The 56,699-nt window shown below is 69.9% G+C and carries 46 protein-coding genes (2 of these 46 cut by a window edge); 13 read left to right on the forward strand and 33 right to left on the reverse strand.

Annotated elements, in window-relative coordinates; translation table 11 throughout:
• Positions 1-739, reverse strand: the 5' portion of a protein-coding gene (locus DDF62_RS06235) for an NAD-dependent epimerase/dehydratase family protein (RefSeq protein WP_116488327.1). The gene continues 122 nt to the left of window position 1, outside the view; the window shows 739 of its 861 coding nt (coding positions 1-739); the start codon lies at positions 737-739; its stop codon lies off the left edge, out of view.
• A 35-nt stretch (positions 740-774) separates the two neighbouring features.
• Between DDF62_RS06235 and DDF62_RS06240 the strand changes: the two genes are divergently transcribed.
• Entirely contained in the window at positions 775-1,122 is a 348-nt protein-coding gene (locus tag DDF62_RS06240) for an MmcQ/YjbR family DNA-binding protein (protein ID WP_116488328.1), read from the forward strand.
• A 41-nt stretch (positions 1,123-1,163) separates the two neighbouring features.
• Positions 1,164-2,003, forward strand: coding sequence for an aldo/keto reductase (locus DDF62_RS06245; RefSeq protein WP_116488329.1), 840 nt, complete (start codon positions 1,164-1,166; stop codon positions 2,001-2,003).
• 176 nt (positions 2,004-2,179) lie between these two features.
• On the opposite strand, the gene odhB is transcribed toward DDF62_RS06245, so the two are convergent.
• From odhB to sucC, 4 genes are all read right to left on the reverse strand, one after another.
• A complete protein-coding gene (gene odhB, locus DDF62_RS06250; RefSeq protein ID WP_116488330.1) occupies positions 2,180-3,397 on the reverse strand; it encodes a 2-oxoglutarate dehydrogenase complex dihydrolipoyllysine-residue succinyltransferase in 1,218 nt (405 codons plus the stop codon).
• A 108-nt stretch (positions 3,398-3,505) separates the two neighbouring features.
• On the reverse strand, positions 3,506-6,469 hold the full coding sequence (locus tag DDF62_RS06255) for a 2-oxoglutarate dehydrogenase E1 component (protein ID WP_116488331.1): 2,964 nt from the start codon (positions 6,467-6,469) through the stop codon (positions 3,506-3,508).
• 275 nt (positions 6,470-6,744) lie between these two features.
• Positions 6,745-7,629, reverse strand: coding sequence for a succinate--CoA ligase subunit alpha (gene sucD, locus DDF62_RS06260; RefSeq protein ID WP_058348626.1), 885 nt, complete (start codon positions 7,627-7,629; stop codon positions 6,745-6,747).
• Between the two features lie 2 nt (positions 7,630-7,631).
• On the reverse strand, positions 7,632-8,831 hold the full coding sequence (sucC, locus tag DDF62_RS06265) for an ADP-forming succinate--CoA ligase subunit beta (protein ID WP_101716975.1): 1,200 nt from the start codon (positions 8,829-8,831) through the stop codon (positions 7,632-7,634).
• Positions 8,832-9,376: 545 nt separating this feature from the next.
• Here sucC and DDF62_RS06270 point away from each other — a divergent pair.
• A complete protein-coding gene (locus DDF62_RS06270; RefSeq protein WP_116488332.1) occupies positions 9,377-11,056 on the forward strand; it encodes a methyl-accepting chemotaxis protein in 1,680 nt (559 codons plus the stop codon).
• A 143-nt stretch (positions 11,057-11,199) separates the two neighbouring features.
• On the opposite strand, the gene DDF62_RS06275 is transcribed toward DDF62_RS06270, so the two are convergent.
• From DDF62_RS06275 to DDF62_RS06300, 6 genes are all read right to left on the reverse strand, one after another.
• Complete coding sequence (locus DDF62_RS06275; RefSeq protein WP_116488333.1) at positions 11,200-14,556, reverse strand: glycosyltransferase; 3,357 nt, start codon at positions 14,554-14,556, stop codon at positions 11,200-11,202.
• 294 nt (positions 14,557-14,850) lie between these two features.
• Positions 14,851-16,176 (reverse strand): spinster family MFS transporter, encoded by a 1,326-nt coding sequence (locus DDF62_RS06280; RefSeq protein WP_116488334.1) that lies wholly within the window; start codon positions 16,174-16,176, stop codon positions 14,851-14,853.
• Positions 16,177-16,258: 82 nt separating this feature from the next.
• Positions 16,259-18,493 carry a TonB-dependent receptor gene (locus DDF62_RS06285; protein ID WP_116488335.1) on the reverse strand — a complete coding sequence of 745 codons (2,235 nt, stop codon included), beginning with the start codon at positions 18,491-18,493 and terminating at the stop codon, positions 16,259-16,261.
• A 198-nt stretch (positions 18,494-18,691) separates the two neighbouring features.
• The gene (locus DDF62_RS06290) at positions 18,692-19,390 is read right to left on the reverse strand and encodes a TetR/AcrR family transcriptional regulator (RefSeq protein ID WP_165832187.1); all 699 of its coding nucleotides are present in this window, start codon (positions 19,388-19,390) and stop codon (positions 18,692-18,694) included.
• An 88-nt stretch (positions 19,391-19,478) separates the two neighbouring features.
• Complete coding sequence (locus DDF62_RS06295) at positions 19,479-19,946, reverse strand: DUF2141 domain-containing protein (protein ID WP_116488337.1); 468 nt, start codon at positions 19,944-19,946, stop codon at positions 19,479-19,481.
• A 53-nt stretch (positions 19,947-19,999) separates the two neighbouring features.
• On the reverse strand, positions 20,000-20,524 hold the full coding sequence (locus tag DDF62_RS06300; protein WP_116488338.1) for a DUF2306 domain-containing protein: 525 nt from the start codon (positions 20,522-20,524) through the stop codon (positions 20,000-20,002).
• Between the two features lie 138 nt (positions 20,525-20,662).
• Here DDF62_RS06300 and DDF62_RS06305 point away from each other — a divergent pair, with 138 nt between their 5' ends.
• On the forward strand, positions 20,663-21,403 hold the full coding sequence (locus DDF62_RS06305; protein ID WP_116488339.1) for a LytTR family DNA-binding domain-containing protein: 741 nt from the start codon (positions 20,663-20,665) through the stop codon (positions 21,401-21,403).
• Here DDF62_RS06305 and DDF62_RS06310 read toward each other — a convergent pair.
• From DDF62_RS06310 to polA, 3 genes are all read right to left on the reverse strand, one after another.
• Positions 21,400-22,788, reverse strand: a complete 1,389-nt coding sequence (locus DDF62_RS06310; RefSeq protein ID WP_116488340.1) for an ankyrin repeat domain-containing protein — start codon at positions 22,786-22,788, stop codon at positions 21,400-21,402. The two genes, DDF62_RS06305 and DDF62_RS06310, sit on opposite strands and share 4 nt — an antisense overlap.
• Before the next feature lie 75 nt (positions 22,789-22,863).
• On the reverse strand, positions 22,864-24,813 hold the full coding sequence (locus DDF62_RS06315) for a methyl-accepting chemotaxis protein (protein ID WP_116488341.1): 1,950 nt from the start codon (positions 24,811-24,813) through the stop codon (positions 22,864-22,866).
• Positions 24,814-25,096: 283 nt separating this feature from the next.
• Positions 25,097-28,003 carry a DNA polymerase I gene (gene polA / locus DDF62_RS06320; protein ID WP_208866837.1) on the reverse strand — a complete coding sequence of 969 codons (2,907 nt, stop codon included), beginning with the start codon at positions 28,001-28,003 and terminating at the stop codon, positions 25,097-25,099.
• Positions 28,004-28,144: 141 nt separating this feature from the next.
• On the opposite strand from polA, the gene DDF62_RS06325 reads away from it, so the two are divergent.
• Positions 28,145-29,476 (forward strand): TonB family protein, encoded by a 1,332-nt coding sequence (locus tag DDF62_RS06325; protein ID WP_116488343.1) that lies wholly within the window; start codon positions 28,145-28,147, stop codon positions 29,474-29,476.
• Between the two features lie 226 nt (positions 29,477-29,702).
• Positions 29,703-29,897 (forward strand): hypothetical protein, encoded by a 195-nt coding sequence (locus tag DDF62_RS06330; protein WP_116488344.1) that lies wholly within the window; start codon positions 29,703-29,705, stop codon positions 29,895-29,897.
• Positions 29,898-30,099: 202 nt separating this feature from the next.
• Here the strand turns inward: DDF62_RS06330 and DDF62_RS06335 are convergent, their stop codons facing one another.
• Genes DDF62_RS06335 through DDF62_RS06355 form a run of 5 tightly spaced genes read right to left on the reverse strand, consistent with a single transcriptional unit; the run spans position 30,100 to position 34,254 of the window.
• Positions 30,100-31,599 carry a sensor histidine kinase gene (locus DDF62_RS06335; protein WP_116488345.1) on the reverse strand — a complete coding sequence of 500 codons (1,500 nt, stop codon included), beginning with the start codon at positions 31,597-31,599 and terminating at the stop codon, positions 30,100-30,102.
• A 9-nt stretch (positions 31,600-31,608) separates the two neighbouring features.
• Complete coding sequence (locus DDF62_RS06340) at positions 31,609-32,343, reverse strand: TVP38/TMEM64 family protein (protein WP_116488346.1); 735 nt, start codon at positions 32,341-32,343, stop codon at positions 31,609-31,611.
• Positions 32,340-33,407 carry a quinone-dependent dihydroorotate dehydrogenase gene (locus DDF62_RS06345; RefSeq protein WP_116488347.1) on the reverse strand — a complete coding sequence of 356 codons (1,068 nt, stop codon included), beginning with the start codon at positions 33,405-33,407 and terminating at the stop codon, positions 32,340-32,342. The genes DDF62_RS06340 and DDF62_RS06345 overlap by 4 nt, the downstream gene beginning before the upstream one ends.
• Positions 33,407-33,745 (reverse strand): DUF952 domain-containing protein, encoded by a 339-nt coding sequence (locus tag DDF62_RS06350; RefSeq protein ID WP_116488348.1) that lies wholly within the window; start codon positions 33,743-33,745, stop codon positions 33,407-33,409. The genes DDF62_RS06345 and DDF62_RS06350 overlap by 1 nt, the downstream gene beginning before the upstream one ends.
• Positions 33,742-34,254 (reverse strand): SixA phosphatase family protein, encoded by a 513-nt coding sequence (locus tag DDF62_RS06355; RefSeq protein ID WP_116488470.1) that lies wholly within the window; start codon positions 34,252-34,254, stop codon positions 33,742-33,744. The genes DDF62_RS06350 and DDF62_RS06355 overlap by 4 nt, the downstream gene beginning before the upstream one ends.
• 135 nt (positions 34,255-34,389) lie before the next feature.
• Here DDF62_RS06355 and metX point away from each other — a divergent pair, with 135 nt between their 5' ends.
• The 3 genes from metX (at position 34,390) to DDF62_RS06370 (ending at position 37,101) form a co-directional block, all read left to right on the forward strand.
• Complete coding sequence (gene metX / locus DDF62_RS06360; protein ID WP_116488349.1) at positions 34,390-35,547, forward strand: homoserine O-acetyltransferase MetX; 1,158 nt, start codon at positions 34,390-34,392, stop codon at positions 35,545-35,547.
• A gap of 151 nt (positions 35,548-35,698) precedes the next feature.
• Positions 35,699-36,361 (forward strand): methionine biosynthesis protein MetW, encoded by a 663-nt coding sequence (metW, locus tag DDF62_RS06365; RefSeq protein WP_116488350.1) that lies wholly within the window; start codon positions 35,699-35,701, stop codon positions 36,359-36,361.
• Positions 36,358-37,101, forward strand: a complete 744-nt coding sequence (locus DDF62_RS06370) for an endonuclease/exonuclease/phosphatase family protein (protein WP_116488351.1) — start codon at positions 36,358-36,360, stop codon at positions 37,099-37,101. Before metW ends, DDF62_RS06370 begins: the two co-directional genes overlap by 4 nt.
• Positions 37,102-37,301: 200 nt before the next feature.
• Here the strand turns inward: DDF62_RS06370 and DDF62_RS06375 are convergent, their stop codons facing one another.
• The 3 genes from DDF62_RS06375 to DDF62_RS06385 form a co-directional block, all read right to left on the reverse strand.
• Complete coding sequence (locus tag DDF62_RS06375; RefSeq protein ID WP_116488352.1) at positions 37,302-38,810, reverse strand: phospholipase D-like domain-containing protein; 1,509 nt, start codon at positions 38,808-38,810, stop codon at positions 37,302-37,304.
• A gap of 245 nt (positions 38,811-39,055) precedes the next feature.
• On the reverse strand, positions 39,056-39,400 hold the full coding sequence (locus DDF62_RS06380) for a P-II family nitrogen regulator (protein WP_058348648.1): 345 nt from the start codon (positions 39,398-39,400) through the stop codon (positions 39,056-39,058).
• A gap of 27 nt (positions 39,401-39,427) precedes the next feature.
• A complete protein-coding gene (locus DDF62_RS06385) occupies positions 39,428-40,243 on the reverse strand; it encodes a class I SAM-dependent methyltransferase (RefSeq protein ID WP_101716996.1) in 816 nt (271 codons plus the stop codon).
• 91 nt (positions 40,244-40,334) lie between these two features.
• Between DDF62_RS06385 and gloB the strand changes: the two genes are divergently transcribed.
• Both gloB and DDF62_RS06395 read left to right on the forward strand, forming a co-directional pair.
• Positions 40,335-41,081, forward strand: coding sequence for a hydroxyacylglutathione hydrolase (gloB, locus tag DDF62_RS06390; protein WP_116488471.1), 747 nt, complete (start codon positions 40,335-40,337; stop codon positions 41,079-41,081).
• Positions 41,078-41,539, forward strand: coding sequence for a cupin domain-containing protein (locus DDF62_RS06395; RefSeq protein WP_116488353.1), 462 nt, complete (start codon positions 41,078-41,080; stop codon positions 41,537-41,539). Before gloB ends, DDF62_RS06395 begins: the two co-directional genes overlap by 4 nt.
• A 155-nt stretch (positions 41,540-41,694) precedes the next feature.
• Here the strand turns inward: DDF62_RS06395 and DDF62_RS06400 are convergent, their stop codons facing one another.
• Positions 41,695-42,234, reverse strand: coding sequence for a GNAT family N-acetyltransferase (locus DDF62_RS06400; RefSeq protein ID WP_116488354.1), 540 nt, complete (start codon positions 42,232-42,234; stop codon positions 41,695-41,697).
• Between the two features lie 115 nt (positions 42,235-42,349).
• Complete coding sequence (gene mtgA / locus DDF62_RS06405) at positions 42,350-43,027, reverse strand: monofunctional biosynthetic peptidoglycan transglycosylase (RefSeq protein WP_116488355.1); 678 nt, start codon at positions 43,025-43,027, stop codon at positions 42,350-42,352.
• Between the two features lie 107 nt (positions 43,028-43,134).
• On the opposite strand from mtgA, the gene DDF62_RS06410 reads away from it, so the two are divergent.
• The gene (locus tag DDF62_RS06410) at positions 43,135-43,797 is read left to right on the forward strand and encodes a nitroreductase (RefSeq protein WP_116488356.1); all 663 of its coding nucleotides are present in this window, start codon (positions 43,135-43,137) and stop codon (positions 43,795-43,797) included.
• 184 nt (positions 43,798-43,981) lie between these two features.
• Here the strand turns inward: DDF62_RS06410 and trxA are convergent, their stop codons facing one another.
• The 6 genes from trxA to tsaE form a co-directional block, all read right to left on the reverse strand.
• Positions 43,982-44,317, reverse strand: a complete 336-nt coding sequence (gene trxA, locus DDF62_RS06415) for a thioredoxin (RefSeq protein WP_101717002.1) — start codon at positions 44,315-44,317, stop codon at positions 43,982-43,984.
• A 121-nt stretch (positions 44,318-44,438) separates the two neighbouring features.
• Positions 44,439-47,903 (reverse strand): double-strand break repair helicase AddA, encoded by a 3,465-nt coding sequence (gene addA, locus DDF62_RS06420; RefSeq protein WP_116488357.1) that lies wholly within the window; start codon positions 47,901-47,903, stop codon positions 44,439-44,441.
• A gap of 157 nt (positions 47,904-48,060) precedes the next feature.
• Complete coding sequence (addB, locus tag DDF62_RS06425) at positions 48,061-51,015, reverse strand: double-strand break repair protein AddB (protein ID WP_116488358.1); 2,955 nt, start codon at positions 51,013-51,015, stop codon at positions 48,061-48,063.
• The gene (gene murU, locus DDF62_RS06430) at positions 51,012-51,737 is read right to left on the reverse strand and encodes an N-acetylmuramate alpha-1-phosphate uridylyltransferase MurU (protein ID WP_116488359.1); all 726 of its coding nucleotides are present in this window, start codon (positions 51,735-51,737) and stop codon (positions 51,012-51,014) included. The genes addB and murU overlap by 4 nt, the downstream gene beginning before the upstream one ends.
• Positions 51,734-52,819 carry an N-acetylmuramate/N-acetylglucosamine kinase AmgK gene (gene amgK / locus DDF62_RS06435; RefSeq protein ID WP_116488360.1) on the reverse strand — a complete coding sequence of 362 codons (1,086 nt, stop codon included), beginning with the start codon at positions 52,817-52,819 and terminating at the stop codon, positions 51,734-51,736. Before amgK ends, murU begins: the two co-directional genes overlap by 4 nt.
• Positions 52,809-53,303, reverse strand: a complete 495-nt coding sequence (gene tsaE / locus DDF62_RS06440; RefSeq protein WP_116488361.1) for a tRNA (adenosine(37)-N6)-threonylcarbamoyltransferase complex ATPase subunit type 1 TsaE — start codon at positions 53,301-53,303, stop codon at positions 52,809-52,811. The genes amgK and tsaE overlap by 11 nt, the downstream gene beginning before the upstream one ends.
• Positions 53,304-53,419: 116 nt before the next feature.
• On the opposite strand from tsaE, the gene DDF62_RS06445 reads away from it, so the two are divergent.
• The gene (locus DDF62_RS06445) at positions 53,420-54,055 is read left to right on the forward strand and encodes a hypothetical protein (protein WP_116488362.1); all 636 of its coding nucleotides are present in this window, start codon (positions 53,420-53,422) and stop codon (positions 54,053-54,055) included.
• A 66-nt stretch (positions 54,056-54,121) separates the two neighbouring features.
• Here DDF62_RS06445 and DDF62_RS06450 read toward each other — a convergent pair whose 3' ends face one another.
• The 3 genes from DDF62_RS06450 to DDF62_RS06460 all read right to left on the reverse strand — a co-directional run.
• Positions 54,122-55,309: an acetyl-CoA C-acyltransferase gene (locus DDF62_RS06450; protein WP_116488363.1), complete on the reverse strand. Its 1,188-nt coding sequence runs from the start codon at positions 55,307-55,309 to the stop codon at positions 54,122-54,124.
• A gap of 96 nt (positions 55,310-55,405) precedes the next feature.
• Positions 55,406-56,107 (reverse strand): TPM domain-containing protein, encoded by a 702-nt coding sequence (locus DDF62_RS06455; protein WP_116488364.1) that lies wholly within the window; start codon positions 56,105-56,107, stop codon positions 55,406-55,408.
• Positions 56,107-56,699 carry the 3' portion of a TPM domain-containing protein gene (locus DDF62_RS06460; RefSeq protein ID WP_244286741.1) on the reverse strand. Its footprint extends 196 nt past the window's final position, so 593 of the gene's 789 nt are visible here — the last part of the coding sequence; its start codon lies beyond the right edge, outside the window; it ends in the stop codon at positions 56,107-56,109. Before DDF62_RS06460 ends, DDF62_RS06455 begins: the two co-directional genes overlap by 1 nt.

Consider the following 56,699-nt stretch of genomic DNA (forward strand, 5'->3'; position numbering starts at 1 on the left):
GGCGGGCCAGGGTCAGCAGCAGGGAAAACAGCCAGGGCGGCAAAACCAGGATCGCCGGCCGTCGACCCAGGCCCTCGAACACCCGGCCGGCCATCTGGCGATAGGGCAGGGTCTCGCCGCCGACCAGGGCGTAGGCGCGGTCGAAGGCGGCCGGGGCCGTGGCGGCGGCGATGGCGCCGGCGGCCAGGTCGTCGGCATGGACCGGCTGGCGCAGGCCTTCGCCGGCCCCCGACAGCGGCAGCACCTTGAAGCGGCGGATCAGCCCGGCCAGCCGGCTGACATTGCCGTCGCGGCCCTCGGCGTAGATCAGGGTGGGCCGCAGGATGGTCCAGGCCACGCCATGCTCCGCGCAGAAGGCCTCGACGGCGGCTTCGGCGTCGGCCAGCGCCTTGGCCACGGCGCGCTCGGAGGGCTCGGGCGAGTCCTGCTTGGTGAAGCGACTGGTCGAGGAGAAGGCCACCAGGCGCTTCATGCCCCGCGCCTTGAGCAGCGGCAGCACGGCCGGCAACAGCCAGATCGGCGACAGCGAGAACACCGTGGCCGCGCCGGGCAGCTGTTCGGCCAGGTCGTCGCCCTTCAGGTCGGCGTCGATCCAGCAGGCGTCGCCACCCGGAGGTCTGCGCGACAGGCCCATGGGCTCGTGGCCGGCCGCTTGCAGCCGCTCCATCAGGAAGGTCCCGATTAGGCTGGTGGCCCCCAGCACGAGGATCGGCGTCTTCAGGGTGTTTTCCGCGCTCATGGTCCCTCTATAGTCGCGCCAGGGGAGCTTCGCCCATGCCGATCACCTATGACGAGGTCCGCGCCTTCGCCCTGGCCCTGCCGCTGGTCGCGGACGGGACGTCCTATGGCTATCCCTGCCTCAAGGCGAACGGCAAGTTCCTGACGCGGCTGAAGGAGGACGGCGACAGCCTGGTGCTGCCCGGCGTGCCGTTCGACGAGCGCGAGATGCTGATCGAGGCGGCGCCCGAGGTGTTCTATTTCACCGACCACTACCGCAACTATCCGATGGTGCTAGCGCGGCTGTCGGCGGTGGAGGCGGGAACGGTCAAGCGCCCGATCGAGCGCCACTGGCGGGCCTGCGTGCCGAAGAAGGTCGCCAGGGCCCATGACGAAGGCCCGTGAGGGCGCCTATATCCGGCTGACCAGATTTTGCGGAGCTTTCCATGTCGAACCCCACCCCCGGCGTCCGTTCGGGCGATGTCGAGATCCCCGCCATCGGCCTGGGCACCTACCAGCTGGAGAACGGCCTCGCCCAGACCATGACCGAGAAGGCGCTGGAGCTCGGCTATCGGCATGTGGACACCGCCCAGATCTACGGCAACGAGCAGGATGTCGGCGCGGCGCTGGCGGCGACCGGCGTGGCCCGCGGCGAGATCTTCGTGACCACCAAGGTGTGGATCGACAAGTTCGCGGAAGGCGACCTGCAGCGCTCGGTCGACGAGAGCCTGAAGAAGCTGCGGGTCGATCAGGTCGACCTGCTGCTGCTGCATTGGCCCAAGCCCAAGCCGGCCCTGGCCGAGACCATCGCCGCCCTCAACGCCGTGAAAGTCGACGGTCGCGCGCGGGCCATCGGCCTTTCGAACTTCCCCTCGGCGCTGATGGAGGAGGCCGCCGGCCTTTCCGAAGCGCCGCTGGCCACCAATCAGGTCGAGTACCACCCCTATCTGTCGCAGAAGACCCTGCGGGCCACGGCCGACAAGCTGGGCGCCTCGATCACCGCCTGGTCGCCCCTGGCCCAGGGCAAGGTCGCGGACGATCCGGTGCTGAAGGCGATCGGCGACAAGTACGGCAAGACGCCTGGTCAGGTCACCCTGCGCTGGCAGGTGCAGCAGGGCGTGATCACCATCCCCCGCACCAAGAACCCGGCCCGCCTGGCCGAGAACTTCGCGATCTTCGACTTCGCCCTGACGGATGAAGAGATGGCGGCGGTGTACGGCCTGGCCCGTCCGGACGGCCGCATCGGCGACTGGATCGACGCGGCGTTCAGGTGGGATGTCGAGTAACAGATGCTCCCCCTGAAGGGGGAGCTGTCGCGGAGCGACTGAGGGGGAAGTGATCGCGGCGCGTCAGCAACTGCTTCCCCCTCCGGCCCTCCGGGCCACCTCCCCCTTCAGGGGGAGGATCAAAGAAAAAGGGGCCGCTTTCGCGGCCCCTTCGTCGTTCTGGGATGACCTGAACCTTACAGGTCCAGCAGCAGGCGCTGCGGGTCTTCCAGGGCTTCCTTGACCTTCACGAGGAAGGTCACGGCGCCGGCGCCGTCGACGACGCGGTGGTCGTACGACAGGGCCAAGTACATCATCGGACGGATCTCGATCTTGCCGTTGATGACCATGGCGCGTTCCTTGATCGCGTGCATGCCCAGGATGCCCGACTGCGGCGCGTTCAGGATCGGGGTCGACATCAGCGAACCGTAGATGCCGCCGTTGGTGATCGTGAAGGTGCCGCCCTGCATGTCCTCGATGGCCAGGCCGCCGGTGCGGGCCTTCTTGCCGAGGTCGCCGATGGTCTTTTCGATCTCGGCCAGGTTCAGCGCGTCGGCGTCACGGACGACCGGAACCACCAGGCCCTTGTCGGTGCCGACGGCGACGCCGATGTCGTAGTGGTTCTTGTAGATGACGTCCTGGCCGTCGATCTCGGCGTTGACGTCCGGGATCGCCTTCAGCGCGGCCACGACGGCCTTGGTGAAGAACGACATGAAGCCCAGCTTCACGCCGTGACGCTTTTCGAACACGTCCTTGTACTGGGCGCGCAGGGCCATGACCGCGCTCATGTCGACCTCGTTGAAGGTCGTCAGCATGGCGGCCGTGTTCTGGGCTTCCTTCAGGCGACGGGCGATCGTCTGACGCAGGCGCGTCATCTTCACGCGCTCTTCGCGTTCGTGCAGGGCGCGCGGCGCGGCCGGAGCGGCGGCCGGAGCCGGAGCGCTGGCGCGGGCTTCCAGGGCGGCGAGAGCGTCGCCCTTGGTCACGCGGCCGTCCTTGCCGGTGCCGACGACCTTCGACAGGTCGAGGTTGTTCTCGGCGGCGACGCGGGCCGGGGCCGGGCTGACCGGAGCGGCGGCCGGGGCGGCAGGGGCCGCGGCGGCGGGAGCCGGAGCCGGGGCGGGAGCCGGAGCAGCGGCCGGAGCCGGAGCGGCGGCGGCCGGAGCGGCCGAGGCGGTCGCGCCTTCGGTCACCACGCCCAGGACAGTGCCCGGAACCACGGTGGCGCCTTCCTCGGCGCTGATCGCGGCCAGGACGCCGTCGGCCGGCGAGACGACTTCGAGGCTGACCTTGTCGGTTTCCAGCTCGACGAGCAGCTCGTCCTTCTTCACGGCCTCCCCGGCCTTCTTGGTCCAGCGGGCGACCGTCGCTTCGGTGACGGATTCGCCCAGGGCGGGGGTCATGATGTCGGCCATGTCAGGTTCCGATGTCTCTTTGATCTGGCGGTCGGGGGTCTAAACGAACTTAGGCCGCCGCGCCTATCGAACAAGTCCGAGGGCGCGGCGGCTTGAAGGTTGGTGCTCTTAGGCGAAGGCTTCGGTGAGGAAGGCTTCGAGCTCCTTGAGGTGGCGGCTCATCAGGCCGGCGGCGGTCGAGGCGCTCGCCGGGCGGCCCACATAGCGGGCGCGCTTGGCCTTGATGTCCATCTTGTCGAGGGTCAGCTCGATCCACGGATCGACGAAGGTCCAGCCGCCCATGTTCTTCGGCTCTTCCTGGACCCACAGCAGCTCGGCGTTCTTGAAGCGGTTCAGGACGCCCATGACCGACTTCATCGGCCACGGATAGAACTGCTCCAGGCGCAGGATGTAGACGTCGTCGCGGCCGGTCTTGGCGCGCTGGTCGATCAGGTCGAAGTAGACCTTGCCCGAGCACATGATGACGCGCTTGATCTGATCGTCGCTCTTCAGCGTGATCCCGCCGACGTCGCAGCCGGCTTCGGCGCCGTCCACCATCACGCGGTGGAAGGCGGTGCCTTCGGCCAGGTCCGACAAGTTCGAGACGGCGCGCTTGTGGCGCAGCAGGCTCTTGGGCGACATCACGATCAGCGGCTTGCGGTACTCACGGTGCATCTGGCGACGCAGGGCGTGGAAGTAGTTGGCCGGCGTGGTGCAGTTGACGACCTGCATGTTGTCTTCCGCGCACGACTGCAGGAAGCGCTCGAGGCGGGCCGAGCTGTGCTCGGGGCCCTGGCCTTCGTAGCCGTGCGGCAGCAGCATCACCAGACCGCTCATGCGCAGCCACTTGCGCTCGCCCGAGCTGATGAACTGGTCGATCACCACCTGGGCGCCGTTCACGAAGTCGCCGAACTGGCCTTCCCACAGGGTCAGGGTGTTCGGGTCGGCCAGCGAGAAGCCGTACTCGAAGCCCAGCACCGCCTCTTCCGACAGGGCCGAGTCGATGACTTCGTAGTTGGCCTGGCCGGGGCGGATGTTGTTCAGCGGCGTGTAGTGCTCTTCGGTCTTCTGGTCGATGACGTCGGAGTGGCGCTGGGTGAAGGTGCCGCGGACCGAGTCCTGGCCCGACAGGCGGACCGGGAAGCCTTCGTCGAGCAGGGTGGCGAAGGCCATGTGCTCGGCGGCGCCCCAGTCGAGGCCTTCGCCCTTGGTGAAGGCGTCACGACGGTTCTCGATGGCGCGGCGCACGGTCTTGTGGGCGTCGATGCGCTCGGGGATGGCCGTGATCTTGGCGGCCAGTTCCTGCAGCTTGGCGAGCGGAACGTCGGTCTTGCCGCGGCGCTCTTCGTCGCCCGGCTGGGCCAGGCCCTTCCACTTGCCGTCGAGCCAGTCGGCCTTGTTGGCCTTGTAGCTCTTGCCGGACTCGAATTCCTTGTCGAGGAAGGTCTCGAACTCGCCGACCCAGCCGTCGGACTCGGCCTGGGTGACCAGGCCTTCGGCGATCAGGCGGTTGGCGTACAGTTCGCGCGTCGAGGGGTGGCCCTTGATCTTCGCGTACATCAGCGGCGACGTCATGGTCGGATCGTCGCCTTCGTTGTGGCCGAAGCGACGGTAGCAGACCATGTCGATGACCACGTCCTTGCCGAACATCTGGCGATATTCGGTGGCGATCTTGGCCGCGAACACCACGGCTTCGGGATCGTCGCCGTTCACGTGGAAGATCGGGGCCTCGACCATCAGCGCCATGTCGCTCGGATACGGCGAGCTGCGCGAGTAGCGCGGGCTGGTGGTGAAGCCGATCTGGTTGTTGACGATGAAGTGGATGGTGCCGCCCGTGCGGTAGCCCTTCAGGCCCGACAGGGTGAAGCACTCGGCCACGACGCCCTGGCCGGCGAAGGCCGCGTCGCCGTGCAGCAGCAGCGGCAGCACGTGGCCGCGGCCGGCGTCCGGGGTCTCGCGCAGCAGGAAGGCCTGCTTGGCGCGGGCCTTGCCGATGACGACCGGGTTGACGATTTCCAGGTGCGACGGGTTGGCGGTGAGCGACAGGTGGACCTTGTTGTCGTCGAACTCACGGTCCGACGAGGCGCCCATGTGATACTTCACGTCGCCCGAACCCTCGACGTCCGAGGGGACCGACGAGCCGCCTTGGAACTCGTGGAAGATCACGTGGTAGGGCTTGCCCATCACGGCGGCCAGCACGTTCAGGCGGCCGCGGTGCGGCATGCCCAGGACGATGTCCTTCACGCCCAGCGAACCGCCGCGCTTGATGATCTGTTCCATGGCCGGGACCATGGCTTCGCCGCCGTCGAGGCCGAAGCGCTTGGTGCCGGGGAAACGCTTGTGCAGGAAGCGTTCGAAGCCTTCGGCCTCGACCAGCTTCTTCAGGATGGCGACCTTGCCTTCCTTGGTGAAGGTGATTTCCTTGTCGCGGCCCTCGATGCGCTCCTGCAGCCAGGCCTTCTCGGCCGGATCGGAGATGTGCATGTATTGGACGCCGACGTTGCCGCAGTAGGTGCGGCGCAGGATCGACAGGATCTCGCGGATCGTGGCGGTCTCCAGACCCAGCACGAAGTCGAGGAAGATCGGACGGTCGTAGTCGGCCTCGGCGAAGCCGTAGGTCGCCGGATCCAGTTCGCTGGCGTCCTTGGCGGGGTCCAGGCCCAGGGGGTCGAGGTTGGCGGCGAGGTGGCCGCGCATCCGGTAGGCCCGGATCATCATGATGGCGCGCAGGCTGTCCAGCGTGGCGGCGCGGACGGCTTCGGCGGAGGCGCCGGGGGCCTTGCCCTCGACCGCCTTGGCGATCTTGGCTTCGACGGCGGGGGCGACGCTGGCCCACTGGCCGTCAAGCGCGGAGAGCCAGTCGGGGCGGGCGGCGGGAACGCTCTTGGGCGTCCAGGCCGGGTCCTTGGCGGCGCGCTTGACCTGATCGGCCTGCTCGGCCAGCGAGGAGAAGAAGGCGTTCCAAGAGGGCTCGACCGACCCGGGGTTCTCCGCCCACTGGGCGTAGAGGTCCTCAACGAATGCGGCGTTCGCGCCGTAGAGGAAGGAGGTCTCGGTCAAGACCTGATTGATGATGCCTGCGTCGTCCGCCATCGTCTTCGCCTCGATGCTCGCCCGCCGAGGCCATCCGGCGGGATCACGAGCTCGTTTCAAACATGAAGCGCGACGACCGGTTGGCCGCTATCCATTTTCGGCCGCTGCGCTTCGGATCCGTTTACGGGACCGGTTTAGACACCGGTCCCGTAAATATAGTCTCTCAATCACCCGTCGCCCGCGCCGTGCGGCGGGGCCCAGGTGATTTTTTCGGATCGTCGACTGGCGGTCGCAAAAAACCTGGGCCCCGCGCAGGGCGGGGTTTCGGTAGTCTTTTAGCCCTTGAGGACTTCGAGCAGGGTCTCGCCCAGCTTCGCCGGCGACGGCGAGACGCGGATGCCCGCTTCTTCCATCGCAGCGATCTTGTCCTCGGCGCCGCCCTTGCCGCCCGAGATGATGGCGCCGGCGTGACCCATGTGACGGCCCGGAGGGGCCGTGCGACCGGCGATGAAGCCGACCATGGGCTTCTTGCGGCCGCGCTTGGCTTCGTCCTTCAGGAACTGGGCCGCTTCTTCTTCGGCCGAGCCGCCGATCTCACCGATCATGACGATCGACTTGGTGGCTTCGTCGGCCAGGAACAGTTCCAGCACGTCGATGAACTCGGTGCCCTTGACCGGGTCGCCGCCGATGCCGACGGCCGTGGTCTGGCCCAGGCCCGCGTTGGTGGTCTGGAACACGGCTTCGTAGGTCAGGGTGCCCGAACGCGACACGACGCCGACCGAGCCTTCCGAGAAGATCGAACCCGGCATGATGCCGATCTTGCACTGGTTCGGGGTCAGGACGCCCGGGCAGTTCGGGCCGATCAGGCGCGACTTGGAGCCTTGCAGGGCCTTCTTCACGCGCACCATGTCCAGCACCGGGATGCCTTCGGTGATGCAGACGATCAGCGGGATTTCCGCGTCGATGGCTTCCAGGATCGAGTCGGCCGCAAAGGGCGGCGGAACGTAGATCACCGAGGCGTCGGCGCCGGTAGCTTCCTTGGCTTCGCCGACGGTGTCGAACACCGGCAGGCCGATGTGCGTCTGGCCGCCCTTACCCGGGGTGACGCCGCCGACCATCTTGGTGCCGTAGGCGATGGCCTGTTCCGAGTGGAACGTGCCCTGGGCGCCGGTGAAGCCCTGGGTGATGACCTTGGTTTCAGAACCGATGAGGATCGACATGATTAGCGAGCACCCTTCACGGCCGCGACGATCTTCTCGGCGCCGTCAGACAGATCGTTGGCGGCGATGACGTTCAGGCCGCTTTCCGAGATGATTTTCTTACCCAGTTCGACGTTGGTGCCTTCCAGGCGAACGACGAGCGGAACCGTCAGGCCGACTTCCTTCACGGCGGCGATGACGCCTTCCGCGATGATGTCGCAGCGCATGATGCCGCCGAAGATGTTGACCAGGATGCCCTTCACGGCCGGATCGGCGGTGATGATCTTGAAGGCCGCGGTGACCTTCTCCTTCGAAGCGCCGCCGCCGACATCGAGGAAGTTGGCCGGCTCGGCGCCGTACAGCTTGATGATGTCCATGGTGGCCATGGCCAGGCCGGCGCCGTTGACCATGCAGCCGATTTCGCCATCGAGGGCGATGTAGGCCAGGTCGTACTTCGAGGCTTCGATTTCCTTGGGGTCTTCTTCGCTCTCGTCGCGCAGGGCGCGGATGTCCGGGTGGCGGAACAGCGAGTTGCCGTCGAACGACAGCTTGGCGTCCAGGACGCGCAGGTGGTCGTCGGCGGTGACGATCAGCGGGTTGATCTCCAGCATCGCCATGTCCTTGGCCAGGAACGCCGTGTAGAGCTGCGTCAGCAGCACGGCGGCTTCCTTGGCCAGGCCGCCGGTCAGGCCGAGAGCCTTGGCCAGCGCGCGCTGGTGGGTCGGCCACACGCCGGTGGCGGGGTCGATCGAGAACGAGTGGATCTTCTCCGGCGTGGCGTGGGCCACGTCTTCGATGTCCATGCCGCCTTCGGTCGAGGCGACCACCGAAACCATCGAGGTTTCACGGTCGACCAGCAGCGACAGGTAGAATTCCTTGGCGATCGCCGCGCCTTCTTCGATGTAGAGGCGGTTGACCTGCTTGCCCTTGGGGCCGGTCTGGTGCGTCACCAGCACGCGGCCGAGCATTTCGGCGGCGTTGGTCTTGACGTCTTCGACCGACTTGACGACGCGGACGCCGCCCTTGGCGTCGGGGCCGAGGCCCTCGAACTTGCCCTTGCCGCGGCCGCCGGCGTGGATCTGGCTCTTCACGACGAAGACCGGACCGCCCAGCTTCTCGGCGGCGGCGACGGCTTCATCGACGGTGAACGCCGCGAAGCCACGCGGGACGGGGGCGCCGAACTCCGCGAGGACGGCTTTGGCTTGATGCTCGTGAATGTTCATGAGGGGACCGGTCTTCCGCGACGGTTCTTGAATGTGGCGGCGTTATAGGAGCGTGATTTCGCAGGCGCAACCGCACTTGGACGATAAGGCGCCCCCATATTTTCGATCCGTTGTCCGAACGGACAACGGCGCCGCCTTCCTGGGCCGAACGATCGAAAAGCCTGATCTTTTGGCAAATCGTCCACAGCCCCTGGCTGGCAAGGCGTTGAGGACCGGAGGAAGGGCGAAATAACGATGTTACCGCTCACTTCAATCGCGAAATGAGGCGACTTGTGCGCTGCGATTGTGCAGTGCTCGCCGTGGGAGCGCATTTGCCGCACTTCGTGACGAAGTATTGCTGCGGTCGTCGACCGCCGTGCGGCGAGCGCCGGAAAAACAACGACTTAGATACGATACATTTTGTGCAAAATCGGAAAACCGGGGCAGGATATACTCGGCGCGACCTTCCGTCTTGAAAGTATCAATCATTTATTGACCGTCCCGAAGCTTCTCCTTGCTGGACACTTTCTGGGTAAAACCCCCGGATCGGCATTGGAAGGGCTTCCATGTTCAACCGCTCGCAAGTTCAGGCCGTCGAGACCCTCTCGGCCCTCGACCGGTCGCTGGCGACCATCGAGTTCGATCCGAAGGGCCGGATCCTGACCGCGAACGCGAACTTCTGCTCGGCCATGGGCTACGACCTGGCCGAGATCGTCGGCCAGCACCACAGCCTGTTCGTCGAGCCCGACTATGCCGCCAGCAGCGACTACGCGGCCTTCTGGGCCAAGCTCGGCCGGGGCGAGTTCGACGCCCGCGAGTACCTGCGGGTGGGCAAGGGCGGCCGCGAGGTGTGGATCCAGGCCTCGTACAATCCGATCCGCAACGCGCGCGGCGCGGTGACCCGGATCGTCAAGATCGCCACCGACATCACCGAGCAGAAGCGCCGCGCCGCCGAGCAGCACGGCAAGATGGAGGCCATCGGCCGGGCCCAGGCGGTGATCGAGTTCACCCCGGCCGGCGAGATCCTGACCGCCAACCAGAACTTCCTCGACGCCCTGGGCTATTCGCTGGGCGAGATCCAGGGCCGTCATCACCGGATGTTCGTCGAGCCGGCCGAGGCTGATGCGCCCGGCTACGCCGCCTTCTGGGCCAGGCTGAACGCCGGCGAGTTCGTCGCCGCCGAGTTCAAGCGCCTGGGCAAGGGCGGGCGCGCGGTGTGGATCCAGGCCTCGTACAACCCGATCTTCGACCACCGGCGCCGCATCGCCAAGGTCGTGAAGTTCGCCACCGTGGTCACCGGCCGGGTCGAGGCCGTCAACGCCATCGCCACGGGGCTGGACCAGCTGGCCCGCAACAACCTGACCTACCGCATCGAACGGCCGGTCGACCCGCAGTTCGCCAAGGTGCGCGAGGACTTCAACAGCGCCATGTCGTCGCTGGACGGCGCCATGGGCGTGGTGGCCTCGGCCACCCAGAGCGTCGGGGCCGGGGCGCAGGAGATCTCGATCGCCGCCGACGACCTGTCGCGCCGCACCGAGATCCAGGCCTCGAACCTGGAGGAGGCGGCCGCCGCCCTCGACCAGATCACGGCCACCGTCAACCGCAGCGCCGAGGGCGCGCGCGAGGTCTCGCAGGTGGCCTCGGCCGCCCGCATCGACGCCACCCGCTCGGGCGAGATCGTCGGCGAGGCCGTCGCGGCCATGGGCGAGATCGAGGAAAGCTCGGGCAAGATCACCAGCATCATCGGCGTGATCGACGAGATCGCCTTCCAGACCAATCTGCTGGCCCTGAACGCGGGCGTGGAAGCGGCCCGGGCCGGCGACGCCGGCAAGGGCTTCGCGGTCGTGGCGTCGGAAGTGCGAGCCCTGGCCCAGCGCTCGGCCGAAGCCGCCAAGGAGATCAAGGCCCTGATCGCCAGGAGCACCTCGCAGGTCGGCCGCGGCGTGCGGCTGGTCGGCGAGACCGGCGAGGCCCTGGCCACCATCGTCGACAAGGTCGGCAAGATCGACGGCCTGATCCTGGAGATCGCCCAGTCCTCGCGCGAGCAGGCCACGGGCCTGTCGGAGGTCAACACCGCCGTCAACCGCATGGACGAGGTCACCCAGCGCAACTCGGCCATGGTCGAGGAAGCCACCGTCGCCTCGGCCAGCCTGAAGCTGGAAGCCGGCGAACTGGCGCAGATGGTGTCGAGGTTCGAGGTCAGCGCCGGCAGGACGGGGACGCAAGCTGTGAGGCGGCGGGCTTAGTCATAAGGAACCTCCCCCTGTGGGGGAGGCGATCGCGTAGCGATCGGAGGGGGGAGTAGTTGCTGCCCTTCCGGCGCCGCAGAAGCTGAAAACGTCCCCCCACCGGCCTTCGGCCGCCTCCCCCACAGGGGGAGGTTCTTTCTCTACTTCACCGCCACGGTCGCGCGGCGCTCCAGCTTGCCCCAGCCGACGCGGCCGCCGCGCACGGCGGTCAGCACTGATTTCACCACCACGTAGTACATCAGCTGGCGGTAGCCGAAGCGCTGCACCGGCAGGTAGGGCAGGTCGGCCCAGGGCGCGCGCTTCTCCAGGGCCATGCCCAGGGCGCCGGCCGACAGGTCCACCAGAATGAACACCGCCCAGTAGAGCAGGCCGCGCACCATGTCGTCGGGCCGCCACTCCAGCGGATGGGCGAGCGCGGCGTAAAGGCCCGAGACCAGGCTCCAGATCACGGCCAGGTCGACCAGCGGCGCGGCCACGGCCAGCAGGATCTGGAACAGCCAGATCTGGGGCAGGGCCACGAAGCCCAGCACCGGGGTCTTCGGATTGAACAGCGCCGCGCGGTGCTTCCACACGCATTGCAGGGTGCCGAACGACCAGCGGAAGCGCTGCTTGAGCAGCCCCGACACCGTGTCGGGGGCCTCGGTATAGGCGCGGGCGGCCGGGTCGAAGGCCACCTTCCAGCCGGCGCGCTGGCAGGCGATGGTCAGGTCCTGGTCCTCGGCCAGGGTGTCTGAGGGATAGCCGCCCAGGGCGTCGAGCACGCTCTTGCGCCATGCCCCGACGGCGCCGGGCACCACGGTCACCGCGCCCAGGGCCGCCAGCGCCCGCCGCTCCAGGTTCTGGGCGGTGACGTATTCCAGCGCCTGCCAGCGGGTGACGATGTTGAGGCGGTTGCCGACGATGGCGTTGCCGGCCACCGCGCCGATCTTGGGATCTGCGAACCAGCGCACCAGCCGGCCGATGGTCGAGGTGGGGAACTGGGTGTCGGCGTCCAGGGCCACGACATATTCGCCCCTGGCCACGGCCAGGCCGCGGTTGACGGCCCGCGCCTTGCCGCCGTTCTCGAACGACAGCAGGGTCACGCGCGGATCGCCCGCGAAGTGGTCGCGCACCTCCTGGGCCGTGCGGTCCTTGGAGCCGTCGTCGAGGACCAGCACTTCGATGTTCGTCCAGTCGCTTTCCAGGATCCGCGCCACCGAGGCGGCGATGACCTTCTCCTCGTTGAAGCAGGGGATCAGCACGCTGACCAGCGGACCGGTGGCGGGGTCGAGGTCGTCGGGCGTGCGCTCGGTCGCCTTGTGGACGAGGGCCAGGCAGGCCAGGAAGACGAGGCGCGCCACGCCCAGGGCGATGGCGGTGATGAAGAGCCCGACCAGCAGGGCGTTCAGCCCCCGGAAGAAGCCGAAACCCAGGCGGTCCAGCGCCAGGCCCACCGGGTCGCGTTCGCTCTTGGGCATCACCTGCTCGGGGGTCATGCCGGCCAGTTCGCCGACCGTGACGAGGCGATAGCCGCGGGCGCGGATGCCGTCGATCAGGCCGGGCAGGGCCTTGATGGTGTTCTCGCGATTGCCGCCGGCGTCGTGCAGCAGCACCACCTGGCCGGGATTGGCGCCCGGATGGTCGAGCCGGTCGAGCGCGCGGTCGATGATCACCTGCGGCGGCGGCTTCTGCCAGTCGTCGGTGTCGATCCGCAGGCCGACGATCAGGTAGCCGAGCGTCTGGGCGATGACCAGCGGGTCCACCTCGCGCGGGGTCGAGGGCTCGGCGTCGCCGAAGAACGGCGGGCGGAACAGGCGCATCGAGCGGCCGGTGACCACCTCGAACAGGCGCTGGGTGGCGTTCAGCTCGACCTGGGTCTGGGGCAGCGGCGTCTCGCCGATATTGGGGTGGGTCCAGGTGTGGCCGCCCACATCGTGGCCCTCGCGGATCTCGCGCGCCACCAGGCCCGGATGCTTCTGCATGTTCTGGCCGATGACGAAGAAGGTCGCCGGGGCGTTCTTGGCCTTGAGGATGTCGAGGATCTTCGGCGTCCAGCGCGGGTCGGGACCGTCGTCGAAGGTCAGGGCCACCAGGCCCGGCTTCTGGCCGTAACGCTCGATGACATAGGAGCTGGGCAGCACGTCGTAGGTCTCGCCCGAGATCAGGCCGGTGTCGGGGTCGAACTCCAGGGAGCGCTTGCCGGGCGTGGGCAGGGACGAGACGCGCAGCACCTCGCCGCCGCCGTCGAAGTCGACGCTCTGGCCGGCCGGGATGCGGGTGAGGCCCGAAGCCGCGCCCTTGCCGTAGGGCTGGCCCAGCACGCTCCACACGCCCGGATCCTCGCCGCCCATGCGCCACAGGCCATAGCCGCGCGGCCGGAACGGGTCGGTGGCCTTGATCTGGTTGAACAGGGTGGCCGCGTCGAGGAACCACACGACGTGCTTGTCGCCGTTGTCGGCGGCGTAGGCGTAGGTGGGGTTGAGGGCGTCGTCGTCCATGCGGATGGCCGCACCGGCGTCCTGGGCGTTGCGGATCGCCTCGTGGAAGGTGGCCGCGTCGCCGCTGGCCGCCGTCCCGTCGGCCTTCAGCGTCCAGTCGTAGCCGTAGGCGCCCAGCGCCATCACGGTGCGGGCCGGATCGAGGGTGGCGAAGCGCTTGTCGAGTTCGCTCTCGTACCAGTCCTGGCCGGCGTTGGGGCCGGGATCGCCGCCGCCGTAGTGCTGGTCGTAGGCCATCAGCACGATGGTGTCGGCCGACTGCTGCAGGCGTTTCAGCGGCCAGCCCTGCTCGTCGAAGGGCGCGGTGACCCAGACCTCGCGGCCCGAGGCCCTGAAGGCCGCGCGGGCCTCGTCCAGCAGCAGCGGATAGTTGGCCAGGCCCTTGGGCGACAGGGCCTCCAGGTCGAAGATGTAGCCGCCGAAGCCGCGCCGCTGGGCCAGGGCGACCAGGTTGTCGATCAGCGCCTTGCGGGCGGCCGGGTCGGCCAGCAGGGCGTCGGCCATCGGACCGTTGAAGCTGGCGTTAGCCGAGTTGTGGACCAGCGGCAGCACGGTCGGGTGGTTGGGCGCGGCGGCGATGCGGGCCGTGCCGACCGGGTCGTCGTCGACCGAGATCTGGCCCTTGGGGCCGTTCAGCGCCACCCACTGCGGCGAGACGACGTCGAGGCCGGCGATGTGCCGGCGCAGGGACTCGCGGCTGTCCTCGTCCCAGGGCACGTAGAAGCCGACGCTGAGCGGCTTGGCCGCGCCGATGGCGGCCGGCGTCTTGGGGGCGGGCAGGGCGCGCCAGGCCGGCGGCTTGGCGGGCTTGAGGCGATGGACCGTCTCCTCGTGCAGCGCCGACAGCACGTGGGGGTCCTTCAGCGTCACCGCCGGCAGGCGCGGGGCGAAGGCCAGGGTGGCCAGGAAGCCGGCGACGATCGCCGCCACCAGCGACAGGGCTATGCCCGCCGCGAGGGTGAACCTGCGCCGCCGCTTGCCGGTGGGATCATGGAAGATGTGCCGATCGTCGCCGCTCATCGCGCCGTGCCCCGTTCATACCGCTGATAACACGGTTTCGGCGGCGCAATGATCCTCGATCATGTCCGAACGGTGGCGCTTGAACGGCCTTGAAGCGACTGCGACTTTTTGGCGGGGGATCGCCTTCTGCCCCTCGCTCCCGTCATTCCCGCCCTTGTGGCGGGAAACCCTGGTTCCGCTTCCACAAGAGGCGCAAGCGGACTGCTCAGCAGTCCGCCCCTCTCACCCTTGCAGCTGACAGAGGGGTTCCCGCCACAAGGGCGGGAATGACGGGAGGAATGGAGAGGCGGCGGATTAGTCCACCCAGTCCTTCTCGAGCCGCTTGCTGGCCAGGAAGAACAGGCCGGCCGCCACGAGGTAGAAGGCCATGCCGGTATAGATCGACCAGCGCAGCGACTCCGCGCCGAACACCGGCTTCAGGAGGTCGGAGACCAGGCCGAAATAGTAGATGCCGACGGCGATGCCGAGGAGGTTGTTGATCAGCAGGAACAGGGCCGAGGCGGTGGTGCGCATCGGGGCCGGGGCCAGGTGCTGGACGGCGGCGGTGATGGGGCCCAGCCAGGCCAGGTTCAGGCCCGTGGGGATCAGGAAGATCAGGAAGGCGGCGGTCATGGCGCCGGTGCGGCCCAGGCCTCCGAACAGCGCGCCGCTGTTCATGGCCAGCAGGAAGCAGGGCACCGAGATCAGGAAGGCGATGGCGGGCGTGATCGGGTAGCCCGACTTGGACTTGGCGCCCAGCTTGTCGGCCACGACGCCGCCCAGCCAGATGCCCAGCAGGCCGCCGAACAGGGCGATGCCCGAATAGTACCAGGCGGTCTGCGACAGGGTGAGGCCGAGGCTGCGCATGAAGAAGCTGGGCAGCCAGGCGGCCACGCCATAGCCGCACACCGACGAGGCGGCGGCCCCGAACGACAGCAGCCAGAACGACGGCTTGGCCGCCAGCAGGCGCACCGCGTCGCCGAACGGCGGGACAGGGGCCGGCGCGGGCGGCGGCGCGCCCTGGACGCGGTCGGCGCCGCCGCGCACCGGATCCTTGACGATGGCGCGGAAGATCGGGGCCAGCACCACGCCCAGCAGGCCCACGACGATGAACGCCGTGCGCCAGCCGTAGGTCGCGGCCAGCAGGCCGCCGACCAGGGTGCCCAGGCCCGAGCCCAGCGGGATGCCGAAGGCGTAGGCGGCCAGCGCCCGGGCCCGCTGGCTCTTGGGGAAATAGTCGGCGATCAGCGAATAGGCCGGGGCCACGCCGCCGGCCTCGCCGACGCCGACGCCCATGCGCGAGAAAAAGAGCTGCCAGAACCCGCCGGCGAAGCCGCAGAGGGCGGTGAAGCCGCTCCAGACGGTGAGGGCCGCGGTCATGATCCACACGCGGCTGAAGCGGTCGGCCAGCCAGGCGATGGGGATGGCCAGGGTGGTGTAGAGCAGGGCGAAGGCTAGGCCGCCCATCAGGCCGAACTGGCCGTCGGTGAGGCCAAACTCGTCCTTGATCGGCTTGGCCAGGATCCCGAGGATCTGCCGGTCGAGGAAGTTCAGGGTGTAGACGAGGATCAGCGTGGCCAGCACCACGTAGCGATAGCTCGGGGCCGGCGCGGCCTCGTCCTGTTTGCGACCGTCGCTCATCGCCCCACCCTCAAAGAATCAAGCACTGCAATAAGAAAAGGGCGACGGCCTGTTGCAGCAAGCCGTCGCCCGAGGCGTTCGCCTAGAACTTCACTTCGAACGACGCCGTCACCGTGCGCGGCGGGCCGTAGAAGGCGCTGACGGAGTTGCCGTAGAAAACGGCCGCCGACTGCGGGAAGTTGTAGCCGCCGATGCGATAGCGCTCGTCGCCGAGGTTCTTGCCGGTCAGGGCGGCCTTGTAGCGGCCTTGCGCCGAGGTCCAGATCAGGCTGGCGTCATAGAGCCAGTAGGACCCCTGATCGAGCGCCGAGGGGATCTCGAACATGTGGTAGGACGAGCGGTACGAGGCCGTCGGGGTGAAGGTGATCGAGCCGTTGTCGCCCAGGTCGTGGCTGAAGTTCAGGCCGAAGTTGCCCGTCCACTTGGGGGTGTTCTGGAACACCCGCGAGTTGGAGAAGTCGCGCACCACCGGCGGCGTCGAGGTCAGGTCCAGCGCCTTGTATTCGTCGAACTGCGCCTTGATGTAGCCCAGCGAGACGTTGGCGCTGACCCAGTGGGCCAGCTTGGCGATCCCCTCGACCTCGAAGCCCGACATGTGGGCGCGGCCGACGTTCAGCACCTGGCTGGCGATCGAGGCGCCGACCGGGGTCTGCTGGGTGACCTGCATGTCCTTGTACTTGGAGTAGAACACCGCGGTGTTCAGGCTCAGGCGACGGTCGAAGAAGTAGCCCTTCAGGCCGCCTTCGAACGAGTCGACGGTCTCGGGCTCGTAGCCGTCGGCCGAGTTGGGCGTCAGGATCTGGTCGGAGCGCATGTCGAAGCCGCCCGACTTGAAGCCCTGGCTGTAGGAGACGTAGGCGTTCAGGTCGTCGCTGATCTCGTACTTGGCGCTGAGGCGCGGGGTGAACTTCGAGAAGGTCTTCTTGTTGGTGAAGCTCGAGCGCAGCAGGCCGGGCACGGCGGCGTTGTTGCCGAACAGCGGGCTGCGGATGCCCGTGAAGTTCTGGCGATAGACGCGGCCGTACTTCTCGTCGCGGGTCATGCGGCCGCCGACCGAGACCGACAGGCGCTCGGTCAGGTCGTAGCTGACGTCGGCGAAGGCCGAGTAGCTTTCGGTGTCGACATTGCCGGCGGTGGCGATGGTGGTGTTGATCTGGCTGACCACGGTGTCGAAGGCGCCGGCGGCGGTTGCGTTCATGTAGTAGACGCCGGCCACGCCCTGCCAGCGGTCGCCGGTGAACAGCGCCTGGAATTCCTGGCTGAACTGGTGGTCGTTGTAGCGGCCGGGAATGTCGAGATAGGCGCCCGGCAGCTCGTCGAAGTCGATGGTGCCTTCGGTGTTGCCCGAGCGGTAGGCGGTGATCGACTTGACGGTGATCAGGTCGTTGATCGTCCACTGGCCCAGCAGCGACACGCCGCTGTTCTCGACGCGGTTGGTGTCGCCCGAGCCGGCGCGGGTGTCGTAGACGTCGGGCAGCACCTCGCCGCCGGGGATCGGCTGGCCCAGGATGTTCAGCGCCTGCACCTCGCGGTGGCCATGGCGCGGGTTCGACTTGTCGCGGGTGGTGTCGGCCGACAGCCGGAAGAACAGCGCGTCGGTGGGCGTGTATTCGACGCTGACGCGGCCGGTGGCGACGTCCTTGTCGTAGTGCTCGGCGCCGGTGTTGAGGTTCTTGCCGTAGCCGTCGTGGTCGAAGCTGGCGGCGGCGAAGCTGACCGCCAGCTTGTCGCCGATCGGGGCCTTGGCCGAGACCAGGAAGTCGCGCTGGTCGTAGCTGCCCAGCGAGGCCTTCAGGCGCAGCTCCGGCTCGGGGCCGATCTTGCGGGTCACGTACTTCACCGCGCCGCCGATGGTGTTGCGGCCGTACAGCGTGCCCTGCGGGCCGCGCAGCACTTCGATGCGCTCGATGTCGAACACGTCGAGCACCGCGCCCTGCGGGCGGGCGATGTAGACGTCGTCGACATAGAGGCCCACGCCGGGCTCGAAGCCCCAAAGCGGGTCCTGCTGGCCGACGCCGCGGATGAACGAGATCAGGGTCGAGTTGGAGCCGCGCGCCACCTGCAAGGTCAGGTTGGGGGTCGACTGCTGAAGGCTGGTGATGTCCGAGGCGCCCATGCGCTCCAGCGCGGCGGCGCCGTAGGCCGAGACGGCCACCGGCACGTCCTTCAGGGTCTCTTCGCGCCGGCGGGCGGTGACGACCACCTCTTCGACGCCGACGCCTTGCTCCGTCGTCGCCTGTTCCTGTGCAACCGCGAGATTGCTCGCGGCGCCCCACGCCGCGCCAGCCAGCAGCGCAGCCTTCCACATCGTTTTCATGGACAGCCCCTCTTAACCTAGATGCGTTTCGTCCCTCACGCCGGCCGGGCCGTCTTGAGCGGCCTCGTTTCCAGCGTTTCCCGCACGATTTCACCGTCGCGAGAATTCGACTTCACTGTCACCTAGGTTGAGGAAATGCGCCAGCCTTTTTTCACCAGGTGGTGAAAAGTGTAATCCGAGGGCGGAGGGGCGCCTGCGTCAGGCCTTGCCGGACCTGGCCACGACCGCCTCGAAACCCGCGGCGCAGTAGGCGAACAGGCGCGCGCGCACGGCCTCCAGGTCGCTGGAATGGCACACCCCCTCCGACAGCGAGTCGATGCGGCCGGTCTCCGACAGGGCCAGCATCATCGAGCCGGTCAGGAACTGGTAGCACCAGTAGAGGTCGCGATACTCCGCGTCGGGACGGACGATCTTCAGCGTGTCGACCAGCTGGTGGACGACGGGGTCGAAGAACCGGGCCATGGTCTCGCCGCCCCAGACGGGGGTGTTGTTCACCTGGGCGACCAGGGCGAAATAGCTCTTCCAGCCGCCGCCGCCCTCCTGCGAGATGCGCAGCAGGGGGTCGATGAAGGCGGTGATCACGCCCTCCACCGTCATGCGCGCCCCGAAGGTCTCGACATAGGCGTTCATCGAGACGCTGCGGGCCTGGTTGAGGATCTCGGCCCGACGCAGGAACACCGCGTCGAACAGCTCGCGCTTGGCGCCGAAATAGTAGTGGATCAGGGCGGTGTCGACGCCGGCCTCGGCGGCCACCTGGCGCGTGGTCACGCCGTGGAAGCCGTGGCGCGCGAACAGGCCCTCGGCGGAGTCGAGGATGGTCTCCTTCAGGTCCAGGCCCGTGGCCTTGGAAGGACGGCCCCGCCCGCCGGAACGGGCGCGGGTCTTGGCGGCGGTCATGTGGAGGGGACCCATCCGTGAACAGCGTTGTTCCTCGGATAGGCCCGCTTCCGGCGCCGTGGCAAGAGCGGGGCCGTTCGGCGGGGCCTCAGCGCAGCGTCACGGCGTGAACGTTCTCGCCCGGCGCGAGGGTGAAGGCGGCGGCCTCGAACGCCGGCGGGCCCATCATGCCCTTCGCGTCGTTGGAAAAGCCGTAGGGCTCGGCCGGAATGCCGAACGCGTTGGTTCCCAGGCGGCCGTCGCCGTCGACATCGTGGAAGGCGCGGATGGCGTAGGTCCCGATCGGCAGCTCGAGGCGCAGGCTCGGGGCGGCTGCGGCGGCGGGAACGTCGACCGAGGCGACCGCCTTGCCGCCTTTCCAGGCCTGGGCGCTGTCGTAGACGGCGACGTGCAGCGCGCCAGTGTGGGCCTTCAGGTCGGGGAAGGTCAGGACGAGGCTGGCGTCGGCCGGGGGCGCGGCGGCGGGCGGCGCGGCGACGACGGGAATGTCCTGACAGAGGCCGGCGACGGGGAGGGCGAGAAGCGCGACGCTGGCGAGAAGGGCGGCAAGACGCATGAAGAGGGTCCTTGAAGGGCGCGGAGGCAACAGACTGTGAAACGACAACGCGCTCAACCGAAGAACACGCGCCACAGCAGGCGGCCGGGCAGGAAGGTGAAGGCGCCGGCGATCAGCAGGCCGCCGACGAACAGGCCGGTCATGAAGCGCCGGTGCAGGTGGACGTTGTGGCGGCGGGCGGCGTAGACGGCCATCGGCAGGGCCACGATGGTCCAGCCCGACAGCAGGTGGATCCAGCTCATGGCGCCGTGGTTCATCTCGCGGATGAACAGCGAGCTGACCGCCGTGGTCGCCATGGCCACGACCCAGGTCCAGCCCAGGGCGCGGTGCAGGCGCGTGCCCTTGACCCCGACCATCAGCACCGTGCCGATCGCCAGCGCCGTCAGGGCGGCGGCGATGTGGATCTGGATCTTCGCCGGCGCGGCCGCCACCAGCGACAGGTTCGGCAGGTGGACGCCGGCGCGCAGCATCATGACCGGGGCGGCGGCGATCACCGTGGCGACGAGCACGCCGGCGAGGCCCTTGCGCCGGAAGCGGCGGGCGGCGGCGTCATGCATTGACAGGCTGGTCTGGGGCATCTTGATCTCCGGGCGGCGGCGGGGTGCGTCGCCGTTGCAGGATCGATAGGAGCCGAGCGGGCCGTGTCTCAATCGCCGTTACGTGAGCAGCCGGGTCGGCTTCGCCAATCGCCGCCGCCCGCCGTTCGCGCTTCGCGAATGGCGGCCCTGGCGGCGGCGCACGGACGCGGCGTCGTGGTGGCGGGGATCGCCGGCCTGTTCCTGGCCTTCGCCGGCGCGTTCGGCACCGGCGATGCGCCGCTGTGGATCCGGCTCGTCTACTGGCTGGTGCTGTGCTGGTCGGGCGCGGCGGCCGGGGCGGCCGTGGGCGCGGTCGTCCAGAACAGCGGCCTGACCGAGCGCCGGCCGTTCGTCGGCGGGGCGGTGATCACCCTGGGGGTCGCCCTGCCCGGCACGCTGTACGTCTGGGCGATGTCGAGCCTGATGTTCGGCGCCCTGCCGAAGCTGGAGAACCTGCGACACTACTTCCTGCCGGTGCTGGTCATCACCGCGGCGATCACGGCCCTCAACTTCCTGGTCGCCCGCAAGCCGGTCGAGACCCATGCGGCCGCCCCCGAGGCGCCGCCGCCGCGCTTTCTCGAACGCCTGCCGCCCAAGCTGCGCGGCGCGACCCTCTTCGCCGTCGAGGCCCAGGACCATTACCTGCGCCTGCACACCTCCAGGGGCGAGGACCTGATCCTGATGCGCCTCTCCGACGCCATAGCCGAGCTGGAAGGCATCGAGGGCGCCCAGACCCACCGCTCGTGGTGGGTGGCGCGCGCGGCGGTGGTCGAGGCCCGTCGCGGCGACGGCCGGGCCGTGCTGACCCTGGCCGGCGGGGCCGAGGCCCCGGTCAGCCGCGCCTACGCTAAGGCCCTGCGCGAGGCGGGCTGGTTCTAGGCGGCGCGTCCCCGCCGCTGGGCCAGCAGCGCCTGCAGCCGTGTCCAGCCCTTGCGGGCCGCCTCGGCGTCGATCGAGCCCTCGGCCGGCGCGCCGCTCGGCGCTGGTCCGATGTCGGCGCCGCCCCGCACCAGCGTGATGGCCATATCCTCGCTTTCCGCCGCCCGCAGTGGTTTTAGGCCCTGGAGGTCGCTGGCGTTGGGATCGGCGCCCCGCTTGATGAGAAGCTGAGCGACCGCCGGCGAATAGGCTTCATGCAGGGGCGTGCGCCCCAGGACGTTGCGCGCGTTCGGAGGCGCGCCGTGATCGAGCAAGAGTTTCGCCACGGCCAGCGCCCGCTCTTCGGAGTACGAAGCCTTGCAGCGGAAGGCGTCAGACGGGATCGAAGCAAGGTCGAAGCGCGCGCCCGAAGCAAGCAGGGCGCGCAGAATCTCGGGTTGGCACGAGATCGCGGCGTCGACCACGAGGTCCACACGCTGCGCCGTGGCGACACCCTCGAGGGCGCCGGCCGAGGCCAGGATCTTGGTCATGTCGAGGCGCTCCGAGGAAACGGCCATCTCCAGCGGCGTCTTCGTGCCGGGATCGTATTGATAGGCGCGGGCAGGGCGGTCGATTGGAAAGCCCGCGGCGATCAGCGCCTGCATGCTCTCGGGCGAAAGCGTCCCGGCCGCCTGGACGACCAGTCTCTGGCCGCCGACGGAACGCGGATCGATCCCTTCCTCGCGAAAGACGTCGATCGTCCTCGCATCGGCCGTCAGCCATCGGCGAGCCGGTACGAGCTTGTCGACGCCCGCGGCGATCTCTCCGAAAGGCTCGGGCGCGTCCGGGCGGATCAGCTCCCAGCCGAACGAATCCACGCACTTCTGGTGCGGGCCGGCGTGCAGGCAGATGGTGCTCCGCAGGTCGCCGCCGAGCCAGGTGCTGTAGCGCGGTTTCAGCCGGCGAAAGCGGGACTCGTCGATCATGGCGAAAAGGTCGGCCACCGCCTGGGGGCTGGTCGGATGGATGCGCCGGCCGGGCAGCAGCACCTCGGGGCCCCCTTCGAATATGGCCCGGCCGTCGCGATGGATCTCGATCCTGTAGTCGGCGGTCGGATCTTTCCTGGATACATGGGAAAGAACGACCATCTGGGGCCTGTCGAGGCCGTCGGGCGGCGGCCTGTTCCGCGCCCATTTGATCAGCAGGAAGGCGGCGGTGATCCCGATCGCCAACGCAAGGCTGAGGAGCGCGGCGCGCACGATCGTATCGCCGAGCGCAGCGGTCATGAAGTTGGCCGATCTCGGCCTCGTATGGTCCTGTTTCACGCCGCCCCCGGTGGATCGGGGCAGAGAACCGCCAATGCCGCGGCTTTGCAATCCCGACGCTGCGTGTCTCGCCAGCGTCATGGCGGCGTGCGGAGGGCAAACAAAAAGGGCGGCCCTCGCGAGCCGCCCTTTCCGTTATCGACCAAGCCTTGCGGCTTAGAATTCTTCCCACTCGTCGACCTTGGTCGCCAGGGCGGCCGAGCCGCCGGGGCGGCCCGGACGGACGAAGGTCTGGGCGCGGGCCTGGGCGGCATGCACCGGGTTGGCGCGCGACGCGGCCGGGGCGGCGGGCGCCGAAGCGCGGCCGGCGCTCTCGCCGCCGACCTTGAAGCGGCCGACCAGGGCGGCCAGTTCGCCCGTCTCGCCTTTCAGCGAGTGGGTGGCGGCGGTGGCTTCCTCGACCATGGCGGCGTTCTGCTGAACGACCTGGTCCATCTGGTTCACGGCGGTGTTGACCTGGTGCAGGCCGGTCGACTGCTCGGTGGCCGAGGCGGCGATCTCGGTGACCAGGGCGTCGATGGTGGCGACCTGGTCGACGATGCGCTGCAGGGCCTCGCCGGTCTGGCCGACCAGGGACACGCCCGAACCGACCTGCTGGGTCGAGGTCGAGATCAGGGTCTTGATCTCCTTGGCGGCTTCGGCCGAACGCTGGGCGAGAGCCCGCACTTCCTGGGCGACGACCGCGAAGCCCTTGCCCGCATCGCCGGCCCGGGCGGCTTCGACGCCGGCGTTCAGGGCCAGGAGGTTGGTCTGGAAGGCGATCTCGTCGATCACGCCGATGATGTTGCCGATCTGGCCCGAGGACTGCTCGATGCCGGCCATGGCGCTGACGGCCTGGCTGACGATGGCGCCGGAGCGCTCGGCGTCGGCGCGGGCGGCGGCGACCACGCTGGAGGCCTCCTTGGCGCCGGCGGCGGTCTTGCGGACCGTGGCGGTGATCTCGTCGAGGGCGGCGGCGGTCTCTTCCAGGCTGGCGGCCTGCTGCTCGGTGCGGCGCGACAGGTCGTCCGAGGCCTGGGCGATCTCTTCCGAACCGGCGCGGATGCCGCCGGTGGCGCCGTTGATGCCGCGCAGGGCGTCCTGCAGGCGGCCGGCGGCGGCGTTGAAGTCGGTCTTCAGCTGCTGGGCCTTGGGCGCGAACTCGGCGTTGATACGGTAGGTCAGGTCGCCGTCGGCCAGCGAGCCCAGGGCTTCGGCCAGGGCGGTGATGGCGATGCGGTCGACCTCGGCCTCGGCGGCCTTCTCGGCCTCGCGTTCGGCGCGCTCGCGCTCGGTGCGGGCGCCGGCGGAGGCGGCTTCTTCTTCCAGGCGCAGCTTGTGGATGGCGGCGTCCTTGAAGGTGGCGACGGCGCCGGCCATCTCGCCGATCTCGTCCTTGCGGCCCGAGGCCGGCACGGCGACGCTGTTGTCGCCCGAGGCCAGGCGGCGCATGGCGGTGGTCATGGCCGCGACCGGGGCGGCGATGCCGCCGGTCAGCATCAGGCCGCCGCCGACGGCGACCGCCAGGGTGACGGCGATGCCGATGGCCAGGACCAGGGTGCTGCGCAGCGAGGCGGCGGCCTGGGCGGCGGTCTCGGCGGCGACGACGGCCTCGGCGTCGGTGGTGATGGCTTCGATGGCTTCCTCGACCGGCTCGACGGCCTTGTCGGCGACGCCGTCGTGCTTGACCAGGTCGATGGCCTGGGCGCGGGTCGCCGGATCGGCGCCCAGCTTCTCGGCCGGCTCGATGGCCTGGGCGCGATAGTTGGCGTAGGCGGCGTCGACGGCGGCGATGCGGGCCAGATCGGCCTCGTCGTTGCCGGCCAGCTTGCGCAGCTCGTCCAGGGCGGCCACGAACTTGGGCTTGTGGGCGTTCTCCAGGCGGTCGACGTAGTAGGCGTCGCCCGACAGCAGGAAGCCGCGCAGCGAGTTCTCCTGGCGGGTCAGGCGGAAGGCGGCCGTGTCGGCGGCGCGCAGGCTGGCGTGCGCCACGGCCGTGCGCTGCACCGAGCCCTTGTAGGCCTGCTGGTTGACGAACAGCGTAATGCCCATGGCCACGATCGCGGCCAGCATCGCGCCGAACACGACCATCAGCTTCTGGGGAATCTTCAAGTCACCAAACCGCACGACCCGCCTCCGGATATCTGCCCCGACGATGTGCGCGACAGCACACGTCCTCGCTGCAAGCTCTGGCGAGATCGCGGTTTCCACGGGATTAACCGTAGTGTGGCGGAACGTCGCACCCCGAGACCGGGGTTATATGCCGATGGTCGGCGACCCAGTGTCAGCAACTTCCTCAGGTTGCGGCGTGTAAGGGGTTACCGCTGATAACGACACACCCCGCTCCACCTGTGGCGGAGCGGGGTGCGACAAAGAGACGGGCCGAAAATATTTCGATCCGAGGCCTGATCTAGTGAGCCTCGTCCCAGTTCAGGGCCGCGCGGGCCTCGACCGTCAGGGGAACGGAAAGCGCCACGGCCGGTTCGGCCGCGCCCTCCATGACCCGCCGGGCGACGTCGCAGACGGCCTGGGCCTCGTGCTCGGGAGCCTCGAACACCAGTTCATCGTGCACCTGCAGCAGCATGCGGGCCTTCAGGCCTTCCTGCTCGAGCGCGGCGGGCATGCGGACCATGGCCCGGCGCATGACGTCGGCGGCCGCGCCCTGGATCGGGGCGTTGATGGCCGCGCGTTCGGAGAACTGCCGCTGGCCCACAGACTTGGCGTGGATGTCGGGGATGTTGATCTTGCGGCCGAAGATCGTGGTCACGTAGCCGTGCTCGCGCACGAAGGCCTTGGTGGCGTCCATATAGGCCTGGATGCCGGGGAAGCGCTCGAAATAGGTCTTGATGTAGGCCCCGGCCTCGCCCTGGCCGATGCCCAGCTGGTTGGCCAGGCCAAAAGCGCTGATGCCGTAGACGATGCCGAAGTTGATGGCCTTGGCCCGGCGGCGGATCAGCGGGTCCATGCCCTCGATCGGGGTGTCGAACATCTCCGAGGCCGTCATGGCGTGGATGTCGAGGCCGTCGCGGAAGGCCTGCTGAAGTTGCGGGATCTGGCCGATGTGGGCCAGCAGGCGCAGCTCGATCTGGCTGTAGTCGGCGCTGATCAGCACCTTGCCCGGCGCGGCCACGAAGGCCTTGCGGATCTTGCGGCCCTCCTCGGTGCGCACCGGGATGTTCTGCAGGTTGGGGTCCGACGACGACAGGCGGCCCGTCGTGGTGGCGGCCAGGGCGTAGGAGGTGTGCACCCGGCCCGTGCGCTCGCTGATCGCGGCGATCAGGTTTTCGGTATAGGTGCCCTTCAGCTTGGACAACTGGCGCCAGTCGAGCAGCACGCGCGGCAGCTCGTGTTCATTGGCCAGGCTTTCCAGCACGTCGCTGTCGGTCGACCACTGGCCGGTGGCGGTCTTCTTGCCGCCCTTCATGTTCAGTTCGCCGAACAGCACGTCGCCGATCTGCTTGGGGCTGCCCAGGTTGAACGGCCGGCCGGCCAGCTTTTGCGCCTGCTCCTCGAAGTCGGCCATGCGCAGCGAGAACTCGTTGGAGAGCCGCCGCAGGGTCTCGGGATCGACGCGGACGCCGTCGTTCTCCATCGTCGCCAGCACGCCCGGCATCGGCCGCTCGAGGGTCTCGTACACCGTTAGCAGGCCCTCGGCCGCCAGGCGCGGACGCAGGACGTTGTAGAGCCGCAGGGTGACGTCGGCGTCCTCGGCGGCGTAGGCCGTGGCCTTGTCCAGGGCCACGTGCTTGAAGCTGATCTGGCTCTTGCCCGTGCCGGCCACTTCCTTGAACGGGATGGGCTTGTGGCCCAGCCACAGCTCCGACAGCTCGTCCATGCCGTGGCCGTGCAGGCCCGCTTCCAGCACGTAGCTGATCAGCATGGTGTCCTCGATCGGGGCGACGACGATCCCCCGGCGGGCCATCACGGCGATGTCGTACTTGGCGTTCTGGGCGACCTTCAGCACCGCCGGGTCTTCCAGCAGCGGCTTCAGCGCGGCCAGCGCCTCTTCCTCGGAGATCTGCTCCAGCTTGGCCGGGGCCTCGAAGGCCAGGCCCCCGTCCTGCGGCTTGTCCTCGTGGCTGACGGGGATGTAGCAGGCCTCGCCCGGCGCGATGGCCAGCGACACGCCGCACAGGCCGGCATTGGCCGAGGACAGCGCGTCGGTCTCGGTGTCGAAGGCGACGATCCCCTTGGCCCGGGCCTTGTCGATCCAGACCTGAAGGGTGGGAAGATCCCGCACGCAGACATAGGCGGCGGTGTCGATGGCGACCGGCTCGGCCACCGGATTGGCCGCGGCGCGGGCGGCGGCCGAAACGTAGGAGACGCTGGTCACCGGCGCGGTGACGGCTCTGTCCGAGGGGCGGGCCTCCAGCGTGCGCGGCGCGGCCGCGGCGTTGCCGTCGCCGACCCGGCGGGCCAGCGTCCGAAACTCCATCTCTTCCAGGAAGGCGGCCAGCACGGCCTTGTCGGGCTCGCGCACCACCAGGTCGTCCAGCGGCTCGGGCAGGGGGGTGTTGCAGTCCAGCGTGACCAGGGCCCGCGACAGGCGGATCTGGTCGGCGAAGTTGATCAGGGTCTCGCGGCGCTTGGGCTGCTTGATCTCGCCGGCGCGGGCCAGCAGCGTGTCGAGGTCGCCGTACTCGGTGATCAGCTGGGCGGCGGTCTTGATCCCGATCCCGGGAGCTCCCGGAACGTTGTCGACGCTGTCGCCGCAAAGCGATTGCACGTCGACCACGTGTTCGGGATAGACGCCGAACTTCTCGAACACTTCGTTGCGGCCGATGCGGACGCCCTTCATGGGATCGAACATCGAGACGCTGTCGCCGACCAGCTGCATCAGGTCCTTGTCGGACGAGACGATGACGGCTTCGCCGCCGGCGTCGCGGGCGGCGCAGGCGTAGGCGGCGATCAGGTCGTCGGCCTCGTAGCCGGGCAGCTCGATGGCCGGCACGCCGAAGGCCCGGGTGGCGTCGCGCACCAGCGGGAACTGCGGGATCAGGTCTTCCGGCGCCGGCGGACGGTGGGCCTTGTATTGGTCGTACAGCTTGTTGCGGAACGTCTTTTCCGAGTGATCCCAGATCACCGCCAGGTGCGTGGGCGCGTCGCCCTGCATGTCGCGCATCAGCTTCCACAGCATGTTGCAGAAGCCCTGCACCGCGCCGACGGGCAGGCCGTCGCTCTTGCGGGTCAGGGGCGGCAGGGCGTGGTAGGCGCGGAACAGATAGGCCGAGCCGTCCACCAGGAAGAGGCGCAGGGCAGGGCCGTCCTGGGTGAGGGGGCGGGACTGGGCGGATTCGGGCGCGGCGGCGTCGGTCATGGCGGCGAACATAAGGGGATCGGTGGCGCGCCGGAACCCTTGCCGAACACGCCTCGACCGGTTGCTGACGCCGGGTGGCTGGGCTATGGCTCAGCCCTGGGTCGAGTAGTCGGGCGGGGGCCCGAGACCCGAGGGGGCGTTGTGTCTTTCATTCGTTTCGGTTCGGTCGCGGCCCTGCTGGTGCTGGCGGGTCTTCCCACGTCTTCGATCGCGGCCGAGGAGGGGCGCCTGGTGTTCGCCGCCCGGCCCAAGGCGTCGGAGATCAAGGCCGCGTTTCCGGCCGGGGCCAGCGTCACCGGCGACGCCGAGGTCGAGTGCGTGATCGCCGACAAGGGCGCGCTGGCCGACTGCAAGGTGCTGAGCGAGTACCCGATGAACCGCGGCTTCGGCGCGGCCGCCCTGGGCCTTTCCGATCGCTACAAGGCCAAGGTCAAGGACGAGAGCGGCGCTTCGGCCGTCGGCCGCAAGATCTCCTATTCGCTCGAGTTCCTGGCGCCCGGCGACGCCAATCCCGACTGGGTGCGCAAGCCGACGGGCCAGGATCTGGCGGGCGTCTTCCCCGTCGCCGCGGTGAAGGCCGGCAAGGACGGCCGGGCCGTCATCCGCTGCCGGGTCACGACCGAGGGTTTCCTGGACCGTTGCGCGGTGCTGTCGGAAAGCCCCGCGGGCCTGGGCTTCGGCCATTCGGCCCTGGCGCTGGCCCCGCAGTTCCTGATGAGCCCCAAGATCCGCGCCGGCCAGCGCGTCGAGACCGAGGTCACGGTGCCGATCAACTGGGCGGGCCTGGCCGAGGGCGGTTTCGCGTCGGTCGGCAAGGAGCGGCTGATCCTGGATCCGCCGTGGAAGTCGGCGCCCAGCCTGGCGCAGGTCGAGGCCGCCTGGCCCAAGGCCGCCGCGGGCGAGGACAACGGCCAGGCCGCCCTGCGCTGCGGGATCAAGGAAACCGGCGCGCTGGACGACTGCGAGGTGATCTCGGAACTGCCCAAGGGCAGGGGGTTCGGCAAGGCGGCTCTCGGGCTGGCCGACCACTTCAAGGTGTCGGTGGGGCCGGGCGACGCCAAGCTGGTCAAGCTGATCCACGTGGACGTGCCGTTCCGTTTCCGGCCGCCGGGCGCGACCGGCCGCCAGCTGACCAAGCCGCGCTGGATCCAGATGGCCGACGCCGAGGGCCTGGCCATGGCCTTCCCCCAGGCCGCCCGCAAGGCGGGGGTGAAGAACGGCCTGGGCGTGGTGTCCTGCGCGGTGACCACCGAGGGCCGGTTGGCCGACTGCGAGGCCGCGCGCGAGGAGCCGGCGGGTCTGGACTTCGCCGCTTCGGCGATGATCGTGGCGGGCTCCATGCGGATGAACCCGTGGACCAAGGAAGGCGACCCGGTGGACGGCCAGCGCATCCGCCTGCCGATCCGCTTCGAGGGCGGTGGAGACGAGGAAGAAGGGGCCGCCGAGGCTCCGGCGACGCCGGCCAAGCCCTGAGGCTCGATCCCGCCAAGGCGGCGCTTTGCAACCATTGTTCGCCCAAATGAGGCGAGATCGCCCTTAAGGCGCCCCATGCTGGACCTGTGGACGGTTTACAGGCAAAAGCACGTCCGCCCGTGAGGCGGACGTGATCCGTCTGGCGGAACCTGGGAACCTCAGGGCACGTCAGAGGCTTGGTTCCCTACGAGTAAAAGCGCCCTCCCCGACGCGGATACTGTTGAGCATGACCTTGAAGAAGACCATCGCCCTGGGCCTTGGCCTGGGAAGTTGCAGCCTTGTGGTCGCCGGCGTGCTGGCGACCGGCGTTCTGGCCCCGCCGTCCGCGCCCGACGCGATGACCAGCGAGCCCGTCGAGCTGCGCGCGCCCCTGGCGCCGGCCGAGCAGAGCACGCCCCTGCCCAAGCAGTACGAGGTCTGAGGCTCGAAGCCTCTCCAGCCTCCCGTCATTCCCGGCCTTGTGGCGGTTGGCGCCGTCTGGAATCCCTTTCTCTTAGAGAGAGGGATTTGATGTCTGCCTCCCACCCTTTGCGGACATTGATGGTGTCCGCTCACTGGGGCTGTGTCGGTAGCGGTGGAGGTTCCCGGTTCCGAGGCGGGAAAGACGGGTAGATGAGCTAAGGCTAAGGCTTCGACTTCGCCGGCTCGCCCTCTTCAGGCGCAGGCGCCGGCTCCGGAACCCCCGCGAGGGTCAGGTCGAACACCGAGCCGCCGGGGCCGGTTTCCACCAGCGCCAGATCCCCGCCGTGGCCCTGGGCCAACTCGCGGGCGATGGCCAGGCCAAGGCCCGTGCCGCCGCGGCGCACAGAACCCACGAACGGCTGGAACAGGTTGGCCCGCGCCCGGGCCGGCACGCCGGGACCGTCGTCCGAAAGCCTGAGATGGCTCATGCCGTCGGCGCGGCGCAGCTCCACGAACACCCGCCCCTTGCCGCTGCGGTCGGGCGCGCCTTCGATGGCCTCGCGGGCGTTGCGCAGCAGGTTGGTGAGGATACGGTGCAGCTGGTCGGGATCGGCCTGGATCTGCTCGCGCGGGTCGATCACCGTCTCCAGGGCCACGCCCTGCGGGGTGAGGCCGGAGTCCTCGGCCGCCATCTCCAGCGCCGCGCGCAGGCCCACGGTGCGGATCACCGGCGCCGGCTCCTTGGACTTGCCGTAGGCCATGACGTCGCTGGCCAGGGTGATGGCGCGGTCGAGCGCCCGTTCCAGGCGCGGCAGGGCCTGGGCCACCTTGGGGTCGCCCAGGGCGGCCAGGCGATCCGAGGCCATCTGGGCGCTGGTCAGCATGTTGCGCAGGTCGTGATTGATCTTGGCCACCGCCTCGCCGAGGGCCGCCAGGCGGGCCTTGGCCTGCAGGGCGGTGCGCAGGTCGGTCTGCATGGCGTCGAGCTCGGCCTCGGCGCGGCCGATCTCGTCGCGGCGGCGCGACACCACGACGCGGGCTTCGGGATCCTCGGGATCGGCGCGGAAGCGCTCCATGGCCTTGGTGATGCGCTGCATGGGCCGCACCAGCAGGAAGTTCAGCGACAGGTAGATCAGGCCCCCGGCCAGGCCGGCGGCGAACAGGGTCACGCCCGCCAGGCGCCAGAAGTTGGCGATCAGGTGGGCCTTCAGCGGGGCGTCGGGCAGCACGATCTCGACGAACTCGGCCTCCTGGCGGAAGCGCGGCTCGGCCATCACCCGCACCAGGCTGCCGGGCTTGCTCTTCAGGGTGAAGAACGGGGCGGCCAGCCATGAGCCGGGGTTCTGGCCGCGCAGGTCGACGAGATAGGGCTGTTCGATGGCGCGCGGTTCGGTGGGCAGAACAAGGCGGCGCGCGCCGTCGACCTGAAGGGCCACGATGACGACGCCGGCCTGGTCGAGCAGGCGCTGCGAGACCTGGTCGGTGACGCGGCGCTCGGGGTCGGCGTCGGCGATGGTCGAGGCCAGTTCGGCCGCGCGCACCCGGTCGAGCAGCCACTGCTTTTCCAGGTCGGCCAGGGCCGGCGGCAGGATGAAGGCGCCGGCCAGGAACACGAACAGGGCGGTCAGGAGCAGCAGGCGCGCCGACAGGCCGCCGGGCCACGGAAGGCGTCTTCCGGGCGGCTTGTCGGGAGCGGCGGGCGGCGTGACCGGTTCGGCCATTCGTCTGGGTTACTTCACGTCGGCGGCGGGGGCAACGCGGCGCCTGCGCGCGGCCTTCCAAAGCGGGGGCAGCAGGGCCAGCACGCCCAGGCCGATGATCGGCATGTAGATGCGCGGCGAGGCCAGGGTGGCCAGCGTCACCGGGTCGCCTTCGGCGAACAGGTGGCCAAGGCCCGAGCCGATCCCGGCATAGACGAAGGAGCTGGGCGCCATGCCCATAACCGAGGCCAGCAGGTAGGTGCGCAGCGGGATCTTCATCAGGCCCGAGGCGACATTGACCAGCAGCAGCGGGAAGGCCGGGATCAGCCGCAGGGTCAGCAGGTAGGAAAAGGCGTCGGCCTTGAAACCGTCCTCGATCCGCGTCAGCAGGGCCCCGGGCTTGCGGCGCAGGAAGTCGCCGAAGGCGGTGCGGCAGGCGGCGTAGACCACGGTCGAGCCGCCGGTCACCCCGGTCAGGGCCAGGAACCCGCCCAGCGGTCCGAACAGAAAGCCGGCGCTGAGCGACAGGATCAGCGCGCCGGGCAGCGAGACCGACACCGTGGCGATATAGATCACCACGTAGATCAGCGCGCACTGCAGCGGGTGATGGTGGGCGAAGGCCTGCAGCGCCTCGCCCTCGGCCTGAAGGGTCTCGAGCGACAGCTTGCCGGCGAGGCCCGACGCCAGAGCCGCCACGAGCAGCAGCGCCAGGACCGCCAGCGGTCCGAAGCGTCGCAGCCAGGCCAGGCTCTGGTCAGGGGTCATGCGGCGCCGATCGCGTCCGAAACGCTGGCGAAGCCCTCGGCCCGCAGGCGGGCGGCCAGGTCCTTCTTGATCCGCACCACCAGGCCCGGGCCGCCATAGACGAGGGCGGAATAGAGCTGCACCGCGCAGGCGCCGGCCTTGATCTTGGCCAGGGCGTCGGCGCCGCTGGCGATGCCGCCGGCTCCGATCAGCGCCACGCGGCCCTTGGCGGCGGCGTGGAACTCGGCGAGCACCCGGGTCGAGGCGACCAGCAGCGGCGCGCCCGAAAGCCCGCCGCCCTCGCCCTTCTGCGCCGACTTCAGCGTGTCGGGGCGGGCGATGGTGGTGTTGGAGACGATGATCCCGTTCAGGCCGCAGGCCAGCACGGTCTCGACGATGGCCTCGACCTCGCCCTCTTCCAGGTCGGGCGCGACCTTGAGGAAGATCGGATAGTCGGCGCCGTCCTTCTTCAGGCCCGTCCGGGCCTGCGCGATGCGGCCCAGCAGTTCCTCCAGCGCCGCCTTGGTCTGCAGGGCGCGCAGGCCCGGCGTGTTGGGCGAGGAGATGTTGACCGTGAAGTAGTCCGACAGGCCCCACAGGCGCGTCAGGCCGGTGACGTAGTCGCCGATGCGGTCTTCGGCGTCCTTGTTGGCCCCGATGTTGGCCCCGAACACGCCCAGCCGGTCGGCGTGGGCGTGCTTGCGGGCGGCCAGGCGCGCGGCGAAGGGTTCGAGGCCCTCGTTGTTGAAGCCCATGCGGTTGATCACCGCCTGGTCCTGCGTCAGGCGGAACAGGCGCGGGCGCGGATTGCCGGCCTGGGCCAGCGGCGTGACCGTGCCGGCTTCCACGAAGCCGAAGCCGGCGGCCAGCATGGCGTCGGGAACCTCGGCGTTCTTGTCGAAGCCGGCGGCCAGGCCCACGCAGTTGGACAGTTGCAGGCCCGCGACGCTGGTGGCCAGGATCGGATCGTCGACGCCGCCGTCGCGCGGGCCAAGGCCCCACTTCAGGCCGCGGATCGCCCAGCCGTGGGCGTCTTCGGGATCCAGCGCATGCAGGGCGCGGGCGGCGATGTCGTGCAGGGCCATCAGGAGAGACCCAACTGCGGCACGCCGTCGGCGTCGAGCGCCAGCGGCTTTTCCGAGATCGCCTCGGACGGAGCGAGGCTGCGGAAGAGGTGCGGGAACAGGGCCCCGCCGCGCGAGGCCTCCCACTTCAGTTCGGGGCCGAGCGCGTCGGCGTCGAAGCCGACCAGCAGCAGGTCTTCCTGGCCCTTGAAATAGAGGGCGGCGGTTTCCTGGGCCTGGTCGGCGGCGGAGAGGTGGATGTAGCCGTCGGCGTGGTCGATTGGCGCGCCGGTGAACTCGCCGGCCGCCTTGGCCGCGTCCCAGAGCGTCTTCGGAAGGATCTTGTAGACCAGGGTCATTCGCCGCCGTGCCCGCCGTGTTCGGATGCGTAGAAGACGCGCGCCAGCCGCGGGGCGCCGGACGCGTCGATGTCGAAGACCGCCGCCGTGGCGGTGGGAAAACGGCCGCGCAGCTTGGTGAGCTCGGCGGCGTCAGCCAGCCCCCCTTGCGCCAGGCGCAGCGACAGGTCGTGCAGGCCCGGATTGTGGCCGACCACCATCACCGTGCCGGCCGGCGCGTCGGCCTCGCGCACGGCGGCCAGCACTTCCTGCGCCTCGGCGTGGTAGAGGCTGCGCAGCACCTGCGCGGTCGCGCCGGGGAAGGCGCCGGCGGCGGCCTCCCAGGTCTCGCGGGTGCGGCGGGCGGCCGAGACCAGGACGAGGTCGGGGCAAAGGCCTCGCGAAGCCAGGGCCGAGGCGATCAGCGCCACGTCCTGGCGGCCGCGCTCGGCGAGCGCGCGCTCGAAGTCGCCGCCTTGGGCGGCGTGCCGCTCGGCCTTGCCGTGGCGCATCAGGATCAGACGGTCCATGACGCCCTCCATAGAGCGGTTTTAAAGCTGGGCAAATGGCGAGAAACGCCGTCTCGACGATCTCCTCTTAAGGGGCGCGGGGCCAGGCGCAAAGCGCATGGTTGACACCTTCGTCGACAGGCGGTCCAAGGCGACATGGCCGACCTTGATCTGGACGTTTCCGCGCCGCTCGGCGGCGGTGTCTGGCGCTTCCCCGCCGACCGGCCGCTGGTGCTGGATTCCGGGGCGAAGATCAGCGGTCTGGAGGTGGCCTACCAGACCTACGGCTCGCTGAACGAGGACGGGACCAACGCCGTCCTGATCTGCCACGCCCTGACCGGCGACCAGTACGTCGCTTCCACCCATCCGGCCACCGGCAAGCCCGGCTGGTGGACGCGCCTTGTCGGGCCCGGCAGGCCGATCGACCCGGCCCGGCACTTCGTGATCTGCTCGAACGTCATCGGCGGCTGCATGGGCTCCACGGGTCCGGCCTCGACCAACCCGGCCACCGGCGAGGCCTTCGGCCTGTCGTTCCCGATGATCACCATCGCCGACATGGTGCGGGCCCAGGCCATGCTGATCGACGCCCTGGGGGTCGACACCCTGCTGGCGGTGGTCGGCGGCTCGATGGGCGGCATGCAGGTGCAGCAGTGGGCGGTGGACTATCCCCAGAAGCTGTTCAGCGCCGTCGTCGTGGCCTCGACCTCGCGCCACTCGGCCCAGAACATCGCCTTCCACGAGGTGGGGCGCCAGGCGATCATGGCCGATCCCGAATGGCGCGGCGGGGCCTATGCCGCGCAAGGCGCCCGGCCCGAGAAGGGCCTGGCCGTGGCCCGCATGGCCGCCCACATCACCTACGTCTCCGAGCCGGCCCTGCAGCGCAAGTTCGGCAGAGAGCTCCAGCGCGACGGCCTGTCCTGGGGCTTCGACGCCGACTTCCAGGTCGAGAGCTACCTGCGCCACCAGGGAGCGGCGTTCGTCGACCGCTTCGACGCCAACTCCTATCTCTACATCACCCGGGCCATGGACTATTTCGACCTGGCCGCGCCGCACGGCGGGGTGCTGGCCAACGCCTTCAAGGCCGCGCGCGACGTGCGGTTCTGCGTGCTGAGCTTCACCAGCGACTGGCTGTACCCGACCTCGGAAAGCCGCCACATTGTCCGGGCCCTGACCGCCGCTGGCTGCCGCGCGGCCTTCGCCGAGATCGACAGCGACAAGGGCCACGACGCCTTCCTGCTGGACGAGCCGGTGATGGACGCGGCGCTTACGGGGTTCATGGCGTCGGTGGAACGCGAGCGGGGGATCGGGCGATGAGGGCGTCGTCCAAGATGCTCCCCCTGAAGGGGGAGCTGTCGGCGAAGCCGACTGAGGGGGAAGTCTCTGCGATGTCGGCCAGCGTCTCGGCAGCTGAAAACGGCCCCCCTCCGGCGCTTTGCGCCACCTCCCCCAGAGGGGGAGGATCTCGATGACCTTCATCCGCGAGGACTTCCGCGAAATCCTGCGGCTCGTGCGCCCCGATGCGCGGGTGCTCGACGTCGGCTGCGGCGAGGGCGCGCTCCTGGAGCTGCTGACACAGCACAAGAACGTCGACGGCCGGGGGCTGGAGATCAGCGCCCACGGCGTGGCCGCCTGCATGGCGCGGGGGCTGTCGGTGGTGCAGGGCGACGCCGACCAGGACCTCGACCACTTCCCCGACAAGACCTTCGATTACGCGGTGCTGTCCCAGACCCTGCAGGCCACGCGCAATCCGCGTCACGTGCTGGACGAACTGCTGCGGATCGCCGACCGGGCCATCGTCTCGTTCCCCAATTTTGGCCACTGGCGTGTGCGCTGGTCGCTGATCAGCCGGGGCCGGATGCCCGAGACCAAGGCCCTGCCGATGCCCTGGTGGTCGACGCCCAACATCCACCTGTGCACCCTGGCCGACTTCATGGCCCTGACCGATGACCTGGGCGTGCGGGTCGACGAAAGCGCCGCCTTCGCCGGAAACGGCCCGGCGCGGGCCATCGACCCGACCAGCTCGCTGGAGAACTGGCGCTCGGAGACCTGCCTTTTCCTGCTCAGCCGCGGAACGCCCGCTGAGCGTGTGGAACCGAGCGCCGTTTCAGGCGATCTTCTGATCCCATGAAGCTGCGGCTGATGACCTACAACGTCCACCGTTGCGTGGGCGGCGACCGCAGGCTCGACGTGGAACGCGTGGCCGAGGTGATCTCGGCCCACGAGCCCGACGTCGTGGCCCTGCAGGAACTCGACGTCGGCCGGCTGCGCACCGGCCATGTCGACCAGGCCCACCGCTTGGCCGAACTCCTGAAGATGGGCTTCCACTTCCACCCGGCGATGACGGTGGAGGAGGAGCTCTATGGCGACGCCATCCTCACCCACCTGCCCGAGAAGCTGATCAAGTCCGGCCCGCTGCCGTTCTATCGCGCCGTGCCGGGGCTGGAGCCGCGCGGCGCCCTGTGGGTCGAGGTGATGGTCGCAGGCACGCCGGTGCAGATCATCAACACCCACCTTGGCCTGATCCCGCAGGAGCAGAAGCGCCAGGCCGCCGCCCTGGTCGGCGAGGCCTGGATGTCGTCCGACCGCTGGAAGGCGCCGGGCGTGCTGCTGGGCGACTTCAACGCCACGCCCTATTCGGCCACCTATCGCCTGCTCAAGGCCGCCGCCCGCGACGCCCAGAGCCTGGCCGCCGGCTGGGCCAAGGCGCCCACGGCGACCTTCCCGTCGACCTTCCCGTTCATGCGCATCGACCACGTCTTCCTGACCAAGGGTTTGAAGACGCTGAACGTGTTCTCCCCCTACGACGCCCTGGCGCGCGTGGCCTCCGACCACCTGCCGCTGGTGGTGGACCTGGAGATCGAGGGCTGAAGGAACCCTCTCTCTTTGAGAGAGGGAGGGGCCCGCCGCGAAGCGGTGGGAGGGTGAGAGGTTTCACCCTTGGCCGAAAGGCCTCGACTTTTTCCGTCATCCCGGGATGACGATGGTTGGGCGCTTAATTCTGAGAGGGCGTACCCTCTCAGCCTCCCATGCTGCGCATGGGCCCCTCCCTCTCTCCATGAGAGAGGGATTTAAAGCTGCAGGTGCTCCGGCGGCGCGGGCGGCGGGGCCGTCAGCCGGGCCAGGTCGTGCTTGAGGCGCTTGCGGCGGCCCCAGGGGCGCCAGGCGTCGTCGGGGGCGATGGCGTCGCCCAGGCTCCAGTCGGCGACGAACTTCTTCAGGCCCTTCAGCGGCATGACGCCCACCGGTTCGAGCCGGCGCGGGCCGGTCCTGCCGTCCAACGCCTCGATGGCGGGGCCAAGGCCGCCGTGCTCGATGAAGGCCTCCAGCACGATCTCGGTCTCGACCCCCAGGAAGTGGCCGATCAGCCGGCCCAGGAAGGCGGCGATGGCCAGGCGCTGGTCCTCGTCGTGGGCCTCGAAGCCGATGTCGCACTCGGTGTCGAGGCCGATCGAGCGGTTGTTGAGGTTGGCCGAGCCCAGGCGCAGCACCCGGTCGTCGGCGACCGCCACCTTGGAATGGACGATGATCGGCGCGCCCTTGGGCGTGCGGGCGCTGAAGGCGTAGAAGCGGCCGTGGACGTCGACCTCGCGCAGGCGGTTGAGCGCCGCGGTGCGGGCGCTGTCCATGGTGATCTGGTCGAAATAGCTGGGGCTGCGCGCGGGGCCCACCGTCACCACCTCGGGGCCGTCGGGTTCGGCCAGGCGCTCGGCCAGGGCTTCGACCACGATCGGCGAGGTCAGGTACTGGTTCTCGATATAGATCAGCCACTGGGCGGTGCGGATCATCTCCAGGTGCAGCAGCAGGCACTCGTTGATCTCGGTGTCGCGGCGCCAGTGCGGCTGGGTGCGGGCGATGGCCACCGGCAGGCGGCGCAGCACCGGCGCAAGGTGCTCGGGCCAGGGCGTGACGAGCGGGCGCTCGGGCGGGTCCAGCGTTTCGCCGGTGGCCTTGCGCCAGCGCTCGGCGAAGAGCTCGGCGAGCGCGCCGGCGACCGGGCCGTCGACCAGGGCGGCGACCTCGTGGCGGGCCGGATAGTGGTGGCCGGTCGGCAGGCGCCGGCGCGGGTCGTTGTCGAGGTGGGCGGTGGTGTCCCAGCGGTCGACGCCGATGTCGCCGCCGCTGACCAGGGCCGTGACGCCGTCGACCACCACCACCTTCTGGTGATGGCAGGCGCTGGCGGGCAGGGTGTTGTCCAGCCGGTACTTGACCTTGGAGCCGGCGAAGAAGGCCGCGCCGCGCTGCGGGCCGAACAGCTGCGAGGCGGCGATCGGGAACGGCATGTCCCAGGCCAGCACCCGCACGTCCAGCGCCGGGTTCAGCGCCGCCTGCCGGCGTAGCAACAGGCCGATGCGGTCGGCATGGACGGGATCGCGGCTCTTCTTCACCCGGTCGGGGTCGAGGCGGGTGAGCGGGTCGAACACCCAGGCCAGGATCCAGATCGAGTGCTTGGCCGACAGCAGTATGGCCTTCAGCGCGTCGAAGGCCTCGTCGTTGTCGATGAACAGCGCCAGGCGTTCGGCGGTCTCGACCCGCCAGCAGGTCGAGCCGGGACAGAAGACGGTTTCGATCTCGGCCATGTCGCCCCTACGCCCGTACTGCTGCTGAAACGCGCCAGGCAGTGTAAGGCTCCGCTTGTGGCCGCGGCTTGTCCTGAATCATCTCGCCTGCGAGGGAGCCGATCGGGTTTTCCAGGTGGTTGCGTGGTCCTCGTCCTTCGACGAGCTCAGGATGAGGACCAGTTCACGCTCGGCGGCCGAAAAACCTCATCCTGAGCCTGTCGAAGGACGAGGTTTTCATCTCAGAACGCGGAAGGCTTCGAGCCTCAGCCGGCGATGGCGGCGGCGTCGCGCTCGCCCGTGCGGATGCGCAGGGCCTGTTCCAGGTCGAGGACGAAGACCTTGCCGTCGCCGATCTTGCCGGTGTTGGCGGTGCGCTGCAGGGCCTCGATCACCGCGTCGGCCACGTCGGTGGGCACGGCGATCTCCAGCTTGACCTTGGGCAGCAGCTTCACCTCGTACTCGGCGCCGCGATAGACCTCGGTCTTGCCCTTCTGGCGGCCGTAGCCGCGCACCTCGGTCACCGTCAGGCCCGAAGCGCCGGCTTCCGTGACCGCCTCGAGCACGGCGTCCAGGCGGCTGGGCTTGATAACGGCGACGATCATCTTCATGGCGCGAATTCCCCTCTACGCGGCCGGTTACGGCTTGGTCGGCGACTCAAGGCTAGGCCCTGGCGCCACAGCTTCCAATAGTATTCCGGTCCTTACGGTTCCCGGCGCCTTTCGAACAGGCGCCACGCCGGCGGGCGCGGGCGGCATGACCGGCGCGAACACCCGGGCGCGGGCCCGGCTGCCGCGCGGCTTGACCGCGAAGGTCTGCTTGACGGCCTCCATCAGGATCAGGCCGGCGAAACGCGGCCACAGGCGCGCGCCGACCTGCTCGAAGCCCTCGGCCCAGCCGACGGTGAAGCCGGCGGGCGGCGCATAGAGCGCGCGGGTCCAGCCGGCGGGCTCCAGGTCGGCCTCGCGCAGCAGGCTTTCCAGCTGGCTGCGGCTGAACGGCCGGCCGTGGCCGAACGGCGTGCCCTCGGCGCGGGCCCAGACGCCGTCGCGCGAGGCCACCGCGACGATCAGCCGGCCCGACGGCGCCATCACCCGCCACAGCTCGCGCAGCACGGCGGACGGGTCGTCGGCCTCCTCCAGCGCGTGGACGGCCAGGATCCGGTCGAACATGGCGTTGGGAAAGGGCAGGGCGGTCTCCTCGACCAGGGCGGCCTGGTTGCGCTCGCCCACCGGCCAGACTTCCACGCCCTGCGTCGCGGGCATGGCGGCCACCACCCGGCGGGCCTTGGCGCGGCATTCGTCGAGGAAGGGCGTGGCGTAGCCCAGGCCCAGCACGTCCAGGCCATTGGCGTCGCCCCAGGCCTCGGCCACCTTGCGGCCGAGCATCTCCCGCGCCACCCGGCCCAGCGGGGCGGCATAGAAGGCTCTGAGGTCGAGCACGTCGCGGCGCATTGTCTCTCCGTGGCGTCGAGGCCATCTATGTAGGCGGGCGAATCCTCCGCGTCACGCCCGCCGACCCCCGTCCGTGACCGAGGCCGATCGCATGCCGCTGCAAATCCACCAGTTTCCCTGCCTCTCCGACAATTACGGCTTTCTCGTGCGCGACGTCGCGACGGGGAAGACCGCCTGCATCGACACGCCGGAGGCCGACGCCATCCTGATGCAGCTGGAAAAGCTGGGCTGGGACCTGGACTTCATCCTCAACACCCACTGGCACCCCGACCACGCCGGCGGCAACGAGGCGGTCAAGGCCGCCACCGGCGCGACCATCGTCGGCCCGCAGGAGGTGACCCGCATCGCGCCCCTCGACCGCTTGGTGGCCGGCGGCGACGTGGTGGAACTGGGCGAGACGAAGTTCACCGTCATCGACAGCGGCGGTCACACGCTGGGCCATGTGGCCTATCACGATGCGGAAGGCGGCGTGGCCTTCGTCGGCGACACCCTGTTCGCCCTGGGCTGCGGCCGGATGTTCGAGGGCGATCCCGAGCAGATGTGGGCCTCGCTGTCGCGACTGGCCGATCTGCCCGACGACACCACCGTCTACTGCGCCCACGAATACACCGCCTCGAACGCCCGCTTCGCCCTGTCGGTCGACAGCGATCCGGCCCTGAAGGCCCGCACGGATCAGGTGTTCGCCGCCCGCGAGCGCGGCGAGGCCACCGTGCCCACCACCATCGGCCTGGAGAAGGCCACCAATCCGTTCCTGCGCGCCCCGGCGCTGCGCCCGGGCCTCGCGCCCGCCCAGGCCTTCGCCGAGATCCGCGCGGCCAAGGACAGTTTCAAGGGATGAGTACGATGAGCGTTGCGGGGATTTCGGGCGATCTGGGCGCGAAGGAGATCGTGCGCCTGCTGGGCATGCAGCCCCACCCCGAGGGCGGCTGGTACGTGCGCATGTTCGAGGATGCGCCCGGCGCCGAGGGCCGACCGGCCTCGACGGCGATCTACTACCTCTTGGAAGCCGAGCAGATGTCGGCCTGGCACCGCATCGACGCGGTCGAGGTCTGGCACTGGTACGCCGGCGCCCCGATCCGCCTGACCCTGTCGCCGCCCGACGGCGTCGGCGCCACGCCCCACACCCTGGGCCCCGACCTGCGCGCCGGCTGCCGCCCGCAGGTGGTGGTGCCGGTCGGCTGGTGGCAGACGGCGGTGTCGCTGGGGGCGTGGACCCTGGTCGGCTGCACCGTCGCGCCGGGCTTCAGGTTCGAAGGCTTCGAGCTGGCGCCGGCGGATTGGCGGCCGAAGGTGTAGGGGGGGCCTCAGGTGGCTCCGCGCCACTAGATCCTCCCCCTGTGGGGGAGGTGGCCCGGAGGGCCGGAGGGGGGACGTTTTCAGTTGCCGCTGAAGCTGACCGGCTTCCCCCTCAGTCGGCTCCGCCGACAGCTCCCCCTTCAGGGGGAGCATCTTTACCGCCCCTTCCACTCCGTCTTGGTCTGCCCCCACACCTCGTTCGGCAGGTCCTGATACGGCGCGGGCAGGGGGTGCGGGCCCCGGTTCCTCGACCCCAGCCGCGCCGCCACCTGCTGCGAGGCCGTGTTCTGCGGGTGGATGCAGTGGATCACCTCGTCCCAGCCCAGGTGGTCGAAGGCCCAGTCGATGGCGGCCTGGGCGGCCTCGACCGCGTAGCCCTTGCCCCAGGCGCTGCGCAGCAGGCCCCAGCCGACCTCCGTGCCGGGCCAGCCTTCCGGCCGCCAGGGGCCGATGCGCCCGACCCACAGGCCGGTGTCCCTGGCGATCAGCGAGAACATGCCGAAGCCGTTGATCGCCCAAGAGCCGGCCATGCTGGCCATGCCGCGCCAGGCGGCCTCGCGGGTCTGGTAGCCGCCGATATACTGGGCGGCCTCGGCGTCGCCCATCAGCTGCGCCCAGCCGTCGAGATCCTGCGCGCCGGTGGGGCGCAGGATCAGGCGGGCGGTCTCCAGCGTCGGACCGGGGGCGATGGCCATTGTCGTTTCCTCCCGTTGTGCGAAACCCTCGTCCTTCGACAGGCTCAGGAAGAGGTTTTCGAATGTCGTTCAGTAGCCCTCATCCTGAGCCCGTCGAAGGATAAGGGGCGGTTCCTCAGATCACGCAGGCGGCCAGCCCGTCGCGGCGCACCGTGCCCGAGGCCGCGCCGATCTTGCGCGAGCGCTTCTGGACGTAGCGGCCGGGCTTGACCGCCTTCCACTTCAGGGGGCTGGGCAGGATCGCCGCCAGCCGCGCGGACTGGGCCGGGGTCAGCTTGGCGGCGCTGACGCCGAAATAGCGCTGGGCGGCGGCCTCGGCGCCGTAGATGCCGGGGCCGAACTCGATGGAGTTCAGATAGACCTCCATGATCCGCTGCTTGCCCCAGCCGATCTCGATCAGCACCGTGAACCAGGCCTCCAGCCCCTTGCGCAGGTACGAGCGGTCCGGCCACAGGAAGACGTTCTTGGCGGTCTGCTGGCTGATGGTCGAGCCGCCGCGCACCTTCTTGCCCTTCTCGTTGTTCTCGTAGGCCTTCTGCAGGGCCTCGACGTCGAAGCCGTGGTGCTCGCAGAAGCGGGCGTCCTCGGCGGCGATCAAGGCGCGCGGCAGGCTGGGCGAGACCTTGCTCAGCGGCCGCCAGCGGTGGTCCCAGCCCTTGCCCTCGACGGCGCGGATGACCATCAGCGGCGTCGCCGGCACCGGCACGAAGCGATAGACCAGCACCGCCAGGATCGGTCCGGCCACCAGCACGATGAACAGCGCCAGGAAGATGTTGCGCAGCAGAACTTTCAAAACTTGGGCGCCCCTTGCCTTGACCTAGCGGCGCGATGCTAGCCAACGATCGACGCCCTGTCTCGCGATAGGGTGCGTTGGTTAGGGAGCGCTTTATGCCGGATGCGATGAGTGTTTCGAAAGCTGTGGCCGAACGGTTCTCGGCGCGGGCGTTCAAGACCGACCCGGTGCCCGGCGAAACGGTGCGGGCCATCCTCGAGGCCGCCGCCCGCGCGCCCTCGGGCGGAAACCTCCAGCCGTGGAAGGTGCACGCCGTCGCCGGCGACGTGCTCGCCGACTTCAAGGCCAGGGTCGCCGCCCGGCTGGGCTCGCCCGACGAGGCCCAGTACGCGGTCTATCCGGCCAACCTCTGGGAGCCGTTCCGCAGCCGCCGCTTCCAGGTGGGCGAGGACCTCTACGGGGCGCTGGAAATCCCGCGCGAGGACAAGATCGGCCGCCTGCGGCAGTTCGCCCGCAACGCCGAGTTCTTCGGGGCGCCGGTGGGCCTGTTCTTCTCCATCGACCGCAACCTGGGCCCGCCGCAGTGGTCGGATCTGGGCATGTACATGCAGACGGTGATGCTGCTGGCCACCGAACGAGGCCTGGCCACCTGCGCCCAGGAGTTCTGGTCGGCCTATGGCAAGCTGTCGGCCGAGTTCCTGGGCCTGCCGGACGATCACATGGTGTTTTCCGGCATGGCGCTGGGCGTCGCCGACGAGGCCGCGCCGGTGAACGCCTGGCGATCAAGGCGGGACGATTTCGAGGCCTGGGGCGAGCTCAGGGGGTTCTGACCAGATGCTCCCCCTGAAGGGGGAGATGTCGCGGAGCGACTGAGGGGGAAGTGAATGCGGCGCTTCGGCAGCCGCTTCCCCCTCCGGCCCTTCGGGCCACCTCCCCCTTCAGGGGGAGGATCTCAAAGAAAAAGCCCCGGCCGTTTCCGACCGGGGCTCTTCGTCGCATCGGGGCAGCGACCGCTCAGGCGGTCTGCTTGACGCCGGCTTCGGCCAGCCACTCGACGATCTTGCTCTTGGGCATGGCGCCGACCTTCATCGAGGTCATCTGGCCGCCGCGGAACAGCATCATGGTCGGGATGCCGCGCACGCCGTAGCGGGCGGGGGTCATCTGGTTTTCGTCGATGTCGATCTTGGCGACAACGACCTGGTCGGCGAGCTCTTCGGAGATCTGCTCCAGGGCCGGGGCGATCTGCTTGCACGGGCCGCACCACGTGGCCCAGAAGTCGACGAGCACGGGGCCCTCGGCTTGCAGGACGTCTTGTTCGAAGGTGGCGTCGGTCACCGCAACGGTGCTCATGGTATGGCTCCTGGCTGGCGCGGCGGGTCGGGGGCGATCGCGGCGCGAAATTGATAACAGTGGCGGTTGCGACCGCCTCTTGGCTGAAGATGTAGGCGCGGGGCGCGCGTCCGGCAATAACTCAGAAGAGGCGCGAAAGAGCCGCCGCCCGCACGTTTTCTGGAACGGCCATCAGTTTGGGGCCATCCGTCCACACGATCGCCGCCTCGATCCGGCGGCCCGGGAAGATCTCGGCCAGCACCGCCGCATAGACAGCCATCTGCGACAGATAGGCCGGATCGGCGTCCTCGATGCGGTCGGGCGAGGGGCGGTTGGTCTTGTAGTCGACCACCAGCACCCGGTCGGGCGCGACCACCAGCCGGTCGACCCGGCCAGAGATCGCCATGCCCGCCGGCAGGGCCGCGGCGGCGCCGGCCAGAGAGGCCTCGGCGCGCGAGCCAGGGCCGAACACGGCGGCGAAACGGTCGTCCTCGAGCACGCCGAAGGCGGCGGCGGTCATCTCCGTTCTTTGAGCTTCGGTCAGGTCGCGCTCGGCCGCCAGCAGCCGCGCGGCGGCCGCCCGGCGTCCGGCCGGGGCGATGTCGGGCAGCAGTTGCAGCAGCCGGTGGATGATCTCGCCCCGGCGATAGCGGCCCAGGCCCTCGATCTTGGCCAAAGGCGACGGGGCCGAGCCGACCGCCTCCTCCTCGGCCTCCAGCGCCGAGGGCGCGGCCCAGCGGGCGCCGGCCGAGACCGGTTCCGCGGCCCGCCGGGCCCAGTCGGGCAGAAGCGCCGAGGGCGTCTCGACCAGCTCGGCGGCCGGCGGCGCGGGCAAGGGATCGGGGCCGTAGCGCAGCGCCCCGGTCTCCTCGTCGATCGTCCGCACGTCGCCCTCGACCTTGGCATGGGCGAAGGCGGCGCGGGCGGCGGCGTACCAGCCGCCGACGTTCTCGTCCTTGGTGCGGGCGTCGATGCGGCCGCACAGCACCAGGCGATCGCGCGCCCGCGTCAGGCCCACATAGAGCAGGCGATAGGCCTCCTGCTGGGCCTTGTCTTCGCGTAGGCGCCGCGCCGCCGCCGAGGCCTCGCAATCCTGCTTGCCCGAGGCGCACCACAAAAAGCCCTTGCCTTCGGTGGCCAGCAGCGGCGAGCCGCGCGCCCCGCCCTTCATCGTCGTCTCGGGCAGGAAGACGATCGGCGCCTCCAGGCCCTTGGCGCCGTGGGCGGTCATCACCCGCACCTGCCGGCGCACGCCCTCCATCTCGCGCTTGACCACGATGTCCAGCGCCGCGAACTCGGCCACCAGGGTCTCCAGGTCGCGAACGCCGCGGGCTTCGGCGTTGGTGATCTGGGCCAGGAACTCGTCCAGGGCGTCGGCGGCCTCCTCGCCCAGGCGGGTGAGGGCGCGGGCGCGGTTGCTGACGTGGTTGGCGTCCAGCTTGCCCAGGAACAGGGCGTAGAACTCGTAAGGTTGCCGGCGGCGGCGGGCGGTCAGCGCCCAGTCCAGCAGGGCGTGGGCCTCGCGCCAGGCTGGGCGCTCGTCGGCCCGCGCCGACAGCACGCCCCACAGCGTTCCTTTCCGCCCCTTGGCCAGGGCGTAGAGGTCATCGTCGGTCAGGGCGCAGAACGGGCTCTTCAGCAGAGCCGCCAGCGTCAGGTCGTCGTCCGGGAACAGGCAGAAGCGGCCCAGCGCCAGCAGGTCGTCGAAGACGATGTGGGCCGACAGCGACAGCCGGTCGGCGCCGGCCACCGGCACGCCGCGCCGCTTCAGCGCCCGCAGGACTTCCTCGAACAGCGCCTTGCGCCGCCGCACCAGCACCAGCACGTCGCCGTAGTGGGCCGGGCGCCAGGCCCGGGCGTCCTTGTCGAACACCGCGTCGCCCCGCTCGACCAGGGCCTTGATCTCGGCGGCGATCTTTTCGGCGAGGCGGCGGTTGGCGCCCTGCTCGGTCTCGACGTCCAGCGGCGCGTCCCAGGCCTCGCGCTCGGCGGCGGCCGGCTCGCGTTCCAGCGGCCACAGGTCGACGCAGCCCGGATGGTCCTTGCGGAAGGCAACGTGCGCGGGAATGTCCTCGCCGGTGGGGGCCAGGCCCAGCCGCGCGTCGGGAGCCTCGAACAGGGCGTCGACGAAATCGAGCACCTGCCGGGTCGAGCGGTACGAGGTCGACAGCGGCACCGACTTGCCCACCCGGCCGACGGCTTCGATGCGGGCGATGTATTTCTGCGTTTCGATCAGCAGACGCTCGGGCTGGGCGCCCTGGAACGAATAGATCGACTGCTTCTCGTCGCCGACGATGAACAGGGTGCGGCCGTCCGACGTCTTGCCGTCATGGCCCGGCGCCCCGGCCCCGGCGAAGAAGTCCTCGGTCAGGGCCGACAGGATCTCCCACTGCTCGGGGGCGGTGTCCTGGGCCTCGTCGAGCAGGATGTGGGACACCCCGCCGTCCAGCTTGTAGAGCACCCAGGCCGCGTCGACCCGCTTGGTCAGCAGGTCGCGGGTCTTCTCGATCAGGTCGGAGAAGTCGAGCGCGCCGTGGGCCTGCTTCTCCTCGATGAACTTGGCGAGGTACAGGATCGCCAGCCGCATGACCGCGACGCTGTCCTCGGCCACCCTGGCGGCGCGCAGGAACTCGCGGGCTTCCTCCAGGCGCTCCTGCTCGGCCAGCAGCCGCTCGCGCAGGTCCTCGCGGCTCTTCAGGCCCGAGGTCTTGGCCACCCAGGTCACCGGCGTGCCGGCGCCCTTTTCGGTGAACAGCAGGGCCAGGGCGGCGTCCAGCGACGGGGCCTGCGCCACCGCCTTCATGATCGCGGCGCGCTCGGAGTCCTGCTTGCCGCCGCCCGACAGCACGTCGGCGACCGAGCGCCAGAAGACCGGATCCAGGTCGTCCATGGCCTGGGCGGCGATCTCCTCGACGGTGGTCGGCTCGGCGAAACCGCAGACGCTCCAGATGTCGGCCTCGACGCCCTCCAACCCGCCGTAGCGTTCGCGATAGGCGGCGATGGCCGCGCGCTGGTGCTCGAAGGTGGCGAACATCGCCTCGAACGAGGCGAAGTCCAGCGCCACCGAGAAGCGGGCATAGGCCTGGGCGAAGATGTCGTCGTTGTGGGTGACGTGGTCGGCCAGCTTGTGCAGCGCGGCCTGGGCCACGGCGGCCGAGGCGCTGTCGTCCATCACCTCGAAGCCGGGCGAGACGCCGGCCTCGATCGGGAAGCGCCGCAACAGCTTCTCGCAGAAGGCGTGGATGGTCTGGATCTTCAGGCCGCCGGGCGTCTCCAGCGCTTTGGCGAACAGACTGCGGGCCTTGGACAGGGCCAGGGCGTCGAAATCGCTCTGCGGCCGGTCGACCAGGCCCGCGATCTCGGCGCGCAGGGCCTCGTCGGGCGTGACGCACCACTTGCCCAGGCGGTCGAACAGCCGGTGCTGCATCTCGGCGGCGGCGGCCTTGGTGTAGGTCACGCACAGGATCGCCGCCGGCTCGGCGCCGCCCAGCAGCAGGCGCGCGACCCGGTCGATCAGGGTCTTGGTCTTGCCCGAACCGGCATTGGCCGTGACGAAGGCCGAGATGGCCGGATCGGCGGCGAGGCGTTGGGGATCGAGGCCGGTCATCGCGATCCTCCCCCTGAAGGGGGAGGTGGCCCGGAGGGCCGGAGGGGGAAGTCCCTTCTGAATTCAACCAAGCCGCAGGCGGGAGCAGTCACTTCCCCCTCCGTCGGCTTCGCCGACACCTCCCCCTTCAGGGGGAGGATCTTCCAGGCGATCGCCCTCATTCCCCGTCCCCCTCGTCGCCGCTGGTGGACCACTCGAACACCCGCGCTAGGTGCCCGTAATCCCCCGCATGGTCGTGCACGAACTGCGGCGCCGTGCGCGACAGGTACGGCCGGGTCGGGTCGTCGTACTTGCGGATCAGCTCCACTAGGCCGTCGAAGGCCTTGCGGGCGGCTTCCTCGCTTTCGGGGCCGGCGGCGGCGCGGGTCTGCTCCTCGCCGGCCGGGCGGCGGCCGGTGACGCGGACATAGGTCAGGTCGCCCGGCGCGCGCGGGCCGATGTCGGCGAAGCCGCCTTCGCGCAGGATCGCCGCCGTCAGGGTCAACTGCGGCGAAAAGCCGGTGTCGACCTGCTTCTGGCTGGGGGCGGCGCCGGTCTTGTAGTCGAGGATGTGCGCGGCGCGGCCGTCGCGGGTGGGCTCGATGCGGTCGGTCTTGGCGGTCAGGGTGAAGGGGCGGCCGTCGACCTGGAAGGTGATCTCGCCGGCCGCCTCGACCACGATCTTCTCGGCCCCGGCCCGGCGGCGCGCTTCGAGGTCCATGACCCACAGGGCGGCCTCGCGGGCCAGCGCCCGTTCGCGGGCCAGGGCCGAGGGCGGCATGCCGGCGGCGACCAGCTTATCCATATAGAGACGTTCGAAAATTTCAGCGCCGTTGGGCGGCAAGGCCTCTGGATAATCCAGGGCGAACACCTCGAAGGCCGCGTGGATCGCCGTGCCGCGCGCCCGCGCTTCCACCGGCTCGTCCGGCCGGTCGAGGGGGTAGAGCTTCAGGATATCGCGCGCCCACACCGCGTAGGGATCGCGGGTCAGGGCCTCGACGCGGGTGACGGCCATGCGGCGTGGGCGGTCCTCGACCGGCGGGCAGGGGGCGGGGCGCTTGACCGGGGCGTAGGGGCCGGGGGCGTCCAGCGCGCGAGCCCAGTCCAGCACGTCCGGCCGCTCGGTCAGCGCCAGGTTCGCGCCGCGCGCCAGGGTCTTCATCCGCCACAGCCAGCGGCTCTCGACCGCCGGCGCCCCGCCGCGGCGCTGGCTGTGCACCAGGATCACGTCGGGGGCGCTGGCGGCCTGGGCGAAGTCGTGGGCGGTGAGGCCGATCTTGCGCTCGGGCGGCGGCAGGCCGAGCTTGGCGCGCATCGGCCGCGACAGGAACGGGTCGATCGGCGCGGCCTGCGGCCAGACGCCTTCCTCCAGCCCGGCCAGGATCAGCCGGTCGGCGCGGACCAGACGGGCCTCGATGGCGCCCAGCATGCGCAGTTGCGGGTGGGTGGCCCCGCCGACGCGCAGGGTCTCCTCGTCGACCAGTCGTCCGAGCAGGTCGAGAAAGCCCAGCGGATTGGTCGGCGGCAGGGCCTGGCCGTCGTCGATCAGGGCCGAGATCAGGGTCGCCAGGGCCTCGCCGCCCGAGCCGGCCCACAAGGCCGAGGGTTCGACCAGGCTTTCCAGCGCCTTGGCCAGGGCCTCGGCGGCCAGGTGCGGCGGGGCGACCGGGCCGGCGGCGTAAGGCTCGGCGGCGATATCGACGGCGGCGTGGATGCGGCGGGCCAGGTCCACGGCCTCGGGAAACTGCGCGACGCGGCCTTCCAGCGCGGCGGCGTCGACGGGAGCGGGGCCGCGCAGGCCGTATCGCTCCAGGGTGCGGGCGGCCTCGTCGGCCTTGAGCAGCGGGTGCTTGGCCACCGACAGCAGGCCGACCGGATCCAGCGGCGCCAGCACCAGCGCCGCCAGCTTGCGAGCCAGCACGGCGGGAGGCGATGCGGCCAGCGGCGCGCCGGCCGAGCTGTCGGGCACGACGCCCCAGCGGGCGAGATAGAGGCCCGCGCGGCGGGCCAGCTGCTGGTCGGGGGTGACGAGGGCGGCGGTCTTGCCCGGCGTCTCCAGCGCCTCGCGCAGCAGGAGGGCGCAGGCCAGGGCGGCCTCCTCCTCGCCCGAGGCGTTGACCAGCGACAGGCCCGACAGGCCCTCGGCGATCGGGTCGAGGCTTTCGGACTCCGCGCGCAGCTTGGCGATCTGGGCCAGCCAGTCGGCGGTGGCCTCGGCCGGGCGCAGGGCTTCGTTGACCAGCCGGCGGCGCCAGCGGCCGCGGCTGTCGGCCTCGGTGCGCCAGCGGCGCACGACCCCGCGATCGACGCCCGCGCGATGGAGCAGGCGGCGCATGGCGCCCTGCGGGTGTTGTTCGCCGACCTGCTCCCAGGCTTCGGTCGCCAGATCCTCGTCGAGGCCGGGCAGCACCACATAGCCCTGCGGCGCCCGCGAGACGGCGATCAGCAGGTCGGCGGTGGCCGGGGCGGTGCCGGTCGAACCGGCGGCGACCAGAACGCCCTGCGGCGGGTTGTCGGTCCATTGGTCGGCCAGGGCGCGCAGCAGGCGCACCCGCCGCTCGCTGACGTCCATCAGGTCGAGGTCGCGCAGGCGGGCGCTCCAGCCCTCGACCATGGCCCGGATGAACCGCGCCGAGACCTGCCAGTGGGCGGCCAGGTCGCCGTCGGCCAGGCCGTCGAGCCGATCGATGACCGGCACCTCCTCGATCTGGCAGCTGTCGAGCAGGTCGGAGACGGCCTTGGCCATCTCCAGGGCCTGGCCGGCGCTGGGCGGGCTGTCGAGCAGCGAGGCGTTGTCGTGCACCAGGCGCGCCAGCTCGAACCGGCGGCGGCGGCTGGAGACGGCCGGCGGCAGGTCCAGGGCCAGGTCGCCCGGCTCGAACGGCGGCTCGCCCTCGTCGAGGTCGCCCAGCGGACGGATCTGCGGCAGCAGCACGGCCCGCCCGCCGTTCACCGCCAGGAAGGCGTCGGCCAGGGCGCGCGCGCCGCGCCGGGTGGGGGTCAGCAGGGTGGCGTGCGACAGGGCGTCGGGACCCAGATGCGACAGCCGCTCGACCAGGCCCGCGGCCACGTCGTCGACGAACGGCCGGTGGGCCGGGATCGAGAACCAGCCGGAACCGGCCGGGCCGCTCATCCCGTGTGAGCTCCTGCGAGCCTGGCCTCGGCCTCGTCGCGCGCGCCGGGATCGCCGACGTGCATCCAGAAGCCGTCCATGACCACGCCGTGGACGCGGCCCCGCGGCGCCAGCCTGCGCCAGATGGTCGCCAGCGAGAACGCGCCGTCGGGGCCGTCGTCGACCAGGCCCGGCTTGCAGATGTGCACGCCCATGTAGGCGTAGGGCGCGCTGGCCGCTTCGCCCCGGAAGGTCAGGGCGCCGTCTTCGGCCAGGAAGAAGTCGCCGGCCCCGTCGAAGCCCAGCGTGCGGTCCAACCGCGCCAGCAGCAGGCAGACGTCCATCTTTTCCGGATCCCAGGCCTTGGCCAGGCTCTCGATCGTGGGCGCGCCGTCCTGCGTCCAGACGGAGTCGATATTGGCGACGAAGACCGGCTCCTCGCCCAGCAGCGGCCGGGCCTTGCGCAGGCCGCCGCCGGTTTCCAGCAGTTCGCCGCGCTCGTCGGAGATGACGATCTGCGGCGCGCCGGTGCGGGTCTTCAGATGGTCTTCCAGCCGGTCGGCGAAGGCGTGGACATTGACCACGGCGGTCTCGACCCCGGCCTCGGCCAGGCGATCCAGCATGTGGTCGATCAGGGTGCGGCCGGCCACCTCGACCAGCGCCTTGGGGCGGTCGTTGGTCAGGGGGCGCATGCGGGTGCCCAGGCCGGCGGCCAGCACCATCGCTTTCTTCGGAGAAGTCATGCGCGGACCTCCGCCGGGACGTGGGCGTCGAACCAGGCCTTCAGCCCCGCCAGCGCCGGATCGGCCAGGCAGCTGTCGAGATAGCGCCACAGGCGCGGCATGAAGCTTTCGTACTTCGGCTTGCCGTCGCGGGTGACCAGGCGGGCGAAGATGCCGAGGATGCGGGCGATGTTTAGCGCCCCCAGCGCGTGGTAGTCGGCCAGGAACTGCGTGCGGTCGAGGTCCGGCCGGGCGGCCAGATAGCGGTCGAGGCCGCGCTGCTCGATCTCCGGCGACACGTCGCGACGGGCGTCGTGCAGCAGCATCGAGAAGTCCCAGGCCGGGTGGGCGACCACGGCGTCTTGGAAGTCGATCAGACCGACGCGGGCCGGGCCCTCGCGGTCAGGCAGCCACAGCAGATTCTCGGCGTGATAGTCGCGGTGGCAGAACACGCTGGCGCCGGCCTCGCCCCGGGCGCGGATCGGCGTCCAGAGCGCCTGCCAGTCGGAGAGGGCGGCGGCGTCGAAGGTCACCGGCTTGAGCTTGGGCAGCCACTCGACGAACAGGTCCTGGGCCATCTGCAAGGCCAGGTCGTCATAGGTCAGCAGCGGCCAGGTCGAGCCGCCGGCCTCCAGCACCGCCGGGGGCTTGGCCGCGTGCAGGGCGACCAGCGCGTCGACGGCGGCGTCGTACATCAGGGGCTCGTCGCCGCCGTTGGCGATCACTGTGGCGTAGAGATCATCGCCCAGGTCTTCCAGTACGGCCAGGCCCAGGGCCGGCTCGGCGGCCAGCACCTCGGGCGCCGAGAGGCCCTGCGCCCGCAGCCAGCCGGCCACGGCCACGAAGGCGTCCACCCGGCCGGCGGCCAGGCGGTAGGCGGCGTTGAAGCCCAGCGCCCGGCGCTCGTCCGGCGTGGAGCCGGGCGGGCAGGGGGCGGTCTCCAGGGCCGGCGGCTGGTCCATGAAGATGAAGGTCGCATCGCCGCGATGGAGGCGCTCGTACGAGCGGGTCGAGGCGTCGCCGCCCAGCGGCTGGCGGCGCACGTCGCCGTAGCCGTGGCGAGCCAGGAACTGCGCCTTCAGGGTCTCGCGGTCAGAACTCAAGCTTGCGTTCCTTGAAGGCGCCGAAGGGGGTGATGCGGACGCGGCGGGCCTCGCCGGCCGTATCGTCCAAAACAGGCGAAATCTCTACATCGAGTCGGTGCGGCGGCAGACGGCCCTCCAGGCGCTGGGGCCACTCGATCAGGGCCGCGCCGTCTTCCAGCGCTTCGAGCAGGCCGATCTCGTAGGCCTCGTCCGGATCCTCCAGGCGATAGAGGTCGAAGTGGGCCAGCGGGAACTCGGCGGCTTCGTAGAACTGCACCAGGGTGAAGGTCGGGCTGGGGACCTCTTCCTCGGGCGAGGTCAGCGCGCGCACCAGGGCGCGGGCCAGGGTCGACTTGCCCGCGCCGAGCGGGCCGTAGAGGCAAAGCGCCGCGCCGGGAAACAGCACGGCGGCCAGCCGCTGGCCGAGGGCCTTGGTGGCGGCCTCGTCCGGCAGGTCGATTTCGAGGGAGACGGCGCCCCCGGGCGCCTGTGGCGTAGACATCGCGCCAATCTAGAGTCCCCCGCGCGCGCCTCAAGCGGCTTTCAGGATTTTTGCCGTCGCCGGGGCGCGCGCGGCGTCTTATCACCAGCAGAACAATCCCGAGAGGATCGGTCGAGATGAAGAACTGGAAGCTGTGGGCCGGCCTCGCCGCCGTGGTCGTGGTGATCGGCGCCGGCTGGTGGGCGTGGTGGAACTTCGAGCTGCGCTGGCGGCCCAAGACCATCACCAAGAACCAGGCCGAGATCGCCAAGATCCTCGAAGGCTCGGGCTGGGTGTCGCCGGGCCTCAAGGGTCCCAAGCTCTACATGATCAGCTTCCGCACCTGCCCCGACTGCGTCCGCTTCAAGAAGGAAGAGTATCCGCGCCTGCACAAGGCCGGGATCGACACCCGCCTGATCGAGATCGCCCGCGCCGACCGCAACGGCGTGCCGAAATCGACGCCGGTCGAGCGCGCCACCGTCGCAGAGCTGTGGATCAACCGCTCGTGGGAACTGTCGGAGACGTGGGACGCCACGCCGGTCGACGCCTGGACCGCGCCGGGCCTCAAGCCCGCCGACGGCGACATCGCCCGCACCGCGGTCATCGAGGCCGGCCGCAAGTCGGTCGAGGACCTCGTCCCGCTGCTCAAGAAGAACGGCGTGAACTTCGCCTATCCCCTGCTGGTCTGGTGGACGCCCGACGGTCAGATGAAGGCCTGCGCGTGTGAAAAGCGCGAGACTTACAGGTTCGTGAGGAAGGATCTGGGGGTCTGATCGGGTCAACTTCTACTCCCGTCATTCCCGCCACAAGGGCGGGAATGACGGGCGTTAAAAGAGAAATCAGAAGATCTCGAACAGGCCCGCAGCCCCCATGCCGCCGCCGATGCACATGGTCACCACGCCCAGCTTGGCCTTGCGGCGCTTGCCTTCCAGCAGCAGGTGGCCGGCGCAGCGGGCGCCGGTCATGCCGAACGGGTGGCCGATGGCGATCGAGCCGCCGTTGACGTTGTACTTCTCCGGATCGATGCCCAGGCGGTCGCGGCTGTAGAGGCACTGGCTGGCGAAGGCTTCGTTCAGCTCCCACAGGTCGATATCGTCGACCTTCAGACCGTGGCGTTCCAAGAGGCGCGGCACGGCGAACACCGGGCCGATGCCCATCTCGTCGGGCTCGCAGCCGGCGATGGCGAAGCCCTTGAACAGGCCCAGCGGCTCGAGGTTGCGGCGGGCGGCCTCCTTGGCCTCCATCACCACCACGGCGGCCGCGCCGTCCGACAGCTGGCTGGCGTTGCCGGCGGTGATGAAGTTGCCCGGACCCTTGACCGGCTCCAGCTTGGCCAGGCCTTCCAGCGTGGTCTCCGGACGATTGCACTCGTCCTTGGTGACGACGTAGTCGACCAGGCTCTCTTCCTTGGTCTCCTTGTTGACCACCTTCATCTTGGTGGCCATCGGCACGATCTCGTCAGCGAACAGGCCGGCGGCCTGGGCGGCGGCGATGCGCTGCTGGCTGCGCAGCGAATACTCGTCCTGATACTCGCGGGAGATGCCGTAGCGCTTGGCGACGATGTCGGCGGTGTCGATCATCGCCATCCACAGGGCCGGCTTTTCCTTCATCAGCTTGTCTTCGGTGATGTGGAAGCGGTTCATGTGGCCGCCGCCCTGCACCAGCGAGATCGACTCCACGCCGCCGCCGATGGCGACCGGGGCGCCGTCGTTGCGCACGTAGTTGGCGGCCGTGGCGATGGCCTGCAGGCCCGAGGAGCAGAAGCGGTTGACAGTCTGGCCCGAGGTGGTGACCGGCAGGCCGGCCCAGATGGCGGCGTTGCGGGCGACGTTCATGCCGGTGGCGCCTTCGGGACCGCCGCAGCCCAGGACGACGTCTTCCACTTCGGGGCCGTCGAGGCCGGCGCGCGACACGGCGTGCTGGATGGCGTGGCCGGCCATGGCCGCGCCGTGGGTGTTGTTGAAGCCGCCGCGATTGGACTTGGCCAGGCCCGTCCGGGCGTAGGAGACGATGACCGCTTCGCGCATGGCGCTTCTTCCCTGTTTAAACGTTAGTTTGAATTGCCGGCACCGTAGGCCGGAAATTCGCCGGGGGGAAGATCACGTAAGCGTAAGCCGTGAGGCTCAGCCCAGTATGGTCGGCGCGTCGGGCAGCTCGTTGCGGTCCTCGCCGCCGGCGCGCGGCGCGTGCTCGGCCAGGATGGCGCCGGCGCGGCCGACGGCGGCGACGAAGCCGTCGGCGATCTGGCCGGCCTTCAGGCCCGCCACGAGGTCGGCGACGACGCCGGACCAGGCGTCCTTGGGCGCCAGGCCATGGACGCCCTCGTCGGCCAGCACTTCGACGCGGTGCTCCGCCAGGGCGGCGAAGATCAGCACGCCGGTGCGCCCTTGCGTGGCGCGCAGGTCGCTGGACAGGAAATAGTCCATGGCCGCGCGCCGGACGCGCTCGGCGGCGCTCTCGCCGGTGGGCAGCCGCGCCCGCAGCGGCGGGATCGACAGCACGGCGGTCGCCAGGGCGAACACCGCCGCCTGCAGGGTCAGGTAGACCAGCAGGGCCGACAGGATCGCGCCGTCCTGGGCGGCGGCGTGGCCGACGCTCCAGCCGCCGAACAGGCGGGTCAGCCACTCGGGGCGCAGGCCGGCCAGCAGGCCGAAGGCCGGCAGCAGCAGGGCCGCGCCCGCCGCCCAGGCCAGGACGGGGGCGGGGCGGTCGGGCTCGACACGCGGGGCCAGCACGCAGCGGATCTCGCCGATGGTGCCGGCCTCCGCCGCGCGAACGGCGTCGGCGATGCGCAGCTGGTCGGGGCGGGAAAGAATGTCGCTCATCACCAGCTCCCCGAGGATCCGCCGCCGCCGAACGAGCCGCCGCCGCCGGAGAACCCGCCGCCGCCTCCACCGCCGCTCCAGCCGCCTCCGCCGCCGCGACCGCCGCCGCCGCTGGTCAGGGCGTTGATCAGGATCCAGGGCAGGGCCTCGCCCACCGCCGCGCCGAGCCCGCTGCGGCGATAGCGGCGGCGTCCGAACATCGCCCGCAGGATCATGACGGCGACGATGAAGACGATGAAGATCGCCACCACCGGCACGCCGCCGCCGTCGTCCTGGCGCTGGCCTTCCGCCGCCTGGGCGACCTGGGCCCTGGCCTCGCCGTCGGGCAGCGACAGCTGCTTTACGATGGCGTCGGTCCCGGCGACGATGCCGCCCTCCATGTCGCCGGCCTTGAAGCGGGGCAGGATGGCGCTCTGGATGATGACGCTGGACAGGGCGTCGGTCAGCACCGGCTCCAGGCCGTAGCCGACCTCGATGCGAACCTTGCGCTCATTGGGCGCCACGATCAGCAGGGCGCCGGTGTTCCTGTCCTTCTCGCCGATGCCCCAGGCGCGGCCCAGTTGATAGCCATAGTCCTCGATCTCGTAGCCTT

Source organism: Caulobacter radicis (assembly GCF_003094615.1).
Classification (GTDB): Bacteria; Pseudomonadota; Alphaproteobacteria; order Caulobacterales; family Caulobacteraceae; genus Caulobacter; species Caulobacter radicis.

Coding starts and splice junctions, on each gene's coding strand:
- DDF62_RS06280 (WP_116488334.1), bottom strand. CDS start 16,176: ATGAGCGACGGTCGCAAACAGGACGAGGCCGCGCCGGCCCCGAGCTAT.
- DDF62_RS06410 (WP_116488356.1), top strand. CDS start 43,135: ATGAGTGTTTCGAAAGCTGTGGCCGAACGGTTCTCGGCGCGGGCGTTC.
- DDF62_RS06455 (WP_116488364.1), bottom strand. CDS start 56,107: ATGAGCGACATTCTTTCCCGCCCCGACCAGCTGCGCATCGCCGACGCC.
- DDF62_RS06285 (WP_116488335.1), bottom strand. CDS start 18,493: ATGAAAACGATGTGGAAGGCTGCGCTGCTGGCTGGCGCGGCGTGGGGC.
- DDF62_RS06330 (WP_116488344.1), top strand. CDS start 29,703: ATGACCTTGAAGAAGACCATCGCCCTGGGCCTTGGCCTGGGAAGTTGC.
- DDF62_RS06295 (WP_116488337.1), bottom strand. CDS start 19,946: ATGCGTCTTGCCGCCCTTCTCGCCAGCGTCGCGCTTCTCGCCCTCCCC.
- gloB (WP_116488471.1), top strand. CDS start 40,335: ATGCCGCTGCAAATCCACCAGTTTCCCTGCCTCTCCGACAATTACGGC.
- tsaE (WP_116488361.1), bottom strand. CDS start 53,303: ATGTCTACGCCACAGGCGCCCGGGGGCGCCGTCTCCCTCGAAATCGAC.
- addB (WP_116488358.1), bottom strand. CDS start 51,015: ATGAGCGGCCCGGCCGGTTCCGGCTGGTTCTCGATCCCGGCCCACCGG.
- polA (WP_208866837.1), bottom strand. CDS start 28,003: ATGACCGACGCCGCCGCGCCCGAATCCGCCCAGTCCCGCCCCCTCACC.
- odhB (WP_116488330.1), bottom strand. CDS start 3,397: ATGGCCGACATCATGACCCCCGCCCTGGGCGAATCCGTCACCGAAGCG.
- DDF62_RS06355 (WP_116488470.1), bottom strand. CDS start 34,254: ATGGACCGTCTGATCCTGATGCGCCACGGCAAGGCCGAGCGGCACGCC.
- DDF62_RS06445 (WP_116488362.1), top strand. CDS start 53,420: ATGAAGAACTGGAAGCTGTGGGCCGGCCTCGCCGCCGTGGTCGTGGTG.
- DDF62_RS06240 (WP_116488328.1), top strand. CDS start 775: ATGCCGATCACCTATGACGAGGTCCGCGCCTTCGCCCTGGCCCTGCCG.
- DDF62_RS06380 (WP_058348648.1), bottom strand. CDS start 39,400: ATGAAGATGATCGTCGCCGTTATCAAGCCCAGCCGCCTGGACGCCGTG.
- addA (WP_116488357.1), bottom strand. CDS start 47,903: ATGACCGGCCTCGATCCCCAACGCCTCGCCGCCGATCCGGCCATCTCG.
- DDF62_RS06255 (WP_116488331.1), bottom strand. CDS start 6,469: ATGGCGGACGACGCAGGCATCATCAATCAGGTCTTGACCGAGACCTCC.
- sucD (WP_058348626.1), bottom strand. CDS start 7,629: ATGTCGATCCTCATCGGTTCTGAAACCAAGGTCATCACCCAGGGCTTC.
- DDF62_RS06385 (WP_101716996.1), bottom strand. CDS start 40,243: ATGCGCCGCGACGTGCTCGACCTCAGAGCCTTCTATGCCGCCCCGCTG.
- DDF62_RS06335 (WP_116488345.1), bottom strand. CDS start 31,599: ATGGCCGAACCGGTCACGCCGCCCGCCGCTCCCGACAAGCCGCCCGGA.
- DDF62_RS06345 (WP_116488347.1), bottom strand. CDS start 33,407: ATGGCCCTGCACGACATCGCCGCCCGCGCCCTGCATGCGCTGGATCCC.
- DDF62_RS06245 (WP_116488329.1), top strand. CDS start 1,164: ATGTCGAACCCCACCCCCGGCGTCCGTTCGGGCGATGTCGAGATCCCC.
- metW (WP_116488350.1), top strand. CDS start 35,699: ATGACCTTCATCCGCGAGGACTTCCGCGAAATCCTGCGGCTCGTGCGC.
- DDF62_RS06270 (WP_116488332.1), top strand. CDS start 9,377: ATGTTCAACCGCTCGCAAGTTCAGGCCGTCGAGACCCTCTCGGCCCTC.
- DDF62_RS06340 (WP_116488346.1), bottom strand. CDS start 32,343: ATGACCCCTGACCAGAGCCTGGCCTGGCTGCGACGCTTCGGACCGCTG.
- DDF62_RS06350 (WP_116488348.1), bottom strand. CDS start 33,745: ATGACCCTGGTCTACAAGATCCTTCCGAAGACGCTCTGGGACGCGGCC.
- trxA (WP_101717002.1), bottom strand. CDS start 44,317: ATGAGCACCGTTGCGGTGACCGACGCCACCTTCGAACAAGACGTCCTG.
- metX (WP_116488349.1), top strand. CDS start 34,390: ATGGCCGACCTTGATCTGGACGTTTCCGCGCCGCTCGGCGGCGGTGTC.
- DDF62_RS06305 (WP_116488339.1), top strand. CDS start 20,663: ATGGCGGCCCTGGCGGCGGCGCACGGACGCGGCGTCGTGGTGGCGGGG.
- DDF62_RS06450 (WP_116488363.1), bottom strand. CDS start 55,309: ATGCGCGAAGCGGTCATCGTCTCCTACGCCCGGACGGGCCTGGCCAAG.
- DDF62_RS06395 (WP_116488353.1), top strand. CDS start 41,078: ATGAGTACGATGAGCGTTGCGGGGATTTCGGGCGATCTGGGCGCGAAG.
- DDF62_RS06275 (WP_116488333.1), bottom strand. CDS start 14,556: ATGAGCGGCGACGATCGGCACATCTTCCATGATCCCACCGGCAAGCGG.
- DDF62_RS06290 (WP_165832187.1), bottom strand. CDS start 19,390: ATGACCGCCGCCAAGACCCGCGCCCGTTCCGGCGGGCGGGGCCGTCCT.
- DDF62_RS06400 (WP_116488354.1), bottom strand. CDS start 42,234: ATGGCCATCGCCCCCGGTCCGACGCTGGAGACCGCCCGCCTGATCCTG.
- DDF62_RS06375 (WP_116488352.1), bottom strand. CDS start 38,810: ATGGCCGAGATCGAAACCGTCTTCTGTCCCGGCTCGACCTGCTGGCGG.
- murU (WP_116488359.1), bottom strand. CDS start 51,737: ATGACTTCTCCGAAGAAAGCGATGGTGCTGGCCGCCGGCCTGGGCACC.
- DDF62_RS06300 (WP_116488338.1), bottom strand. CDS start 20,524: ATGCCCCAGACCAGCCTGTCAATGCATGACGCCGCCGCCCGCCGCTTC.
- DDF62_RS06370 (WP_116488351.1), top strand. CDS start 36,358: ATGAAGCTGCGGCTGATGACCTACAACGTCCACCGTTGCGTGGGCGGC.
- DDF62_RS06310 (WP_116488340.1), bottom strand. CDS start 22,788: ATGACGCTGGCGAGACACGCAGCGTCGGGATTGCAAAGCCGCGGCATT.
- sucC (WP_101716975.1), bottom strand. CDS start 8,831: ATGAACATTCACGAGCATCAAGCCAAAGCCGTCCTCGCGGAGTTCGGC.